This is a genomic window from Sphingomicrobium sp. XHP0239 (genome assembly GCF_039555325.1).
GTDB lineage: Bacteria > Pseudomonadota > Alphaproteobacteria > Sphingomonadales > Sphingomonadaceae > Sphingomicrobium > Sphingomicrobium maritimum.
On the sequence record NZ_CP154608.1, the window covers coordinates 2349566 to 2405254 of the forward strand.

The 55689-nt window shown below is 64.4% G+C and carries 52 protein-coding genes and 1 tRNA gene (2 of these 53 only partly in view); 22 read left to right on the forward strand and 31 right to left on the reverse strand.

What is annotated here, in order from left to right; all coding sequences use genetic code 11:
* On the forward strand, positions 1 to 154 hold the end of the coding sequence (locus WJT74_RS11895) for a hypothetical protein (RefSeq protein ID WP_343345193.1). It extends 755 nt beyond the left edge of the window; 154 of the gene's 909 nt are visible here — the last part of the coding sequence; its start codon lies off the left edge, out of view; the stop codon is at positions 152 to 154.
* Positions 155 to 236: 82 nt separating this feature from the next.
* Here WJT74_RS11895 and ykgO read toward each other — a convergent pair whose 3' ends face one another.
* Positions 237 to 362, reverse strand: coding sequence for a type B 50S ribosomal protein L36 (gene ykgO / locus WJT74_RS11900; RefSeq protein WP_006833921.1), 126 nt, complete (start codon positions 360 to 362; stop codon positions 237 to 239).
* 92 nt (positions 363 to 454) lie between these two features.
* Positions 455 to 2080: a M20/M25/M40 family metallo-hydrolase gene (locus tag WJT74_RS11905; RefSeq protein WP_343345214.1), complete on the reverse strand. Its 1626-nt coding sequence runs from the start codon at positions 2078 to 2080 to the stop codon at positions 455 to 457.
* Positions 2081 to 2240: 160 nt separating this feature from the next.
* Between WJT74_RS11905 and WJT74_RS11910 the strand changes: the two genes are divergently transcribed.
* From WJT74_RS11910 to WJT74_RS11925, 4 genes are read left to right on the forward strand one after another with little or no spacing between them, the layout of a single operon-like run.
* Positions 2241 to 3386 carry a M14 family metallopeptidase gene (locus WJT74_RS11910; protein ID WP_343345216.1) on the forward strand — a complete coding sequence of 382 codons (1146 nt, stop codon included), beginning with the start codon at positions 2241 to 2243 and terminating at the stop codon, positions 3384 to 3386.
* On the forward strand, positions 3386 to 4072 hold the full coding sequence (gpmA, locus tag WJT74_RS11915; RefSeq protein WP_343345219.1) for a 2,3-diphosphoglycerate-dependent phosphoglycerate mutase: 687 nt from the start codon (positions 3386 to 3388) through the stop codon (positions 4070 to 4072). The genes WJT74_RS11910 and gpmA overlap by 1 nt, the downstream gene beginning before the upstream one ends.
* Positions 4073 to 4132: 60 nt before the next feature.
* The gene (gene purE, locus WJT74_RS11920; protein ID WP_343345221.1) at positions 4133 to 4624 is read left to right on the forward strand and encodes a 5-(carboxyamino)imidazole ribonucleotide mutase; all 492 of its coding nucleotides are present in this window, start codon (positions 4133 to 4135) and stop codon (positions 4622 to 4624) included.
* Entirely contained in the window at positions 4621 to 5679 is a 1059-nt protein-coding gene (locus WJT74_RS11925) for a 5-(carboxyamino)imidazole ribonucleotide synthase (RefSeq protein ID WP_343345223.1), read from the forward strand. The genes purE and WJT74_RS11925 overlap by 4 nt, the downstream gene beginning before the upstream one ends.
* Before the next feature lie 31 nt (positions 5680 to 5710).
* Here the strand turns inward: WJT74_RS11925 and WJT74_RS11930 are convergent, their stop codons facing one another.
* Complete coding sequence (locus WJT74_RS11930; RefSeq protein WP_343345226.1) at positions 5711 to 8557, reverse strand: M16 family metallopeptidase; 2847 nt, start codon at positions 8555 to 8557, stop codon at positions 5711 to 5713.
* A gap of 167 nt (positions 8558 to 8724) precedes the next feature.
* On the reverse strand, positions 8725 to 9495 hold the full coding sequence (locus WJT74_RS11935) for a DUF1206 domain-containing protein (protein ID WP_343345228.1): 771 nt from the start codon (positions 9493 to 9495) through the stop codon (positions 8725 to 8727).
* Between the two features lie 101 nt (positions 9496 to 9596).
* Between WJT74_RS11935 and lepA the strand changes: the two genes are divergently transcribed.
* Both lepA and WJT74_RS11945 read left to right on the forward strand, forming a co-directional pair.
* On the forward strand, positions 9597 to 11417 hold the full coding sequence (gene lepA, locus WJT74_RS11940) for a translation elongation factor 4 (RefSeq protein ID WP_343348192.1): 1821 nt from the start codon (positions 9597 to 9599) through the stop codon (positions 11415 to 11417).
* 167 nt (positions 11418 to 11584) lie between these two features.
* A complete protein-coding gene (locus WJT74_RS11945; RefSeq protein WP_343345230.1) occupies positions 11585 to 13273 on the forward strand; it encodes a P-loop ATPase, Sll1717 family in 1689 nt (562 codons plus the stop codon).
* 4 nt (positions 13274 to 13277) lie between these two features.
* Here WJT74_RS11945 and WJT74_RS11950 read toward each other — a convergent pair whose 3' ends face one another.
* The 3 genes from WJT74_RS11950 to WJT74_RS11960 all read right to left on the reverse strand — a co-directional run bounded on the left by WJT74_RS11950 (position 13278) and on the right by WJT74_RS11960 (position 16506).
* Positions 13278 to 14231, reverse strand: a complete 954-nt coding sequence (locus tag WJT74_RS11950; RefSeq protein WP_343345232.1) for a hypothetical protein — start codon at positions 14229 to 14231, stop codon at positions 13278 to 13280.
* A gap of 218 nt (positions 14232 to 14449) precedes the next feature.
* On the reverse strand, positions 14450 to 15715 hold the full coding sequence (locus tag WJT74_RS11955) for a glutamate-5-semialdehyde dehydrogenase (RefSeq protein ID WP_343345233.1): 1266 nt from the start codon (positions 15713 to 15715) through the stop codon (positions 14450 to 14452).
* Positions 15716 to 15738: 23 nt separating this feature from the next.
* The gene (locus WJT74_RS11960; RefSeq protein ID WP_343345235.1) at positions 15739 to 16506 is read right to left on the reverse strand and encodes a pyrroline-5-carboxylate reductase family protein; all 768 of its coding nucleotides are present in this window, start codon (positions 16504 to 16506) and stop codon (positions 15739 to 15741) included.
* Positions 16507 to 16696: 190 nt separating this feature from the next.
* Here WJT74_RS11960 and proB point away from each other — a divergent pair, with 190 nt between their 5' ends.
* Positions 16697 to 17866: a glutamate 5-kinase gene (gene proB, locus WJT74_RS11965; protein WP_343345238.1), complete on the forward strand. Its 1170-nt coding sequence runs from the start codon at positions 16697 to 16699 to the stop codon at positions 17864 to 17866.
* A 25-nt stretch (positions 17867 to 17891) separates the two neighbouring features.
* Here proB and WJT74_RS11970 read toward each other — a convergent pair whose 3' ends face one another.
* The gene (locus WJT74_RS11970) at positions 17892 to 18041 is read right to left on the reverse strand and encodes a Flp family type IVb pilin (protein ID WP_343345241.1); all 150 of its coding nucleotides are present in this window, start codon (positions 18039 to 18041) and stop codon (positions 17892 to 17894) included.
* 273 nt (positions 18042 to 18314) lie between these two features.
* Here WJT74_RS11970 and WJT74_RS11975 point away from each other — a divergent pair, with 273 nt between their 5' ends.
* Both WJT74_RS11975 and WJT74_RS11980 read left to right on the forward strand, forming a co-directional pair.
* Positions 18315 to 19835, forward strand: a complete 1521-nt coding sequence (locus WJT74_RS11975) for a DEAD/DEAH box helicase (RefSeq protein ID WP_343345244.1) — start codon at positions 18315 to 18317, stop codon at positions 19833 to 19835.
* A gap of 91 nt (positions 19836 to 19926) precedes the next feature.
* Entirely contained in the window at positions 19927 to 22362 is a 2436-nt protein-coding gene (locus WJT74_RS11980) for a PAS domain S-box protein (protein ID WP_343345247.1), read from the forward strand.
* Positions 22363 to 22503: 141 nt separating this feature from the next.
* On the opposite strand, the gene WJT74_RS11985 is transcribed toward WJT74_RS11980, so the two are convergent.
* The 4 genes from WJT74_RS11985 to WJT74_RS12000 all read right to left on the reverse strand — a co-directional run bounded on the left by WJT74_RS11985 (position 22504) and on the right by WJT74_RS12000 (position 24952).
* Entirely contained in the window at positions 22504 to 22959 is a 456-nt protein-coding gene (locus WJT74_RS11985; protein WP_343345248.1) for a hypothetical protein, read from the reverse strand.
* A gap of 220 nt (positions 22960 to 23179) precedes the next feature.
* The gene (locus tag WJT74_RS11990; RefSeq protein WP_343345251.1) at positions 23180 to 23725 is read right to left on the reverse strand and encodes a hypothetical protein; all 546 of its coding nucleotides are present in this window, start codon (positions 23723 to 23725) and stop codon (positions 23180 to 23182) included.
* A 119-nt stretch (positions 23726 to 23844) separates the two neighbouring features.
* Entirely contained in the window at positions 23845 to 24069 is a 225-nt protein-coding gene (locus tag WJT74_RS11995; RefSeq protein ID WP_343345254.1) for a hypothetical protein, read from the reverse strand.
* Positions 24070 to 24400: 331 nt separating this feature from the next.
* Entirely contained in the window at positions 24401 to 24952 is a 552-nt protein-coding gene (locus tag WJT74_RS12000) for a hypothetical protein (protein WP_343345257.1), read from the reverse strand.
* On the opposite strand from WJT74_RS12000, the gene WJT74_RS12005 reads away from it, so the two are divergent.
* The gene (locus tag WJT74_RS12005; RefSeq protein ID WP_343345259.1) at positions 24951 to 25256 is read left to right on the forward strand and encodes a hypothetical protein; all 306 of its coding nucleotides are present in this window, start codon (positions 24951 to 24953) and stop codon (positions 25254 to 25256) included. The genes WJT74_RS12000 and WJT74_RS12005 overlap by 2 nt on opposite strands.
* A gap of 62 nt (positions 25257 to 25318) precedes the next feature.
* On the opposite strand, the gene WJT74_RS12010 is transcribed toward WJT74_RS12005, so the two are convergent.
* From WJT74_RS12010 to WJT74_RS12025, 4 genes are all read right to left on the reverse strand, one after another.
* The gene (locus WJT74_RS12010; protein ID WP_343345261.1) at positions 25319 to 25603 is read right to left on the reverse strand and encodes a hypothetical protein; all 285 of its coding nucleotides are present in this window, start codon (positions 25601 to 25603) and stop codon (positions 25319 to 25321) included.
* 159 nt (positions 25604 to 25762) lie between these two features.
* Positions 25763 to 25960 carry a hypothetical protein gene (locus WJT74_RS12015; RefSeq protein ID WP_343345264.1) on the reverse strand — a complete coding sequence of 66 codons (198 nt, stop codon included), beginning with the start codon at positions 25958 to 25960 and terminating at the stop codon, positions 25763 to 25765.
* A gap of 63 nt (positions 25961 to 26023) precedes the next feature.
* Positions 26024 to 28357 (reverse strand): putative bifunctional diguanylate cyclase/phosphodiesterase, encoded by a 2334-nt coding sequence (locus WJT74_RS12020; protein WP_343345267.1) that lies wholly within the window; start codon positions 28355 to 28357, stop codon positions 26024 to 26026.
* A gap of 72 nt (positions 28358 to 28429) precedes the next feature.
* Positions 28430 to 30373, reverse strand: a complete 1944-nt coding sequence (locus tag WJT74_RS12025; protein ID WP_343345269.1) for a M1 family metallopeptidase — start codon at positions 30371 to 30373, stop codon at positions 28430 to 28432.
* A 250-nt stretch (positions 30374 to 30623) separates the two neighbouring features.
* Here WJT74_RS12025 and WJT74_RS12030 point away from each other — a divergent pair, with 250 nt between their 5' ends.
* Both WJT74_RS12030 and WJT74_RS12035 read left to right on the forward strand, forming a co-directional pair.
* Positions 30624 to 31706 (forward strand): sensor histidine kinase, encoded by a 1083-nt coding sequence (locus tag WJT74_RS12030; RefSeq protein WP_343348195.1) that lies wholly within the window; start codon positions 30624 to 30626, stop codon positions 31704 to 31706.
* Complete coding sequence (locus WJT74_RS12035; RefSeq protein ID WP_343345272.1) at positions 31703 to 32506, forward strand: LytR/AlgR family response regulator transcription factor; 804 nt, start codon at positions 31703 to 31705, stop codon at positions 32504 to 32506. Before WJT74_RS12030 ends, WJT74_RS12035 begins: the two co-directional genes overlap by 4 nt.
* Positions 32507 to 32512: 6 nt before the next feature.
* Here WJT74_RS12035 and WJT74_RS12040 read toward each other — a convergent pair whose 3' ends face one another.
* From WJT74_RS12040 to WJT74_RS12050, 3 genes are all read right to left on the reverse strand, one after another.
* Positions 32513 to 33337, reverse strand: a complete 825-nt coding sequence (locus WJT74_RS12040) for a hypothetical protein (RefSeq protein ID WP_343345275.1) — start codon at positions 33335 to 33337, stop codon at positions 32513 to 32515.
* Positions 33338 to 33405: 68 nt separating this feature from the next.
* Entirely contained in the window at positions 33406 to 34248 is an 843-nt protein-coding gene (gene yghU, locus WJT74_RS12045; RefSeq protein WP_343345277.1) for a glutathione-dependent disulfide-bond oxidoreductase, read from the reverse strand.
* Positions 34249 to 34309: 61 nt separating this feature from the next.
* Positions 34310 to 35647 carry an MATE family efflux transporter gene (locus WJT74_RS12050; RefSeq protein ID WP_343345279.1) on the reverse strand — a complete coding sequence of 446 codons (1338 nt, stop codon included), beginning with the start codon at positions 35645 to 35647 and terminating at the stop codon, positions 34310 to 34312.
* Positions 35648 to 35689: 42 nt separating this feature from the next.
* Here WJT74_RS12050 and WJT74_RS12055 point away from each other — a divergent pair, with 42 nt between their 5' ends.
* Together WJT74_RS12055 and queG are read left to right on the forward strand one after the other, a co-directional pair.
* A complete protein-coding gene (locus tag WJT74_RS12055; RefSeq protein ID WP_343345281.1) occupies positions 35690 to 36070 on the forward strand; it encodes a VOC family protein in 381 nt (126 codons plus the stop codon).
* An 87-nt stretch (positions 36071 to 36157) separates the two neighbouring features.
* A complete protein-coding gene (queG, locus tag WJT74_RS12060; protein WP_343345283.1) occupies positions 36158 to 37198 on the forward strand; it encodes a tRNA epoxyqueuosine(34) reductase QueG in 1041 nt (346 codons plus the stop codon).
* On the opposite strand, the gene WJT74_RS12065 is transcribed toward queG, so the two are convergent.
* Entirely contained in the window at positions 37195 to 37557 is a 363-nt protein-coding gene (locus WJT74_RS12065) for a hypothetical protein (RefSeq protein WP_343345285.1), read from the reverse strand. The two genes, queG and WJT74_RS12065, sit on opposite strands and share 4 nt — an antisense overlap.
* A 115-nt stretch (positions 37558 to 37672) precedes the next feature.
* On the opposite strand from WJT74_RS12065, the gene WJT74_RS12070 reads away from it, so the two are divergent.
* Complete coding sequence (locus WJT74_RS12070) at positions 37673 to 38671, forward strand: adenosine kinase (protein ID WP_343345286.1); 999 nt, start codon at positions 37673 to 37675, stop codon at positions 38669 to 38671.
* Here the strand turns inward: WJT74_RS12070 and WJT74_RS12075 are convergent.
* From WJT74_RS12075 to WJT74_RS12085, 3 genes are all read right to left on the reverse strand, one after another.
* Positions 38668 to 40248, reverse strand: a complete 1581-nt coding sequence (locus WJT74_RS12075; RefSeq protein ID WP_343345288.1) for an amino acid permease — start codon at positions 40246 to 40248, stop codon at positions 38668 to 38670. The two genes, WJT74_RS12070 and WJT74_RS12075, sit on opposite strands and share 4 nt — an antisense overlap.
* Positions 40249 to 40353: 105 nt before the next feature.
* The gene (locus WJT74_RS12080; protein ID WP_343345290.1) at positions 40354 to 41796 is read right to left on the reverse strand and encodes a sodium-dependent transporter; all 1443 of its coding nucleotides are present in this window, start codon (positions 41794 to 41796) and stop codon (positions 40354 to 40356) included.
* A gap of 80 nt (positions 41797 to 41876) precedes the next feature.
* Positions 41877 to 42254, reverse strand: a complete 378-nt coding sequence (locus WJT74_RS12085; protein ID WP_343345292.1) for an HIT domain-containing protein — start codon at positions 42252 to 42254, stop codon at positions 41877 to 41879.
* Between the two features lie 74 nt (positions 42255 to 42328).
* Between WJT74_RS12085 and WJT74_RS12090 the strand changes: the two genes are divergently transcribed.
* Entirely contained in the window at positions 42329 to 42799 is a 471-nt protein-coding gene (locus WJT74_RS12090) for an SspB family protein (RefSeq protein WP_343345294.1), read from the forward strand.
* On the opposite strand, the gene WJT74_RS12095 is transcribed toward WJT74_RS12090, so the two are convergent.
* The 4 genes from WJT74_RS12095 to WJT74_RS12110 form a co-directional block, all read right to left on the reverse strand.
* Complete coding sequence (locus WJT74_RS12095; RefSeq protein ID WP_343345297.1) at positions 42800 to 43159, reverse strand: response regulator; 360 nt, start codon at positions 43157 to 43159, stop codon at positions 42800 to 42802.
* A gap of 15 nt (positions 43160 to 43174) precedes the next feature.
* The gene (locus WJT74_RS12100; RefSeq protein WP_343345299.1) at positions 43175 to 44215 is read right to left on the reverse strand and encodes a PAS domain S-box protein; all 1041 of its coding nucleotides are present in this window, start codon (positions 44213 to 44215) and stop codon (positions 43175 to 43177) included.
* A 105-nt stretch (positions 44216 to 44320) separates the two neighbouring features.
* Positions 44321 to 45226: a 30S ribosomal protein S6--L-glutamate ligase gene (gene rimK / locus WJT74_RS12105; RefSeq protein ID WP_343345301.1), complete on the reverse strand. Its 906-nt coding sequence runs from the start codon at positions 45224 to 45226 to the stop codon at positions 44321 to 44323.
* On the reverse strand, positions 45223 to 45672 hold the full coding sequence (locus WJT74_RS12110; RefSeq protein ID WP_343345303.1) for an ATP-dependent zinc protease family protein: 450 nt from the start codon (positions 45670 to 45672) through the stop codon (positions 45223 to 45225). The genes rimK and WJT74_RS12110 overlap by 4 nt, the downstream gene beginning before the upstream one ends.
* An 81-nt stretch (positions 45673 to 45753) precedes the next feature.
* Between WJT74_RS12110 and fumC the strand changes: the two genes are divergently transcribed.
* The 3 genes from fumC (at position 45754) to acnA (ending at position 50542) form a co-directional block, all read left to right on the forward strand.
* Positions 45754 to 47145, forward strand: coding sequence for a class II fumarate hydratase (fumC, locus tag WJT74_RS12115; RefSeq protein ID WP_343345305.1), 1392 nt, complete (start codon positions 45754 to 45756; stop codon positions 47143 to 47145).
* Between the two features lie 26 nt (positions 47146 to 47171).
* Entirely contained in the window at positions 47172 to 47696 is a 525-nt protein-coding gene (locus tag WJT74_RS12120; RefSeq protein ID WP_343345307.1) for a DUF4142 domain-containing protein, read from the forward strand.
* A 170-nt stretch (positions 47697 to 47866) separates the two neighbouring features.
* Positions 47867 to 50542 (forward strand): aconitate hydratase AcnA, encoded by a 2676-nt coding sequence (gene acnA / locus WJT74_RS12125; RefSeq protein WP_343345309.1) that lies wholly within the window; start codon positions 47867 to 47869, stop codon positions 50540 to 50542.
* 51 nt (positions 50543 to 50593) lie between these two features.
* Here acnA and WJT74_RS12130 read toward each other — a convergent pair whose 3' ends face one another.
* The gene (locus tag WJT74_RS12130; protein WP_343348197.1) at positions 50594 to 52567 is read right to left on the reverse strand and encodes a TonB-dependent receptor; all 1974 of its coding nucleotides are present in this window, start codon (positions 52565 to 52567) and stop codon (positions 50594 to 50596) included.
* Positions 52567 to 53262, reverse strand: a complete 696-nt coding sequence (locus WJT74_RS12135) for a YgfZ/GcvT domain-containing protein (RefSeq protein ID WP_343345311.1) — start codon at positions 53260 to 53262, stop codon at positions 52567 to 52569. Before WJT74_RS12135 ends, WJT74_RS12130 begins: the two co-directional genes overlap by 1 nt.
* A 40-nt stretch (positions 53263 to 53302) precedes the next feature.
* On the opposite strand from WJT74_RS12135, the gene pyrC reads away from it, so the two are divergent.
* Complete coding sequence (gene pyrC, locus WJT74_RS12140) at positions 53303 to 54340, forward strand: dihydroorotase (protein ID WP_343345313.1); 1038 nt, start codon at positions 53303 to 53305, stop codon at positions 54338 to 54340.
* Here pyrC and WJT74_RS12145 read toward each other — a convergent pair.
* Positions 54329 to 55117, reverse strand: coding sequence for a Crp/Fnr family transcriptional regulator (locus tag WJT74_RS12145; RefSeq protein WP_343345316.1), 789 nt, complete (start codon positions 55115 to 55117; stop codon positions 54329 to 54331). The two genes, pyrC and WJT74_RS12145, sit on opposite strands and share 12 nt — an antisense overlap.
* A gap of 165 nt (positions 55118 to 55282) precedes the next feature.
* Between WJT74_RS12145 and WJT74_RS12150 the strand changes: the two genes are divergently transcribed.
* Positions 55283 to 55375, forward strand: a tRNA-Ser gene (locus tag WJT74_RS12150).
* A gap of 99 nt (positions 55376 to 55474) precedes the next feature.
* Here WJT74_RS12150 and WJT74_RS12155 read toward each other — a convergent pair.
* Positions 55475 to 55689 carry the 3' portion of a metal-sensitive transcriptional regulator gene (locus WJT74_RS12155; protein WP_343345318.1) on the reverse strand. 61 nt of this gene lie beyond the right edge of the window, so only the last 215 of its 276 coding nucleotides appear in the window; its start codon lies off the right edge, out of view; it ends in the stop codon at positions 55475 to 55477.

Genomic DNA, 55689 nt, shown 5'->3' on the forward strand with positions numbered 1-55689 from the left:
AGCGCTGCCCGGCTATGCGGACCGTTTCGTGCAGGCGATGCGGCTTGCCGAGGCGGCCGATTGCTTCGTCTATCGGCGTCCGTTCGATCTCGATCGTATCGTCGAGACGCGCGATGCACTCATCGACCATTTGCGCACGCCGCTCCAACTATGACGAAAAACGCCCCCGACCCGAGGGGCGGAGGCGTTTCGATCATCGACCGCGCAATGCCCAGGGGGGGCATCCGCATAGGGCGTTAGCCCTGGCGCGCCTTGAAGCGGCGGTTGGTCTTGTTGATGACATAGGTCCGCCCGCGACGGCGGATAACGCGACAATCGCGATGACGCGACTTCAGCGATTTCAACGAGTTACGAATCTTCATGGCGAAAGCCCTGCCTCAAAATTATCTGGTTTTTCGGGAAGCCGAAAAGCTCAGAGGGGCAGGTAGTGGGCCGCCCCTCCGGAGTCAAGACTTTACGGGCGCGGAGCGCGTTCCTGCCCCGGCGCGAAACGGTCGCCGAAATAGGTGTCGGCATACCAGCGCGGCCGATCTTCGTCCTCCGCGATCGTGAGGGCGATACGATAGTTGAGATCGGCGTAGCGTGCCAACTGGTCCCACATAATCGGGAGCGACAGGTCGTCGCCCGCCTGGTGATACTGGTTGGCGAAGAAGTCGCCGAACTTCTCCTCGCCCTCGCCTCCGGGACCGGTGAACAGCAGAATTGCAGGGATGCCTTTCTCGGCAAAGCGGTAATGGTCCGAACGGACGAAGATATTCTGTTCGGGCATCGGGTCGGGCACCACGCTCACACCCATCGCCTCGCCTGCCGCTGCGACCTTCTGCGCGACGCTGTTATAGTCCGCACCGAAGGCCACCACGTCGATAAATTCGTAAAGCGGCACCGGCATGTCGAGATTGACCACCGCAGCGATGTCCTCAAGCGGAACGGTCGGCTCGGCAGCGTAATAGCCCGCCCCCAGCAGTCCCTTCTCTTCCGCCGTCAGCGCGATGAAGGTAATTGTACGATCCGGCGCGCGGTCCATGCGGGTAAACAGACGCGCGGCTTCCAGCATGGTCGATACGCCCGCCGCATTGTCGAGCGCGCCGTTGAAGACCTTGTCCGCGCCCAGCGCATCCTCGTTGACGCCGACATGATCGAGGTGCGCGGTCATCATCACATGTTCGCCCGCCTTGTCCGCATCGCCGCCCGGAAGGGTCGCGATGACATTGGGGCTGGTGAACCGCTCGTGGGTGGAGGTGAGCGCCACCGACAGCTCCGCGCCCAGGTCGCGCGAAATCTTCTCGCCCGCGCCGGCCCGTTGCGCCAGCGCGCGAATTCCGTCCGCGTCCACGCCCAGAAGGTCGCGCGCCATATCGAGCGTGATCACCCCGTCGAAGAGCAGGCTGCCGGGCAGTCGCCCCGACGTGCCGTCGCTACCAACCCAGTCGATCACTTCGCGGCCGCGATAGAAATCCAGAACCCGCGCGGCCCGCTCGCCTTCCGCCCCCGTGATGTTGAGGATGCCGATCGCTCCGTTGGCGGCGGCCGATTGTGCCTTGGACGAGCGCAAGTGAGCGGACACGTCGCCCGGCTGACCTTCGGGAATGCCGCCCAGCACGACGACGATCTTGCCCGCCACGTCGAGCCCCTCGTAATCGTCGTAACCGAGCAGCGGTTCGTCGAGCCCGTTGCCCACGAACACCAATGGCGCATCGATTGCGATGTCGGTCTGTCGCACGCTGGCGTTGAGCGCCATGCGATCGGAAACGTCGATCGTTTCCCCGCCGCGGGTCAGCGAAGCCGACTGCGCGTCGCTCGACGCGCGGACGAACGGCACCTGCTGGTACCAGCTCCCGTCGTCGCCGCCGGGCTGCAGTCCCATCGCCTTGAACTGGCTGGCTACGTACAGAGCCGCAATGTCGTAACCGCGCGTGCCCGCATCGCGACCTTCGAGCAGATCGTCGGCGAGAAACTCGACGTGCGCGCGGACATTGTCGGCCTCCGCATTGCCCGCAGCGCCCATATCCTGAGCATAAGCGGGGAAGGCGAGGGTGAGCGCGGCGGCGCCGAGAGTGAGGTCGAGCGGGCGGAATTTCACGCGGCAGATCCTTTGCGATGATCGGAAAGTGACAAGGTTCGCCGCTAATGTAGGGCCGGCCGACGCTCTGCCTAGGCCGGTTCGACGAATGGCAGCCTTCCCTTCGACAGCGTCGGCGATTAGGAAGCGCCCGAACCAATCAATGCCTGCGGGGAACCCTATGAGCCTGACCGTTACCAGCGCCTTCGACAGCGGAAACATCGAATTGATCGCTGCCGATGGCGACAAGCTCGACCTTCATATCGTGAAGGATCACCAGTCCGACTTCTACCAGTGGTTTCATTTCAAGCTGGTCGGCGGTGCGGGGCGCGAGGTCACACTCAACATCTCCAACGCCGGCAAGTCGGCCTATCCCGACGGCTGGCCCGACTACAAAGCGTACATGAGCATCGACCGCGCCGAATGGACCCGCGTCGACAGCACCCGCTACGAGGACGGCACCCTCACCATCCGCCTCGTTCCCGAGACAGACTGCGTCTATCTGGCCTATTACATTCCCTATTCGATGGACCGGCACCTCGATCTCGTCGCGACCATCGCGGCGCTGCCTGACGTCGAATATCGCAGCCTCGGCAAGACCCACGACGGACAGGATCTCGATTATCTTGTCATGGGCGAGGGCGAACTCACGGTGTGGCTCTACGCGCGCCAGCATCCGGGCGAGAGCCAGGCCGAATGGTGGATGGAAGGCGCGCTCGACAAGCTGACCGATCCCGACGATCCCATCAGCCGCAACCTGCTGAAGCATTGCACCTTTCACATCGTGCCCAACATGAACCCCGACGGGTCGAGGCGCGGTCACCTTCGCACCAATGCGGTGGGCACGAACCTCAATCGCGAATGGGACAATCCGACGCAGGAAAAGAGTCCCGAAGTGCTCTACGTGCGCAACCGGATGGACGAGACGGGCGTCGATTTCGCGATGGACGTGCACGGCGACGAAGCAATCCCCGCCGCCTTCCTCGCGGGCTTCGAAGGCATCCCCAGTCTCGAGGATGCACAGTACGATCTGTTCAAGAAGTTCAGCGCTGCGTTGAACGCGGCCACACCCGATTTCCAGGAAGAGAAGGGCTACGAGGTTTCCAAGCCGGGCGAAGCCAACCTCTCCATGTCGACCACCCAGTTGGCCGAACGGTTCGGTGCGGTGTCGATGACCTTGGAAATGCCCTTCAAGGACAATGACGACATGCCCGACCCCATCTATGGCTGGTCGACCGAGCGCTGCGCCCACCTCGCGCATGCCTGCCTCGCGACGCTCAATGGAATGTTGCCCGACCTTATCGAACGCAAAAAGGCCAAGCGCTGATGCCGACGCTCATCCTCGCCCGCCACGGCCAGTCGCAGTGGAACCTCGAGAACCGTTTCACGGGCTGGTGGGACGTCGACCTTACCGAGCAGGGCGTGGAGGAAGCGCTTCGCGCGGGGCGCCAGTTGAAGGCCAAGGGTTACGAGCCCGTGCGCTGCTTCACCTCGGTCCTGACCCGCGCGATCCGCACGCTCCACCTCGCGCTCTACGAGATGGACCGGCTCTATCTGCCCGTTGTCAAGGACTGGCGATTGAACGAGCGTCATTATGGTGGGCTGACCGGCCTCAATAAGCAGGAGATGCGGGACAAGGTCGGCGAGGAGCAGGTCCATATCTGGCGTCGCAGTTTCGACACGCCCCCGCCCGCGCAGGAAGAGGATGACAAATTCCGCATGGACTCCGACCCGCGCTATGCCGGCATCGACATCCCGACCACCGAAAGTCTGAAGGACACGATCGCGCGCGTGCTGCCGTATTACGAGGAAGCGATCGTGCCGCATCTGCGCAAGGGCGAGACGGTCATGGTGTCGGCCCACGGCAACAGTCTGCGCGCGCTCGTGAAGCACCTGTCGGGGATCTCGGACGAGGATATTTCGGGGCTGGAAATCCCCACAGGCCGCCCGATGATCTACAAGCTCGACGACGACTTGAACGAAGTCCGCCGCTCCTACGTCGACGAGGACTGATTGCATCGGCCACGCGCCATCGCCTAGAAGGCGCTTTCAGCGACGCGAGGGGGAGAGGCGATGAACGCCCCAACGAACGCCAGGGTCGGCGTGATCATGGGTAGCCAGTCCGACTGGGACACGATGGGCGAGGCAGCCGCGCTGCTCGAGACCCTCGGCGTGTCGCACGAGGTGCGGATCGTATCGGCGCATCGGACACCTGATCGCATGGTCGACTACGCCCGATCGGCGCGCGAACGCGGTCTCGAAGTCATTATCGCAGGTGCCGGCGGCGCTGCCCATCTGCCGGGAATGGTCGCAGCGCTGACACCGGTCCCGGTGCTCGGCGTTCCGGTCCGATCGAAGGCTTTGTCGGGCGTCGACAGTCTCTATTCGATCGTCCAGATGCCCGCCGGCGTTCCCGTCGCCACGTTCGCCATCGGCGTCGCGGGCGCCAAGAACGCCGCCCTGTTCGCCGCCGCCATGCTGGCGACCCGCGACGAAACGGTCGCGCGACGCCTCGACGACTGGCGCGCCCAGCAGACCGACGCAGTCGCGGAGCAACCCGAATGAGCCTGCCACCCGGAAGTACCATCGGCATCGTCGGCGGCGGCCAGCTCGGCCGGATGCTGTGCCTCGAGGCGACGCGCATGGGCTATCGCACCCACGTCTACGCTCCCGACCCGGCACCCCCCGCGAGCGGTCCGGCCAGTCTCTACGTCTGTGCCGACTACGCCAATACCGACGCTCTCGCCGCCTTCGCGGCCGAATGCGACGTCGTCACCTACGAATTCGAAAATCTGCCGGTCGAGCCGCTAAAGACCATGGGCGACAAGCTGCGTCCCGGCACGCGCAGCCTCGCCATCGCGCAGGACCGCGCGCACGAGAAATCCTTCATCGAGGAACAGGGCGGGCGTGTCTCGCCATGGCACCGGATCGAGGAAGCGGCCGATCTCGACGCGGCGGGGGAAGTCCTCGCCTTTCCGCTCGTCCTCAAGTCCCGCCGCCTCGGCTACGACGGCAAGGGGCAGGCGTGGGTCCGGGAGGCGGATCAGCTTCTCGAAGCCTGGGAAGCCATCGGCCGCGAACCGGCGATCGCCGAGAAGGCGGTCGATTTCGCGGCCGAATTCTCGATCCTCGTCGCGCGCCGCGCCGACGACGAACTCGCGGTCTTCAATGCACCCCGCAACATCCACGACGGCGGCATCCTTCGGCGCAGCGAGGTCCCCGCGGGGGAGCCCGTCGATGCCCAGGTCCCGCAGGCGGTCGAGACCGCCTGCACCCTCGCGATTGCGATGGGTCACATCGGGGTGATGGCAGTCGAGTTCTTTGCGACCGACGACGGTCCGCTCATCAACGAAATCGCGCCACGCGTGCACAATTCGGGCCACTGGACCATCGAGGGCGCGCAGACGAGCCAGTTCGAACAGCATCTGCGCTGCATCCTCGACCTGCCGCTGGGCGATCCTGCCCTGGTGAGCCCGCGGGTCACGATGGATAATCTCATCGGGAGCGACGTCGACCTGTGGGAGCAACTGCTCGCCGAACCGGGTGCCCATCTCCACCTCTACGGCAAGCGCGAGGCGCGCTCCGGACGCAAAATGGGGCACGTCACCCGGTTGGGATGACGCGCCCCATGAAGCGCCGTCGAGGGCCCGATCAGCCGCCGACGTTCAGTTCACGAACCTCATATTCTATGCCTGCGGCGTCGAGCTGCGGTGCGACCTCGTCGGCATCGCCCACGATCACCCACACGAACTGGTTGGGGTCGAGTACGTCACGGATGGCGCTGTCGAGGCTGGCACGGGTCTGGCCCCGATAGCGTTCCGAGAGCGTCTCATAATAGTCCATCGGGCGACCCAGTTCAACGTTCTGGCGGATACCGCCAAGCACCGCGCCCGAAGTCTCGAACTGACCTGGCAGCGACGCGACGTTCGACGCCACGATGCGCTCCAGCTCGTCCTCGCGAAGCCCGTCGTCGCCGAGGAACGCCGCGGTCTGCTCGCGCAGCGCGACGATGCTGTCGGCGGTCCGGTCGGCCTGAACCGGCGCGGTGATGACGAAGCTCACGTCGTTGTCGTTGCGGCTGACGTTTCCGCGCACGCCATAGGACCAGCCCTTGGTTTCACGCAGGTCCATGTTGATGCGGCCGAGGAAGTTGCCCCCGAACGCCTCGTTCGCGGCATTGATGTCGACCAGATCGGCATCGGGTCCGAGCGGCAGGATCTGCTGCGCGGCGATGATCGACTGCGGCGAGTCCGGGCGGTCGACCAGGATGAACACCGGCTCCTCGGGACGCGTCGGACGCGCGGGGAATACCTTCTGTCCCGCCGCTACCGTCGGCGGCGCCCAGGAGCCGAGTTCCTCTTCGATCGCCGAGCGAACTTCGGCTATCGACAAGTTGGAGACGACAAAAATCTCCATGTTGTCGGGACGGATATAGGCCTGGTGGAAGGACATCAGGTCGTCGCGGGTCAGATTGCGGATCGCGGCCGGATCGCCATAGGGGCTCGCCCCATAGGGATCGGCTTCGCCATAGATGATGGCCGGAAGCGTATCGGCGATGAGACCGTTGGGGCTGGACAGCGCCCGCTGATAGCCCGCCAGCGCCTGGCGGCGCACACGCTCGATCGAACCCGCTTCGAAATCGGGCGACTTCAGCATCGTGCCGAACAGGTCGAGCGTCTCGTCGAGATTGACCGAAAGGGTGGACATGCTGCCCGTCGATTCATCGAGACCGCTGCCGAACGAGATACTGGCACCCAGGCCTTCCTGCGCCTCGGCCAGCGCCTGCGCGTCCATGCCGCCGGCGCCCTGCTCGAGCAGGCTCATGGTCATGCTCGCGGTTCCGCGTCCGTCCATCGGGTCGGCGGCACGCCCGGCATCGAATTCCACGACCATCGTGGTCACCGGCACCGTGTCGCGCATCGCATAATGCAGGCGCGCACCGTTCGACAGCGTCGCGGTCGTGACGTCGGGGAAGTCGAGCGAAGCGGTCTCGCCGATCGGCGGCAGCTCGCGCGGCGTGATCTCGTAATTCTGCGGTGCAGCGCTCGACGGCTGCGGGCCGGTCGCGCCCTGCGCTTCCTCATATTCCTCCCGCTCGCCCGGCATCAGCAGCAGGGTGAGGTTCGGACGGGCCAGCCACCGCGCCGCCGCCGCCTGGACGCGCGCGGGCGTCATCTCGGCATAATTGGACAGTTCGGTGCGATATTCGCCGGTATCGTTGTTGTAGAGCAGCCCTTCTGCAAGCGTGTTGGCCTTGCCGCCGAACCCGCCGACGGCTTCCAGTCCGCGGACGTTCTGCGACAGGAGGTTGGTCACCGCGCGATTCACTTCTTCCTGGCTCGGACCGTTGATCACGAAATCGGCGAGGATGCGCTGCAGCTGAAGTTCCAGCTGGTCGATGCCGACGCCTTCCTTGGCCTCGCCGCCCATCGAGAACCAGCCGACACGGTGGAAACCGCTGTATCCAGCATTGGCGAAGTTGGCGATTTCCTGTCCGCGAACCAGTTCGGCGTCGACACGGCTCGAATTCAGCCCGCCGAGGATCTGGCCGGCGACTTCCAGGGCTTCCTGATCGGGATCGGCGACCCCGGGAACGCTCCAGTATTTCGTCACGCGCGGCAGCGGTACGTTGTCCATCATCGTAACGCGCTTGTTCGCTTCGAGCTCGGTGATCTCGGCCTGCGCGGGGGTGTTGACGGGACCGCGTTCGATGGCGCCGAAATATTTCTCGACGAGCGGACGGGCCGTCGCGGCATCAATGTCGCCCGCCAGCACCAGTACTGCGTTGTTGGGGCCGTACTTGTCACGGAACCACTGCTGCACATCGCCGAGCGAAGCGCTGTCGAGATCGGCCATCGAGCCGATCGGGGTGTGGCTGTAGGGATGACCCTCGCCCATCAGCTGCTTCGCGACTTCGTAGAAGACAAGGCCGCCCGGCTGGTTGTCGCCCTGGCGCTTTTCGTTCTGGACAACGCCGCGCTGGTTATCGAGCTTCTCCTGCGTCACCGCACCGAGAAGATACCCCATGCGATCGCTTTCCATGAAAAGCGCCCGCTCGAGCGCGCCGGTCGGCACGTTCTGGAAGTAGTTGGTGCGATCGAAGCTGGTCGTGCCGTTGAGGCTCGTCGCGCCGATCTGCTCGGTATAGGTGAAATAGTCGCCCGGCAGGTTTTCCGACCCGTTGAACATCAGATGTTCGAACAGATGCGCGAAGCCGGTCTTGCCCTGAGGCTCGTCCTTCGACCCGACATTGTACCAGACGCTGACCGCGACGATCGGAGCCTTGCGGTCTTCGTGCACGATAACGGTCAGTCCATTGTCGAGCTGGAAGGTTTCGTGGGGGATCTGAACCTGGTCGACGAGGTTTTCGAGCGCGGGATCCTGCGCGGCGGCGGCAGCCGTCGTGGCCGCGGCGGTTTCCAGCGTGCTGGCATGGGCGCCCGCTGCGAGCATCGTGGTGGAGGCGAGAGCAAGGGCGAAACGCGACAGTCGGGTCATGGAAAATCTCCGCAAATTGGAATCCGTTGAGCGGCAGATAGCCGTGCGGCGCGCACCCCGGCAAGGGTGCGCGCCGCAATTGATGCTATCGCTATGGGCCGGGTCGATGAACGGGCGAAGCCAGTCGACGAACGACCGCCTCCCCTCTTTTCAACCTGTCGCCTCCGTTAGCGGTTGGGGCGAAGATCTTCGTTGGGAATGATCCGGTAGCGCGCCTCGACCAGGCTGAAGAGACCGAACAGGATCAGCCCGATGCACAGCACGGTGAAGAACCAGCCGGTGTCGCGCATGCTCTGCAATGCACCTGCAAGACCCTTGGCCTGATCGCTGTTGCCGGTCGACTGGATCACGAACCAACCCGACACCACGAAGACGACGCCGCGCGCAAAGTGTCCGGCCTGTCCGAAATAGCCCACGAAAGGCGGCGTTCCGGCGGCGAGGCCTGCTAGGAATTCCTTGGTGATACCCTTCTTGAATTGATAGAGGCCTGCGACCAGAATGCCCGCACCGGTTGCGTACAGTAGCCAGTCCGGCGCCATCGATGCCGCCTCTTGCGTTCCCTGTCCGGAACCGCCGGAACCGAACAAGGTCTTGCCGGCCAGATAGGCCATCACGAAATAGCCGAAGCCCGCGACGACGTAGAAGAAGCGTTTGGCCTTCCCCTTGGCATCGTCGTCGAAGCCTTCGAGATTTTTTACCGCATCGAAAATCTTCCACAGGCCGTAGCCGAAGGCACCGATCATGATGATGGCGAGCAGGACGGTGCCTGCGGGCAGGTCCTCGACCGCCTTGAAGAGGTCGGAGGTGGAATCCGCACTCGCCGACTGCATCGCCACGTAGCCGAGCAGGATATAGACCAGTCCGCGTGCGACATATCCCGCGCGGGTCCAGTTCTCGAGGCTTGCCCCGGTGGATTCGAGTTCTGACGTGCTGACCATCTGCGCTTATCTCCCTGTTACGGGAACGAGACGGTTGGCAGGCCGTGACGGTTCCGAAATTGCTGACAGGCCCATAGTTCGCTGCTAGCCGCGTGAGCGATATGACCGATCTTTCCCGAATCCGTAATTTCTCCATCATCGCGCACATCGATCATGGCAAATCGACGCTGGCCGACCGGCTCATCCAGGAGACGGGGGGGCTGACGGCGCGGGAAATGCGCGAGCAGGTGCTCGACAATATGGAGATCGAGCAGGAGCGCGGGATTACCATTAAATCCCAGACCGTTAGGCTGAATTTCACCGCGGCGGACGGGGAGGCGTACGAGCTCAATTTGATGGACACGCCGGGGCACGTTGATTTTGCCTACGAAGTCTCGCGCAGCCTAGCGGCTTGCGAAGGCGCGCTTCTCGTCGTCGACGCGGCGCAGGGGGTGGAAGCGCAGACGCTCGCCAACGTCTACCAGTCGATCGAGCACGACCATGAGATCGTGCCCGTCATCAACAAGATCGACCTGCCCGCCGCCGACCCCGACAAGGTGAAGCTGGAGATCGAGGACGTGATCGGCCTCGACAGCGCGACCGCGGTCGAAGCGAGCGCGAAGACGGGGCAGGGCATCGCGGACATATTGCAGGCCGTCGTCGACATCATCCCGCCGCCCACGGGGGACCGCGACGCGCCGCTGAAAGCCATGCTGGTCGACAGCTGGTACGACCCGTATCTGGGCGTCGTCATCCTCGTGCGGGTGATGGAAGGCGTCCTGAAGAAGGGTCTGCGCGTCAAATTCATGCAGGCGGGGACCGAGCATCTGATCGACCGCGTCGGCTGTTTCACCCCCAAGCGCGTCGAGCTGGACGAACTGCAGGCGGGCGAGATCGGCTTCATCACCGCACAGATCAAGGAAGTCGCGCAGACCGCGGTCGGCGACACGATCACCACGGTGAAAAATCCTACGGACAAGCCTCTGCCGGGGTTCAAGGAAGTGCAGCCGGTGGTGTTCTGCGGGCTGTTCCCCGTCGACGCGGCGGACTTCGAGAAATTGCGCGATAGCCTCTACAAACTGCGGCTCAACGACGCCTCGTTCACCTTCGAGATGGAAACCTCGGCCGCACTGGGCTTCGGCTTCCGCTGCGGGTTCCTGGGGCTGTTGCACCTCGAGATCATCCAGGAGCGGCTGACGCGCGAATATGACCTCGACCTCATCACCACCGCGCCGAGCGTCGTTTATACGATGCAGCTGTCCCACACGAAGAACGAGGACGCCAAGACGATCGAGCTGCACAACCCGGCCGATTATCCCGACGTCAACCGGATCGAGGTGATCGAGGAGCCGTGGATCAAGGCGACGATCTACACCCCCGACGAATATCTCGGCGGTATCCTCAAGCTGTGCCAGGACCGGCGCGGTATCCAGAAGGACCTCACCTATGTCGGCGGGCGCGCGCAGGTGGTGTACGAACTGCCATTGAACGAAGTGGTGTTCGACTTCTACGACCGGCTGAAGTCGATCAGCCAGGGCTATGCCAGCTTCGACTATGAACAGATCGGCGTGCGCGAGGGCGACCTCGTGAAGATGAGCATCCTCGTCAACGAGGAGCCGGTCGACGCCCTGAGCATGATCGTCCACCGCTCGACCGCCGAACAGCGCGGGCGCGGGATGTGCGAGCGGTTGAAGGAGCTGATCCCGAGGCACCTGTTCAAGATCCCCATCCAAGCCGCGATCGGCGGCAAGGTGATCGCCCGCGAAACCCTCTCCGCGATGCGCAAGGACGTGACCGCGAAATGCTACGGCGGCGACGCCTCGCGCAAGCGCAAGCTGCTGGAGAAGCAGAAGAAGGGGAAGGCGAAGATGCGCGAATATGGCAACGTGAGCATCCCGCAGGAGGCGTTCATCGCGGCGCTGAAGATGGGGGATGAAGGCTAAGCTGCCGAGCAGAGCGACGCGAACGCGACGCGTTCGTTAGCTCTGTCGAGAGACAGCGCAGCCCGGCCGGCGGGTAGGGCCGACCGGCCCACCCGTTCGACGCGACGGCAGGCCGCCCTGCCGTCTGGACCATCAAGACTGATAAGACTTGCTTCTCGTGGAACTCTATGCTGGCATCTGCAGGCCGAATGGAGTTGGGGTATTTAGTGGCAAAAAATAAAGGTATGTCGCAGATCAATCCTATTGAGTTGCAATACGGAATGACGATCGGAAGTGGCAGTGCAGAAAACGATGACGAGTATCTCTTCGATTGTTTCATAAACTACCCGCCTGTTGAAGAATTTCGTAGATTACAATCGCCAGCAATGATCGTTGCTGGTCGAACAGGGGAGGGTAAAACCGCGATCCTCCGGCAAGTAGAGCATACTTCTGATAGAAGTGCCGTCATCGATCCAGCTGAGATGTCGATGAGTTATGTCTCAAACTCCGACGCCCTTAGATTTCTTACTCAGATCGGTGCCGACTTAGACCTTTTGTTTCAGGTACTTTGGAAGCATGTTCTATGCATCGAATTTATTCGGCTTCGCTGGGATGTAGATTCAACTCAAAAGTCCAATAATGTTTTTCAAAGAATCTACGATAAATTCAGCGGTGATGAGCGAAAAAAGAAGGCAATAGACTATCTCCAGAACTGGCAAGGCAAGTTCTGGATTACGATGGATGAAAACATTAAAGAGATAACACAGTCCTTTGAAAATAAGATTAGTGCGGAAATGGGAGCGGAATTAGAAAAGTTCAAGGCGGGTGGTCAGTATGAAAGGCGGTTGAGTGAACAGAAAAAAAGCGAGCTCGTTGCCAGGTCAAGGAAAATCATCAACTCGGACCAGTTAGCAAAATTACACCAAATAATCGAGATGCTCTCGCTGGCCGAGAATGATCAGCTCAAAAGCCACTATATTCTCATTGATGGACTAGACGAGAAATGGGTTGATGAGGGAATAAAATTCCAGTTGATCAGAGGTTTGCTAGAGGCTTTGAAGTCCTTCCGAAAGATTACTAATCTAAAAATCTTAGTAGCGCTCAGAGTAGATATTCTTGAGAAAGTTGTTCAAGATACTTCCAACCCAAGCTTCCAGAGGGAAAAATTCGAAGACATGTCGCTCCGTCTGCGGTGGAGCAAGGTCGAACTAAAAAATTTGGTCGACGCACGTATTGAACGAATGTTCAAACGAAAGTTTACGTCTAAGGCTGTGCAATTTGACGACATCTTCCCTCCGCAAATCGCGAATAAGAAGCCGTTCGATTGGATGATTGAGCGGACGCTGATGCGCCCGCGTGACATCATCAGCTTCGTAAATGAAGCCATTACCGTTGCTGCTGGTCGGGCTGAGATATCTGTAACAAATCTTCGGAAAGCAGAGGCAGAGTACTCGAGGAAACGCAAAGATGCGTTGATGCAAGAATGGCAGTGGGTCTTTCCATCTTTGGCGATCGCGCTGAAGATCTTTTCGTCTGCGGCCAAGCCTATCATAGACTTTCGGGCACTTTGTGAGGAGGACTTCGTCGAGGACGTCGTTCTTCAAATTCTGAGCGACGAAGATGCCGTGCACGATATACTTGGAATCGAAGCACAAAGTCACGATGTCGCAAGAGCCCCAGATCGCACAGCATTCATGCAACTTTTGTGCTCAGTCCTTTATCGCACCGGCGCTGTCGGATTGAAGCTCGAGACATCGGAACCCTACATTTATTCCCATATAAATAGTCCAATTGTTTCGCCTCATGTTATTGGTGAAAAGGCGAAGGTAAGGTTACACCCGATGCTCCATTCGGCCCTACATCTTCACGAGAAGTGAACTCTCAAAGTCTCCTAATCCGCACCACGCTCTCCCCCGGCACCGGCTCGAACCCGCGTCGCTGCAATTCCGGGCCGTCGGCATCGCGATAGTCGCCCATCGGCTTGCCGCCGTTGAGGGCGCGGGCCTGGTGGGCTTCGATGCGGCAGGCGGGGTGGTCGGTGGGTCTTTCGGTTTCTGGGTCGTGCGTAGCGGGGTCAGGGCGGCCTGACCCGGTGGCCTTGCGGCCGTCTGGCGACTCCGATCGGGTTCCTCCTTTGTCGGACCCGTCGGCCGTGTCGCGCCGGCTCTTGCACAACGACGCTCGCTTCGCTCCGCTTTCGTTGCGCTCGGCGGCGCTCTCCCAATCCTGCTTGCCGTAGAGCAGTTCGTAGGCGGCGCGTTTGGCGGGGTCGGGGGCGATGCGGGCGAGTTCGTCGGCCTTGCCGCGGGCGGCGAGGAGGTCGAGCTTGCGGGCGATGTTCTCGCGGGCATGGCGGACGGCATCCTCGCTCTCGACGCTGTCGAACTGCCAGCTGCGGGTGCCGGGGTGGAGCGAGCGCAGCTCGCCATATTTCTCGGGCCAGTGGTGGCGCAGGACGAACATCAGGAGCCGGTCGTTGTAGCGGCGGCGGGTGGCGACGACCTCGCCGTCCTTGACGATCACCTCCTCGACGCCGTCGATGGCGCGGGCGACGGCGATGTCGGACAGGTTCTGGACCCCGTGGTCGAGCGCGGCGGCCCAGGCGGCGCGGAACTCCTCGGCGCCGGGCTGGCGGCGGAGATGGTAGGCGCCGACGGTGGTCATGTTGATGCGGGCACAGGCGTGCTTGACGCTGCCGAGATCGGCGAGCGCGTCGATGAAGGCGCGCTGGCGCGCGGGGGTCCAGCCGTCGTGGCGCTCGCGCCGGCGGGGGACAGGGGTGAAGTCGGGGATGGGCCTGCCGCCGTTGGGCAGGGCGGGGACGCGGTTCCGCATGGCTCGCTCCGGTTCTGTGGGGGCGAGGTTGTTAGCCTATTTGGTTCGTGTAGGACAGCGAAAGCCGCCGGGTAGGATCTGGGCTTCAGGGCGGCCTGAAGCCCGTCGGACGGGTTCGCCTCGTTGGGCGACCCGCCGTCCGGGAGGTGCACGCGTCTCTCGTGTAACGACGCTCGCTTCGCTCCGCTTACGTTACACTCGGCGCTATGCGAGGGGGACTAGGGCCGTGTCTGGCCCGAACCCTTCACGAGGTATTTAAAAGAGGTCAGCTGCTCGAGCCCCACGGGGCCCCTCGCATGCATCTTCCCGGTCGCGATCCCGATCTCGGCGCCCATGCCGAATTCGCCGCCGTCGGCGAACTGGGTCGAGGCGTTGCGCATCAGGATGGCGCTGTCGATTTCGGTCATGAAGCGGTTCGCGGCGGCGTCGTCCTCGGTCATGATCGCGTCGGTGTGGTGCGAGCTGTGCTCGTCCACCCAGGCGATGCCTTCGTCGAGGCCGTCGACGATCTTCACGGATGCGATGTTGTCGAGATATTCGGTCGACCAGTCGTCCTCGTTGGCGGGCTTGAGACGGTCGTCGATCTTCACCGCTTCCTCGTCGCCGCGCAGTTCGCAGTCGCCATCGAAGATGTCGGCGAGCCTAGGGACGACCTTGTCGGCGATCGCGCGGTCGATGACGATGCTCTCGGTCGCGCCGCAGACGCCCGTGCGGCGCAGCTTGGCGTTGCGAATGACGTCGACGGCCTTGTCGATATCGGCGGCTTCGTGGACGTAGCTGTGGCAGTTGCCGTCGAGGTGGAGCAATGTGGGGACGCTCGCCTGGTCGCGGACCAGCTCGACGAGGCCGCGGCCGCCGCGGGGGATGACGAGGTCGACGAACTGGTCGGCCTTCAAGAGCGCGGCGACGGCGGCGCGGTCTGTAGTGCCGATGGCCTGCACGGCGTCTTCGGGGAGGCCGGCGGACTTGAGGCCATCGCGCATGCATTCGACGATGATGCGGGTGGAGTGCTTGCTCTCGCTGCCGCCGCGCAGGATGACGGCGTTGCCCGATTTGAGGCAGAGCGCGGAGGCGTCGGCGCCGACGTTGGGGCGGCTTTCGTAGATCATGCCGATGACGCCGATGGGGACGGCGACGCGCTCGATCTCGAGACCGTTCGGGCGCGAGAAGGTGGCGAGGCTGCGCCCGACGGGGTCGGGGAGTTCGGCGATCTGTTCGAGCGCGGAGGCCATGCCCTCGATGCGCTCGTCGTCCAGTGCGAGGCGGTCGATGAAGCTGTCGGGCTTCTTGCCGCGGACGCTGTCGACGTCCTTGTCGTTGGCGGCGATGAGTTCGGCCTTGCGGTCGCGCAGCGCCTTGGCGGCGGCGGTGAGGGCGCGGTTCTTCTGCTCGGTCGTGGCGGTCAGCAAGCCCTTGGTCGCGGCCTTGGCCTTGCGGCCGAGTTCGTGGACGTGGATCTGCGGGTCTAGGGTCTGGTCGTTCATGAAAAATCCTCTCGTAATGGGTTTTACCGCAGCTCGACGGCGCGGTCGTAAGCGGCCTGGACGCAGGCCTTGAAATGGTCGGAGATCGCCCCGTCGCCGTTCAGCGCGTCGAGGCCGGCGGCGGTGGTGCCGCCCTTGCTGGTGACGTTGTTGCGATGCGTTTCGAGATCGGTGTCGGACTGGTCGAGGGCCATCGCCACGGTGCCCTGCATCGTCCCCAGCGCGAGCGCGCGCGCCTGGTCACGGTCGAACCCCAGTTCGCGGGCGGCGGCGACATAGGTCCGCGCGATCTCGAAGATGTAGCCGGGGCCCGAGCCCGCAACGGCGGTGACCCGATCGAGCCCGTCCTCGCTGTCGACCGGAATGACGGCGCCGGTCCGGTCCATCATCTCCATCGCATGGTCGCGCTGTGCGTCGGATACGCCCGGCCCGGCGACGAGACCCGAGACGCCCTTGCCCACCGCGGCGGGAAGGTTGGGCATCACGCGGATGACCGGCGCACCGTCGAGCAGGCCCGAGATGCGCTCGATCGAGGCCCCCGCGGCTATCGACAGGGCATAGCCATCATCGGCGATGTGTGCGGTATAGTCGGGCAGGATGTCGCCGAGCATCTGCGGCTTGATGGCGACGATCAGCACGTCGTAGCGCGTGTCGCCGAGCGCCGAGCGGTCCTTTTCCAGACGAATGCCATCGGGGGCTTCGTCAAGAAAGGGATCGACGATGGTAAAGTCTTCGCCACCCTTTTTCCAATGCTGCAGCAGGGCACCGCCCATCTTTCCGCAGCCGATCATCAATATTTGCTTAGAAATACATCACCTGTTGTCGTATTATTGTGTATGTTATTGTGTAATACTACCACAATGGGTCTCGAAACGAAACCCGAGTTTCAATTGTTCACACCCAGACGTCCCCGCGCTTGCGCGGTTCAGGAGGTCAATCTAGATGAACGCTACACCGTTCCAACGATTGCGAGGCCCGACAGTGCCCAAACAAGACAGTGTCGTCGTCAAACTGGGGTCGAGCCTGGTGGCGAACACCGACCTTTTGACCCCGCGTTTCGGCTTTCTCCACCGGCTGATGGAGGACGTGCATCGGCTCCGCGAGGCGGGGACCAACGTGATCCTCTGTTCCTCCGGTGCCGTCGCCCTGGGGCTCAACATGGTCGGCGAGACGCCGCAGAGCGCCGGCGTGAGCGACAAGCAGGCGGCGGCGGCATGCGGCATGCCGCGGCTTCTGAACGCCTATCGGCAGATCGGCTACGAATATGGAATCGACATCGCACAGGTTCTGCTGACGCTGGGCGATTTCGAGGACCACCGCCGCTTCCTCAATACCCGCAACACGGTCTTCCGGTTGATGGAAAGCGGCATCATGCCGATCGTCAACGAGAACGACAGCATCACGACCGAGGAGATCCGCGTCGGCGACAATGACCGGCTGGCGGCGAAGGTCGCGCAGATGGTCGATGCGCGTGTATTCGTGATCCTGACCGAGGTCGACGGTCTGTACGATCGTCATCCGGACGAGCCCGGGGCCAAGTTCCTCGACGAGGTCACCGACGTGGCGCCCTACATGGAAGCGACCAAGGGCAAGTCGACGCTGGGCACGGGCGGAATGACGACCAAGCTGATGGCGGCCAACATGGCGCAGGAAGCGGGCTGCACCACCTTCATCGCGCAGGGTGAGGCGGACAGCCCGATTTCGACGGTCCTTTCGGGCAAGCGGCGCTCGACCCGTTTTCCGGCGCACGAGAATCCCATCTCGGGCTGGGAAAGCTGGATCGCCAACCGGTTGCAGATGGCGGGCAGCATCCACGTGTCGTCGGCGACAGCGGCCGGGATCGAGAACGGCAGCGCCGGCATCCGGCGCGAGGACGTCGAACGGTTTGACGGGGATTTCACGCGCGGCGACGTGCTGCACGTCTATGATCCCGAGGGCGTCGAGCGCGCCCGCGGGCTGACCGATTTCACCAGCGAGGAAGTGCGCGTGATGGTCAACAATCCCGACGCCGACCCCGAGCAGCTGCTCGGCTACAAGGCCAAGGGCGAGATCGTGCGCGCGAAAAATCTGGTGTCGCTCGAAGGGCGGCACCTGTTGTGGGAGGCGCCCGAGGAACTGCCCGCCAACCGCGGCAAGCACGTTCCGGGCTAGGCAGTCGTCGGGGTCCCGCGCGCCCCTAGAGCTTGTTCGAAACCTCGTTGAACGTGTTGCCGATGTCGGTCCCGACCGCGCTCAACGCGACCAGGATGGCAACCGCGATCAACGCGATGATGAGGCCATATTCGATCGCGGTGGCCCCGCGCTCGTCGTTCAAAAAGCGGATCATGTCTGGTTCCCTTCCCAAAGAACGAGGACGAGAATGGCGGGGAAAGGTTAGCGAAGGGTTATCGCCCCCGCCCGATGCGTGCTTGCTTTCCGGCGACCACCGCCCTACATGGCGCTCACATCACGGCGCAGCGTGACGTCCCGCTTCCAAAGCGGGAACCGGCGCCAACAGCTTCCACGCTTCTCTTTTCACGCAGGGTCGCATTCGAACGACACCTGCTGCACGGGCGCGCCATCCGGCCGACCGCGCCGCACCTTATCTGAAAGAAAAATCATGTCCTTTTTCCACGAGCTTGGCCTCGCCAAGCCCATTCTTCGCGCGCTCGACACCCAGGGCTACGATACGCCCACGCCGATCCAGCGCGAGGCCATTCCGCCCCTCCTGAAGGGCCGCGACCTCATGGGGATCGCGCAGACGGGGACCGGCAAGACCGCCGCTTTCTCGCTGCCTTCCATCCACAATCTGACCAAGGACGGCTTCACGCCGCGCCAGCCCGCAAGCTGCCGGATGCTGGTGCTGTCGCCGACCCGCGAACTGGCGGCGCAGATCGCCTCCAGCATGAAGGGTTATGCCCAAGGGTCGGGCCTCAAGGTCAACGTCGTGTTCGGTGGCAAGCCGATCGGGGCGCAGGCCAAGGGTCTCGTCGGCGGATGCGACATCCTGGTGGCGACGCCGGGACGGTTGCTCGACCTCATCGACCGGCGCGCGTTGACGCTCAAGAATGTCGAGATCTTCGTGCTCGACGAGGCGGACCAGATGATGGACCTGGGGTTCATCAAGCCGCTGCAGCAGATCGCGCGGATGTTGCCGCAGGACCGCCAGAGCCTGTTCTTCTCGGCGACGATGCCCAAGGCGATCGCCGATCTCGGCAAGCAGTTCATTTCCGACCCTGTGCGGGTCGAGGTCACCCCGCAGGCGAGCACCGCCGAGCGGATCGACCAGCGCGTCACCTTCGTCGACCAGCGCGAAAAGCAGGCGCTTCTGACGATGCGTCTCGGCGCGATGTTCGAAAGCGGCGAGATGGATCGTGCTTTGGTCTTCACGCGCACCAAGCATGGCGCGGACCGTGTCGTGCGTCACCTCATCGGAGCGGGCATCGATGCCGCCGCGATCCATGGCAACAAGAGCCAGGGACAGCGGACCGCCGCGTTGAACGGTTTTCGTGACGGTGCCGTGCGCATCCTGGTCGCGACCGACATTGCCGCGCGCGGGATCGACGTTCCGGGCGTGAGCCATGTGTTCAACTTCGAATTGCCGAACGTGCCCGAACAATATGTCCACCGCATCGGCCGCACCGCGCGTGCCGGCCGCGAGGGCGTTGCGATCAGTTTCTGTGCGCCGGACGAGAAGGCCTATCTGCGCGACATCGAGCGTCTTACCGGCGTTCGCATCGACAAGGCGGATCTGCCCGAGAATTTCAACAACCGCGCGGCGGCGCTGCCCAAGCCGGCGGGCCGCACCGCGGGCAAGGGCAAATGGACCCCGATGGGCGAGGATGCCTCGAGCGACGGCGTGAACAGCCGTCCGCCCCATCACCGCCGCGGGCCGTCCAAGCCCAAGCACGGCATCAAGCGGCGCGGCAACACCGGTCCGCATCGTGGTCGTGACGAGCGCACGGGATCGGACGACGGCGCACCGCGCCGCGACGATCATGGTGCGCGTCCGGCCCGCAAACCGCATCGCAAGGGCGGCGGCCAGAAGGTCGCCAGCGGACAGGCACCGCGCGGGGGCAAGGGCCCCGGCGACCAGCGTCGCGGTCCGCATCGTTCGGGCGGACGTCCCGGCAACCGTTAACGACGGGGCGAACGTGCCGGGATTGCCCGGTACGTTCGCGTCCGTCCCGACGGCGCTTTGGAAAGCCGCACTTTTGCGGTAGAGTTCCGGCATGGACGGAGCGGGGCACGAGGAATCGACACGACGAAAGGCCGTCGCGGGCGAACCGCCGGCGGCGGGGCGTGGCGATCATCGCGCCGAGGCTGTCCCCGACACGACCGAACGCGCATCGTCGGACGATCTGCGCGAATTGCTCGCCACGCTTCCCGCGGGGTTCGATCTCAAGACCTTGTTCGGAATCGCCGACGCGCTGCCCGTCATGCTCGCCTATTGCGACGCGAGCCTCCACTATCGGTTCGTCAACCGGCCGCTTGCCGACTGGATGCAGGTCGACCGCTCTCAGATGCTCGGCCGCACGGTCGAAGAAGTCATGGGCGCCAAGGCGTTCGCGGGGCGCCGCGAGCTTCTGGAACGCGCACTGGCGGGCGAGAAGCAGTGGTTCGCCGCCGATTACGACCATCCCGCGCTGGGTCCGCTGACGACGCAGGCCGACTATATCCCCAACATGGACGACACGGGCACCGTCGTGGGGCTCACCATCATCGTTCAGGACGTTACCGACAAGAGGGTCGCGGGCCGGGCGTTGAGCGAGAGCGAGACGCGCTTTCGCCGCATCGCCGACAGTGCCCCGGTGCCGATGTGGGTGTCGCGGCTCGACGGCACGCGCGAGTTCGTGAACCAGGCCTATGCGGCCTTTTTCGATACCGACAAGGACAGCGCCGCCGCGATCGGCTGGGAGGACCGTGTCCATCCCGACGATGCGCAGGCGATGCACGATGCGTTGGTCGAGGGGCTGAAGAGCGAGGCTCCGTTCGGGTTCGAAGCCCGCGCCGAACGGGCCGACGGCGTCTATCGCTGGATGCAGGCGATGGTGCAGCCGCGCCGCGACGCCGACGGACGGATCATCGGCTATATCGGGGCGGCGAGCGACATCACGCTGGCGAAACAGGCCGAACATGAGCTTCGCGCCGAGGTGCGCGACCAGAGAGGCGAGATCGACGCCAGCGAAGCGCGGTTCCGCGCGGTCTTCGAGAGCCTCGACATGGTCGGGATCATGGACCTCGAGGGCCGCCATCTGGAGATGAACGCCTCGGCGCTCGACGCACTGGGGCTGAGCAACGAGGAGGTTCGCGGGTTACATAGCTGGGACCTGCCGATGTTCGCGAACCATCCCGCCAGCGTGGAGGCGTTGAAGGACCTGGTCGCGGCGGGCGCGCGGGGCGAGAGCGCCAGCGTCGAGATCGACGTGACCATCGACGGGCGCGCGGGCATTCACGTGTGCACCATCACGCCCATTTTCGATCGCAACGGAAAGCCGCGCCTTTTGGTCGGGCAGGCACGCGACACCACCGCCCTCAAGCAGACGCAGGACCAGCTTCGCCAGGCGCAGAAGATGGAAGCGCTGGGTCAGCTGACCGGCGGGATCGCGCACGACTTCAACAATCTGCTGACCGTCGTGGTCGGCGGCCTCGACCTGATTTCCAAGCGGGTCGAGGACGAGAAGCTGAAGCGCTATGCCGACAATGCGCTGGCCGCGGCGCAACGCGGCGCGCGGCTGACGGGGCAGTTGCTGACCTTCAGCCGGGTCCAGAAGCTGCAAGTGCAGTCGGTGCATCTGGGCCGGGTGCTCAATGAGATGGAGCCGCTGTTCGCCAATGCGCTGGGCGCGCGCTTTGCCGTCAAGTGGGACATCGAGGATCGCGACGTCCACATCCTCGCCGATACCACCCAACTGGAAGTGGCGCTACTCAACCTCGCGATCAACGCGCGCGACGCGATGGGCGAAAGGGGGACGCTGACCGTATCGACGCGGCGCGTCGAACTGTCGGGCGATGCCGAGATGATGAGCGGCGACTTCGTCGAACTGGTGATCAGCGACACCGGCAGCGGGATGAGCGCGGAGGTCCGCGAGCGGGTGTTCGAACCCTTCTTCACCACCAAGGAGGTGGGCAAGGGCACCGGGCTCGGCCTGTCGATGGTCTATGGCATGGTGCATCAGTCGGGCGGCACCGCACGGATCGACAGTGTCGAGGGAGAGGGCACGAGCGTGCGGCTATTCTTCCGCGTCGCGGCGCAGGATGCCGACACGGTCGAGCGCCAGACGTCCGACCCCGACTGCGCGCGGTCGATCGCGGGGCGGCGCATCCTCGTCATCGACGACGACGAGGACGTGCGCACCTTCGTCGAACAGACGCTGGCGGACATGGGCGCCGAGGTCACCGGCGCGGCCGACGGGACCGCGGGACTGGCGGCCTATGCCGAAACCCGGCCCGAGGTCATCGTGCTCGACTATGCGATGCCGGGGCTGTCGGGGGCGGAGGTCGCGGCCGCGATCCTCGACGAGACGCCGGGCCAGCCGATCCTGTTCATCTCGGGCTATTCGGAGACCGCCGCCATCCGCAAGATCGCGCCCGACGCGCCGTTACTGGCCAAGCCCTTCTCGCCGGGCGACCTCGAAGACAAGCTCTGCACGCTCCTGCCGGGATAGGGTTGAGGCTGGACGAGTCGAGGCGCGAATGTCTTAATGGGGTGGTAAGCGGACGCTCATGCAGGACACCCAAACACAATCCTTTTCAGGGCGAACCTACTGCGCAGCGAGTATCAAATTGCGAGCTTTTACCTTCGACCGTCAAATACCAGAATTCTTTTGCGAGCCTCGCAACCTCTCCCAATGTTGCAAATACTCAAGGTTATAAAAAGAGGGCATCTCTTCACGTCGCTTTTTCATTATAGCGGTGAAATTGCTATCAGCTTTTGCGAGAAGAGTTTTCTTTATAGGAACCAAAGCATGTTTATTGAAATAAATTACAGCTACGTCAATGTCAGTCGAAGCTATAAAAAGCCACTCTCTCTTAGAGTTAGATGCAATCAAGAGTGAGTCTCCACCGAGAAGACCATAATCCACGTCACGTCTATTATCTAGTGTATCGAAGTCGTTGTCAAATACTTCAAATTGACAACTAGACTCCTTTAACGCAGTCAATATCGGAGTTATGAATTCTGGACCTACAAGACTAGTATATTCAAATTCATCCAGCTTTCGTTGCGGAAAAGAACTAATCTTGAATTCTTCGTGTAAGGTCATCGTATGACTGCCCTTCGAAACGTACTGGTTTTTTGCCTTCCTTGGCCTGCGTTGGAGGGGTTGGGCGGCTGGGCTATTTCGATACCTTGCCGCTTGGTCCTGTCCAACCTGAGCCCTGTACGGAGTATCCCCAGATTCGCTACCTGACGACTGAAATGGGGTGGGAAACGGACATTGGCTGCTGCGTGTGACCTTTACTCTGGAACTGCCTCGTTTCCGATCACAGACCAAAGCGGATTCGCTCTTTTGTGGTCGCATAAGCGACCACCGTCATAAGGTCCGAATATCGCTCAACGTAATCGTTAAAGTCGAGAATCGCGTCAGGCGGGTCGAACATAATAAAAGTCCCAGAAACACGCAGGGCCGAGCCGGCCTCCAAACCAGAATGTTCTTCTAGTGCTGCCGCATATTCCTCAAGCGTACCAAAGCTAGTCCGCTCCGGAAAACCTTCCCATAATCCAGCGTCCCTCAGTTTGCTTTCATAATGGACCAGCATTTCCGGCCGGGCTGACTCAGATGTGAATTCAAGGTATGCAGAATACATTTCACTGTCTTCGAATGTGACGAGCTCGTAGCCAGTCGCATCTTTGATGCAGGCGAAATTATCTGATGTCGCGCCTGCGCTAGGCGCGATCACGACTTCGATGCCCTGAAGATAGTCCTGATATTTGACAGTGTACCCTCTCGGATCGAGGCCACAGTCGTGCAGCGATCGCTCGATCACCTGTTCCTGCGTTGGCACGAGCCCGGGAGGAAGGTCAAACATCGTTGTATGATAGGACCAAACGTAATGTCCGCAATGGGGTCGTTAGCGGCCGGTCGGCAGCGGGTGAACGATTGGACCCCTCTCCTTTCGATGAACATCGATCTTTGCTTGTATCAGGTTTATTTTAGAAGCTTGCGGATCAAGGCTACAATAATGGAAACCACGACGGCAAAAATCAAAGCAATGCCGACCTTGCTTGGTGTATTGTCGTAGAAGTCTTCCGGTCTCTCGAACTTTGAGGCCAACTCTGGCGACTGTGTTGCAACAATCATCAATAGTGCGACGCCGGCGAGGAGCATCAGCATGATTGGTCCCAACGGCCCTTCTAGATTTCCCTTCGCCACGTCTATGTCTCCCCCAACCGGCGCGCGAAACCAGTCTATCACATTACGTCAAGATGTCCGCAAAGGGGTCGCAGTCGGAAGTTCAATTGCTTGGACGCTCGGCCCGCGCTTCGGTCACGCCATGAACCGCATGACCCCGGCGACCGGCATCCAGCTCTGTCTCTCGAACCTTGTCTATCGGGTCACCGCGTGCCGATTTTTCACCCGAAAGCAAGATTGCAGCTTTTCATAAGGAAGCCTCACGGCGGATCCAGCGGAGTCGGATGCCCGTCGAGGTACGGCTCCGTCGTACTGCGGTTCGTCGGACCAAGACATCGGCCGGCACGAGCGCTTAAGAAGCGGCGATACCCGTGTCGCTCTGAACGAAGGAAAGACCGTGATTGCATTCCTCCTTGCCGCCGCCTCCTCGCTCGCTCTGCATCCCGCGGGCGCCTTCGACGACGAGTTGCTGCTCGCCTGCTCCGCCCCGCTCGGCGATCAGCCGGAGCGAGCCAATCTGTCGGTGGTGGAGGAGGACATGCCGGAGGAGGCGCTTTCCGTACTCCGCGTGACGGTGAAGGGCTCGGGTGCGTTCATGCGGATCTACTACGACGAAGGGTCGGAGCGCATTGCGCGTGCCCGGGCGGCCTGTCTCGGCGAACAGATCGCGGCCGTCGCGAAAATGGTCGGGGACGATCGCCGGGACGCCGAGTGGGCCGGCGTCGTCTTCACGCAGGATGGCCGAGGGCCATGCGACGTGGATCGAAACCAAGGTCAATCCGTCGCTCGACCCGATCGTGGCGGCCAGAACGCGGCGGTCGTTGCAGGAAAGGCTCGCCCCCATCGACGAGCCGATCGATCTTGCCGCATGGGGATCGGTTCGGCCGAAGCGCGAGGCGATCATGCGTCAGGTGTCGCCGGAGGACCGCGCCCGGATGGAGGCCGATCCCGATTATTCGCCGTCCGGGTCCTTCTCTTTCACGGGGGACGATTTCGAGAACGACATGACCAACGACGGCGCGAGCTATCCGTTGGCGGAGGCCGTCTTCATGGGTCTGGAAGCGCGCCATGGCGAGGCCGCGGTCCATGCGTGGATGAGCGACATCACCGCCGCTGCCGGTCCGATCGATGACGCGAAATTGTCTGCGTCGCTCGAACAACATTTCGGGGAGACGGCGAGCGACCTGTTGCAGCCGCGACCCCGTTGAGCCCCGCAAGTCCTTTGACGGCGCTGCGAGCGGCCTCGCAAGGGGTCGGAAGCGATCGTTGGCTAGATGTCTGCGCCGCAGGAAGTGATGGTCAGTCGATCTTCTGAGATGTCGTACTCGCCAAACGCAGTGTCGTAGGGCCTATCGTCCACCCAAAATTGGTGTTCTGGCAAGCGAGCGTGGATATGTCGCCCGCCTACGAACTCTTCGAAACCTGCTTCCCGCAGATCCACATCAATCTTTCCATAATCATACCAGCGGAAGTCCAAGCCCACGAATGGTCTCGATGAAAAGGTATAATGACGCTCCCAGTCATCTAGCGAGCCAACGCACGATACCTTGCTCAAGCGCTGCTCCAGTCGGTCGATAGTCTGTTCCGCTGGTGAGCCTGGAAAGAATCCGGAAGAGCAACCGGTGAGCGCAGCCGCGCACAGTATTAGAAGGGAGCGCATGGCCCAAGTCTCGCACAGGTTCTAAATGTGGACAATTGGGGTCGGTAGCGGCCCTCAGCCGAGCGCCTTGTCGCTTCCCACCAAGGCGAGGAGATCGTCGAAGTCTTCCTTGACGTTGATCTGCGTCGCGCCGCCGAAGTTCAGGACGCAGCCGTGGGGCGCCTTGGTGAAGAACATCAGGGTCTTGAGCTGGCAGGCGACCTTGGAACCGTCGCTCCGGTTAAGGACGACGAAGGCTTGATCGTTGGACATGAGGTAATCCTTTCGGGAGACGCGGCGTGAAGGACGCCGCGCCGGAGCGCGACGCGGCGGGGCCTAGCCGGCCTTGCGGCTCATGCCGACGACCATCTGGTTGGCACGTTCGTAGGTGAGGGGGCGGCCGAACAGGTAGCCTTGGATCGTGTCGACGCCGAGGTCGCGCATCCGTTCGAAATCCTCCGCCGTCTCGACGCCCTCGGCGGTGACCGACATGCGGAAGGACTTGGCGAGTTCGACGATCGACTTGATGATCGAGACGTTCTCTTCGCGCGTGCCCGCTTCGCGCACGAAGCTGCCGTCGATCTTCAGCTTGTGGAACACGGCCTTGTTGAGATAGCCGATCGAGGAATAGCCGGTGCCGAAATCGTCCAATGCGATGCCGACGCCAAGTTGACGCAGGCGCTGCATGATATCGAGGGTCGCGGCATTGTTGCCGAGGAAGACGCCTTCGGTGACTTCCAGTTCGAGACGGTTGCCCGCGAGCTTGTGGCGGGCGAGCGCCTGGCTGACGACCTGCGGCAGCGCGGGCATCTGGATCTGCTTGGGGCTGACGTTGACCGCGACGGTCAGCGGGTCGGGCCAGGTGGCGGCGGTGCGGCAGGCTTCCTCGATCACCCAGTTGCCGATGTCCATCATCAGCCCGCATTCCTCGGCGATGCCGATGAAGACGGGAGGCGGGATCATGCCGCGCTGGGGGTGGTTCCAGCGGATGAGCGCTTCGAACCCGACGAGCTTCTGGTCCTTGGCCGAGACGAGCGGCTGGTAGAGCAGCTGGAACTGCTTGGACGCGATGGCGGCGCGAAGGTCGCTTTCAAGACGGACGCGGTCGTCCTGTTCGGTCTGCAGCTCGGAGCTGAAATATTTGGCGACGCCGCGGCCGGCATTCTTGGCTTCGTAGAGCGCGAGGTCGGCCTTGAGGATGAGGTCGTCGACGGTGGCACCGTCGATGGGGCCGAAGGCGCAGCCGATCGACACGCCGATGCGGATCTCGGTCTGGTCGATCATGTAGGGTTCGCCGACCGAATGGATGATGGCACGGCTCAGTGTCTCGACGCCCTTGCGGCTCTGCGCGTCCTTGACGATGATCGCGAACTCGTCGCCCCCCATGCGCCCGACATAGCCGAGCTCGCCGACTTCATCGACGAGACGCTTGGCGACGGCCTGGAGCACCGCATCGCCCTTGGGATGGCCGAAGGTGTCGTTGACCGGCTTGAAGCCGTCGAGGTCGAGAAACATGATCGCGCAGGGCACGTTCGATGTCGTCGCGGTACGGAGCACCTCGCCCGCCAGCTGGCGGACGCGGCCGCGATTGGGCAGGCCCGACAGCACGTCGACGTTGGCGAGGTGCGTGAGGCGCTCTTGCTGCTGGCGCACTTCGGTGATGTCGCTGCCGACGCCGCGGAAGCCCGCGAACCGGCCTGCATGATCGATGATCGGATCGCCCGCGAGGCTGATCCAGCGCCCACCGCGCGCGCCCTGAAGCTGCATTTCGAAATTCTGGAAGGGCTGATGCTGCAACAGCAGATCGCCCAGTTCCTTGTGCCCACCGAGCAGACCGGGAAGCGAATGACCGATGATCGCGGACGACGGGCGCCCGATCAGCGCGACCATGCGGCTGGAGAGGTAGGTGACGCGGTTTTCGTCGTCGATCTGCCAGAGCCAGCCAACGCCGCGCTTTTCATATTCCTGGAGGAGGAGCGAGGCGCTTTCGGATTGCGAACCGACGTCGGCGTTGGTCTTCAGCTGGTGGAAGGCCCAGCGCGCGACGGTCATCACGCCCCCCATCGCGACCCCGATGATGAAGACGATCGAGATCATGTTCTCGAACGGTACCGTGTTGCGCGCCACCACGAGCGACACGCACAGCGCGGTCACGAAGATGGTGATCCAGGTGATCGCGGCGGTCGGGACCACGACGAGCCCCAGCGCGGCGACGCCGAGCCCCGAGATGACCGAGGCGGCGATGATCTGGCTTTGCGGGTCGAGGCCGGCGAAGACCGTCATCGGCAGACTGAGCCAGACCGCGGCGCGCGCGGCGACGTCGGACAGCATCTGCCAGTGCGGAACGCGTCGTCCCGACCGGCCGATGTGGGTGATCGCCTGACGCCGCGCCAGCATGGTCATGAGCGTGTTGATGCCGACCACGGCGAGAATCCATGCCGCCATGAGCCACAGGCTGATATCGCTGTGCATCGCGCCCGCGAACAGGACCGCGGCGAGAATGTTGGCGCCCGCGAAGAAGGGGGCGAGCTGGGCGCGGCTGATGAGCTGGACGTCGCGCAGCGGAGTCGAGGCCTGATCGTCATGCACCGCCGAGGCCACGCCCAACGACGCACCGTCGGGCAATTTGGCGGAAATCATGCGTTTGTAACGATCGGGGGCCTGATACATGGGCAAATGCGCTCCTCGTGTGAGATGAGGAGCCATAGGCCCAAGACAGTTATCAGCGGGTTAAGAGCGTGGTTAACTTTCCGTTTGCTCAGCTGAGCCACGGTCGGTTTCGGCGGCGCTGTACCCGATGTCGAGTTTGTCGAGATCCTCGGTCGTGATCGGGTGGTAGAGCGGCCGGGCCCGCGGATAGACCCGCGTCGCGATCGGCTTCCCCCACTCCTCGTCCGAGGCGAGCGCCACGAACAGGGGACGGACGAACTTGCGCCGGCCCTGCGTCGTCAGGAATTGCTCGAGCCGCGGAACGGCGGGATCGTAGCGGTTGGCCACCGCAAGCTGGAGCCAGAGAAACAGGATCTCGTTGTTGGTCGATTGCGTGAGGTCGAAGGCCTCGTCGAGGGCGCGCAGTCGCGGCGTGGTCACTTCCTGGTCGATGCGACCGAGAAAGCGAAGCCGTTCGGCAGTGTTCCAGCCGTCCCAGTCGATGGAGGCGACATTCCCCCCTTCATCGAACCGGGAAACGGCGCCGTCGACATCGGCGAACGCGTCGGCGTCGGTCGGCGCATTGTTGGCCGGAATGCCCGCCTCGTAGATCCATTCGTTGATCAGCAACGCCTCGGCCCGCTCGTCGCTTCCGCCCAGCAACTGCTCGTTGACGGCCTCGAGGAACATCGAACTGGTGACGGGTTCGAAGGCATGGTCGTCGAACCATTTGCGCAGGAAGGCATCGAACCGTTCGCGTCCCACCTCGCGCTCGAGCGTGCGGAGGAAGGCCGCGCCCTTGTCGTAGGGAATGTCGGTGAAGCCGTCGTCGGGATGACGTCCGGTGAGATCGACCGCGAGGATCTGGTCGCGCTCGTCGAGGTCGCCGATGGCGGCGTCGAGCGAATCCTGGCTCAGGGACACCTGCTGCGCGAAGGTCTCCTCGCCGTAGACGGCTTCGACGATGCGCTGTTCGGCATAGACGGTCATGCCCTCGTTGAGCCAGAAATCGGCCCAGGTGGCGTTGGTGGCGAGATTGCCCGACCAGCTGTGCGCCAGTTCGTGCGCGATCAGGCTGGTCAGCGACTTGTCTCCCGCGATGAAGGTCGGGGTGAGGAAGGTCAGGGTCGGATTTTCCATCCCGCCGAAGGGGAAGCTGGGCGGCAGGACGATCATGTCGTAGCGGCCCCAGCGATAGGGACCGAAGAGATCCTCCGAGGCGCTGATCATCTGTTCGGTATCGACCAGTTCGGCGGCGGCCGCGGCCAGGGTTTCGGGTTCGGCCCAGACGCCGGTGCGCAGGCCGAGCGGCTCGAACTCGAGATTCCCGGCGGCGATGGCGATCAGATAGGGCGGCACCGACTTGTCCATGTCGAAGCGGAAGATGCGGTGATCGGGCCCGTCGGGGATGGGGTCGCCCGCGCTTGGCGCGCTCATGACCGCGGTCAAGGGATTGGGAACGCGGATGCGCGCTTCCCAGGTCTGGCGGATGCCGGGACTGTCCTGCGTCGGAATCCAGCTGCGGTTGAGGATCGACTGGCCTTGGCTGAACAGGAAGGGATGTTCGCCCCCCGCGGTCTGTTCGGGACTGAGGAATTGCAGCGCGTCGCCGGTGGGCGAGGCGGCATAGGTGATGATGATCTGTTCGGCGCCGTCCAGCTGGACGGTCAGCGGCTGGCCCAGTTCCTCGCTGCCTTCTCCGATCTCGTAGTCGAGCGCCGTGCCGTCGGGGGCGGTGATCGAGGCGATGTCGAGGTCGCGCGTATCGAGGACGATCTCGGTCGCGCCTTCGGCGGCATCGACATCGAGCGTGGCGGTGCCCGATACGCGGCGCGCGTCGAAATCCACGTCGAGATCGAGCGCAAGGTGATGCACGCGCGCTTCGAGCGGGCGGGCGAAGCTATGGATGTCGTGCGCATCTTCGCGGTCGAGAATGGGGGCGATGTCGGACGTCGTGCCGGGTGTTTCCACCGGTGCGTCCGCCGAGCGGCACGAAGCGAGCAGCAGGAGCGTCAGTACCGTCATCGTCCGCATCATGTCCCACACTCCTGAATTATCGTCGCGAGCGAGCGCTGGGCCCGTTCCCACTCCCTCATTGGCACAATCGCCCTGGCGCGCTTATGGTTGCGCATTCGAGCCCGTGGAGCACAGTTTGACCGACACGCCTGAATTTTCGCTGAAAGAAGAAGAGCGGCGCGCGCTTCAACGCCGCCAGCGCGCCTCGGTCGAGCGCATCGCACGCGACGCGGGGGATAGCGCGGTCACGGGGCAGGGCCACTCGCGACCGATCATCGAGGGCGTCGGACTCGACCGGCCGTTCTTCGCCGACAAGACGCGCGCCTTCTGGGTGCTGCAAAGCCTGGGCTGGGTCGGCTATCTGCTGCTCCGCTTCCTGTCGGGGCTGGTAAACGGGCTCGAGCCGGGAATCTTCTTCGTACACTGCCTCATCATTGCGATGACAGGCTATTCGCTGACCTTGCTCCTCGCGGCGCTCAACCGTTGGCTCATCACCCTGCGCGCGCTGGTCACGGCGCTGGTCGCGCTGGTCGCGGTCGCAATGGCGGGTAGCCTCTTCAGCTTCATCGACGTGTGGAGTTACACCACCTTCGTCCGTCCGGATCTTTCGCTGCGCGGGTTTTCCTTCTTCGGCGCGATGATCCTCAACGTCACCCTGCTGGCGGCGTGGACCGGCCTGTATTTCGGGATCAACTATTACCTGCTCTTGGAAGAGCAGATCGACCAGCGACGCGCGCTGGAGAACCAGGCGTCGGCGGCGCAACTGGCGATGCTGCGCTATCAGCTCAATCCGCATTTCCTATTCAATACGCTCAATTCCATCTCGACCCTCGTGCTCATCGAGGAGCGCGAGCGGGCCAATGCGATGCTGGCGCGGCTGTCGTCCTTCCTGCGCTACACGCTGTCGAACGAGCCGACCGCGCGCGTGCCGCTCGCCAAGGAAATCGAGACGATGAAGAGCTATCTGGCGATCGAGAAGATGCGTTTCGAGGACCGGCTGCGCCCGCATTTCCGGATCGGGGCGGAGGCTGCGGGGGCGCTGCTGCCCTCGCTCATTCTCCAGCCGCTGATCGAGAATGCGATCAAATATGCCGTCACGCCGTCGGAGGACGGGGCGGACATCTTCGTGACCGCCGAGCGCGAGGGCGAGAGCGTGCGGATCATCGTCGCGGACTCGGGCGCGGGCGGGGCCACCATGATGGACAGCAAGTCGACGGGCGTCGGTCTCGCCAACACCCGCGAACGACTGCTCGCCGCCTATGGCGCGGCGCACGGATTCGAAACGAAAACGAACGAAAAGGGGGGCTTCAGCGTTGTGCTGCAAATACCTCTGGAAACGAAAGCTGTTTCATGACCATCCGCACTCTCCTCGTCGACGACGAGAAACTCGCCACCCAGGGCCTGCAGCTGCGGCTCGAAGCGCATGAAGACGTCGAGGTCGTCGGGACCGCGTCGAATGGCCGCGAGGCGATCCGCCAGACCAAGACGCTGAAGCCCGACCTCGTCTTCCTCGACATCCAGATGCCGGGGTTCGACGGTTTCTCGGTGATTTCGGGACTGATGGAGGTCGAACCGCCGCTGTTCGTCTTCGTGACGGCCTATTCGGAGCATGCCGTGAAGGCGTTCGAATCCAAGGCGGTGGACTATCTGGTGAAGCCGGTGGAGGAAGACCGGCTGGCCGAGACGTTAGATCGGGTGCGCCGCCGCTTGCGCGAAAAGGGCGCGGCGCGGAAGGCCGAGAAACTGGAAGCCGCATTGAACGAACATGCGCCCGAGGCGGCCAGCGAATTCGCCGATGCCGAGGGCGGCGGTCCCGCCTCGAGCCGCTACGAGAGCGTCATCAACATTCGCGACCAGGGGCAGATCTTCCGTGTCAGCGTCGACGATATCGAGAAGATCGACGCGGCGGGCGACTATATGTGCATCCAGACGAGCGACAATACGCTGATCCTGCGCGAGACGATGAAGGATCTGGAAAAGCGGCTCGACCCGCGAATGTTCCAGCGCGTCCACCGTTCGACGATCGTCAACCTCGACAAGGTCAAGCAGGTCAAGCCGCACACCAACGGCGAATGTTTCTTGGTGCTGGGGTCGGACAACGAGGTGAAGGTTTCGCGCAGCTACCGCGACGTGGTCGCGCGGTTCGTGCATTAGGGTCGCCTATAGGTCGACCTGCTGCTGTCGTTCGCGACCGACGCGGTCGATCATCCTGGCGTCTTCCTCGCCCACGACCGCCTTGAACCATTCGGGGTCGCTGCACTTCTGCCCCAGGCTATGCGCGAGCGCGACGCACATGAAGGCCGCGTCCGTGAAGTAGAGTTCGCGTAGCAATTCCTGGAAGTAGGCTTGGTCCCCGACGATCTTGGCAACGCGGTCGGAGAATTCGGGATCGGCACAGACGCGCTCCGGATCGATTTCGACTCGTTTGCCAAGATCGGCATCGGCGTCGCGAACGATGCGGACGGCGGGGTCGTCTTCGCGCACGATCTGCCATCGCTGCGCGCGGAAATTGTCGTTCTCGGCGAGGTAGAAACTGCGCGCGTTGCGGTAGAAGTCGACGCCAAGACGGGCGCTCGGGTCCTCCAGCGACGACAGGCCGGCCGTAGCGACGAGTTCGTCGTAGACCCCCGACGGCGGATCGACGGTGTCGTAATGGTCGAGGCGTTGAAGCGCGGCGAGCGCCTCCGCCGATGGGCACTCGCCCGCCGCCAACGTCGCCGCGACCGCTTCGCCCTCTTCGATCGTCTCGCGCCAGGAGCGAACGTTCTGCCAGATGAATGCGGTCGCGGTGCGCGCTTCCTCGAGAAGCGCGGCGCTGATCCGATCAACCTGTCGCGCCTCGCGCCGGTCGGAGGCCCATTCCTGGAGCTGGAAGGCGATGACGATGCCGCCGACGACGGCAAGCGTTTCGATGGCGAGCATGGCCCATTCGGTCGGGCCGATTCCGCCGACGGCTCCCCTGATCCTGCGCCACAAGACGATCATTTGCCTATCCCCCGCGGCTAACCTGCGTCAGCTTTAGGGCGAGGGCAAGCGGGAACGGAGGCGCGGCCTTAGATCGCTTTGCCGTCGAAATCGGCGGCGGAGTGGCGTTCGGGGACCTGTCCGTCCTCGTCGCCCCACTTGCGGTTGACCATGACGGCGCGGCGAGCGGCAGGGCGATCGGCGATCTCGCGGGTCCAGCGGGCGACGTTTTCATAGGTCGCGATCTGGAGAAACTCGCGCGCCTCCCCATAGGCCTCACCGTCGACCAAGGCCTTGAGCCACGGCCACACTGCCATGTCGGCGATACTATAATCCGCGCCCGCCAGGTAGTGCGCCGCGCCCAGCCGGCGGTCGGCGACGTCGAAGATCCGCTTGGTTTCCATCGCGTAGCGGTCGATGGCGTAACGGATCTTCTCGGGCGCATAATGATAGAAGTGGCCGAAGCCGCCCCCGATGAAGGGACCCGTCCCGACCTGCCAGAACAGCCAGCTCAACATTTCCGCGCGCGCATCCTCGGGACCGAGAAAGGCGTCGTACTTCTCGGCGAGATGGAGGAGAATGGCGCCGCTTTCGAAGATGCGGACCGGTTCATCGCCACTGCGGTCGAGCAGGGCGGGGATCTTCTGGTTGGGATTGAGGGCGGTGAAGCCCGACGTGAACTGCTCGCCCTTCGAAATGTCGATCGGCCATGCGTCATAGTCGGCGAGATGTCCGGCCTCCACCAGTTCCTCGAGAATCAGCGTCGCCTTCACCCCGTTGGGGGTGGCGAGCGAGTAGAGCTGGAAGGCATGATCGCCGCTCGGCAGGTCGCGTTCTTCGCGCACCCCCGCGGTCGGGCGGTTGATGCCGGCGAACTTCCCGCCGCTCGACGTATCGGGGTTCCAGACCTTTGGCGGGATGTATTCGGGCATGCATTCGTCTCCTTCGCGTCGCTGGCGTCGACATGGGGGTTCGGTCGCGAACCGCAACCGGTCACGCGACGAGCGAAGGATCCTCGTCGATGCGCCGCACGAGCCGGGGCAGCAGAAGCAACTGGAACAGCGCCCGCGCGACGAGGAAGAGCGTGAAGCTCAGCCATAGTCCGCCATTGCCGAGCGGCCAGGACAGCCAGAGCGCCAGCGCATAGACGATCGTGCCGCCGACCATCGAGAGGAGCAGCGCGCGGGTCCAGCTGGCGCCGACATAGACGCCGTCGAAAATGAACCCTGCCACCCCCGCGAACGGAATGAAGACCAGCCAGATCGCCTGCCGCTCCGCCTCCATCGCCACGGCAGGCGTCGCCGCGAAGGAGCGCAGGACCGGGTCGGCGAAAAAGGCGAAACCGACAGCGAGAAGGGTGGCGGTCGCAAATCCGCGAACGAGCAGCGCGCGAGTGATGCGGACGAACCCGACCCGGTCGTGCGCGCCCTTCCGCTCGCCGTTCAGGACCTGCGCGGCATTCTCGAACCCGTCGAGAAGGAGCGCGGAGAAGATGAAGAGCTGGAAGAGGATGGCGTTGGCGGCGAGCACGACGGGCCCGCGCTCGGCCCCGATGCGGGTCAGCGCGGCGAGCGCGAGGGTGAGGATCAAGGTGCGCAGGAACAGGTCGCGGTTGACCGAGAGGAAGGGCGCGAGGCTGGCCCGCGAGACGATCGCCCGGTCGCGCGCGACGGCCAGCAGGCGGGCGCCTTTGCCCCCGCGCAGGACCAGCGCGGCGACGAGCACCAGCTTGGCGAATTCGGCGATGAAGCTAGACCAGCCGATCCCGGCGATCCCCATGTCGAGCCCGAGCACGAACCACAGCCCGAGCGCGACATTCAGGAGATTGTAGGCGACCTCGACGATCAGCACCGTGGTCATCCGTCGCTGCCCGACCAGATAGCCGACCAGGGCGAGGTTGAGCATGACGCCCGGCGCGGTCCAGTAGCGGATCCCCGCGTAGGACGCGGCGGCCTCGTAAACGCGCCCCTCCGCCCCCAGGACGTTCAACGCAGCGGGTAGCAGCAGCGGACGCAGCAGGAGGAGGAGCGCCGCGATGGCAATCCCGACCGCAAGCCCGCGCAGCAGCACCGCGCTCTGTTCGCGTCGGCCCATCTGCGTGCCCGCCTGCGCGACCAGTCCCGTCGTGCCGGTCTTGAGAAAGTTCATCACGGTGAACAGAAGCGCGAACAGTCGCGCGCCGATATCGACCGCCCCCTGCGCGGCGGCATCGTCGAGCCGCCCGACGATCCACACGTCCCCGATCCCGATGAGCGCCGTGGCGACGTTGGTCACCATCGCCGGAAGGGCGATCGCCCAGATGGCGCGCGTATCGAGGCTGCCCCGCTTCATGGCGCCATGCTATGGCGTGCCCATAACGGCAGGGGAAGCATGATGGCGAGGATCACCGGACTGGGCGGCGTGTTCGTCAAACGGGCGGACGTCGACAAGACGACCGAATGGTACAAGGACGTCCTCGGCATCGCGGGGGACTATGGCCCGGTGTTCCGGTGGAAGGACGAGCCGCAGGAAGATCCCTTCAGCCTGTTGTCGAGCTTCCGTTCGGACACGGACTATCTCGACCCCGGCACGATGCCGTTCATGCTCAATTTCCGCGTCGACGATCTCGACGCCTTCCAGGCGGATTTGGAGGCGAAGGGCGTGGACATTCTCGGGCGACAGGACGAGCCCTATGGCAAGTTCGCGTGGATCCTCGACCCCGACGGAATCAAGATTGAGCTTTGGGAACAGATCGGGCCGGCGCCCGGCGCCTGAGGATGCGATGAATTCCGACGTGCCGGTCGATCGACACGGGATGGCCGGGTGGCGCGCCAGGGCGCGGCTGGTATGGGTTCGCGCGTCATGACGAGGATCGAGACCCGCATTTCCGATCAGGCCCGCGAACTGGGGTTCGCGGCGTGCGGGTTCGCGCGGGCGGACGCGGCGGATGCGGCGGGGGAGCAGTTGCTCGAGTGGATCGCCGAGGGGCGGCACGGCGAGATGGGCTGGATGGACAGCCGCAAGCACCATCGTGTGGGGGTGAGGGCGCTGTGGCCCGAAGCGCGAAGCGTGATCGCACTGGGCATGAGCTACGCGCCCGCAACCGATCCGATGGCGCTCGAAGCCCGCGGCGAGGTCGGGCGCATCAGCGTCTATGCGCAGGGCGCCGATTATCACAAGATCGTGAAGCAGAAGCTGAAGGCGCTGGCGCGATGGCTGGTCGAGGAAGAACCGTGCGAGGTGAAGGTGTTCGTCGATACCGCGCCGGTGATGGAAAAGCCACTCGCCGCCGCGGCGGGGATCGGGTGGCAGGGCAAGCATACGAACCTGCTCAATCGCGAGGACGGCAACTGGCTGTTCCTCGGGATCATCTATACGACGCTCGATCTGGAGCCGTCGGGTGCGGGGAGCTCGCATTGCGGCAGCTGCACGGCGTGCATCGGGGCCTGTCCCACGGGGGCGATCACCGCGCCCCACCGTCTCGATGCTCGGCGGTGTATCTCCTATCTCACCATCGAACATTCCGGCCCCATTCCCGAAGAGTATCGCGAGGCGATCGGGAACCGGATCTACGGATGCGACGACTGCCTCGCCATCTGCCCGTGGAACCGCTTTGCCGATGCGGCGAACGCGAACGCCAAGTTCCTGCCGCGCGCCGAACTGGCGGCGCCGTCGCTAGCCGATCTGCTGGCGCTCGAGGACGCGGATTTCCGGGCGATGTTCGCCGGATCGCCGATCAAGCGGATCGGGCGGGACCGGTTCGTGCGCAATTGCCTGATCGCGGCGGGCAACAGCGGGGACGTATCGCTCCAACCCCGGGTCGAGGCGTTGCGGCGCGACCCCGATCCGATCGTGGCGGAGGCGGCCGAGTGGGCCGCTCAAAGACTTTCAGGGCGGGCCTAGGGCGTCCTGGCGCGCTCGATCGCGGCGATACAGAGGTCGCGATCGACGTCCTGCCCGTCGGGGCGGCGCGCGTCGACATGGGTGACCGTCTCGGCCCCGCGGGCGTCGGGATAGAGATAGGCATCGAGCACGCAGCCGGGTGCGCGAAACTGCAGCATCAGCCCCGACCCCTCGCGCACCTGCAAGACAGGCTGGCCGAGCCGGGTCAGCGTCGCGGCCGAGGACAGTCCGAGCAGCGGTCCGCTGGTCTGCACCGCCGCGGCGGCGACGGGCGGCGCGACGACGGGACGCGTGTCTTCGATGGGAGCGGCACAGGCGGCCAGCGCGAACAGCGGCAGCACGCCAAATCGTTTCTTCATTTCACGGTTCTGCGGTCGAAAGATGAAAGCCGCAAGCCCTTGTTCTCCCACCGGTCCCCTTGCCAATGCGGTCCGTCGCGCATAGGGGCGGCGGCCACACATCAAGGACGCGTACATGACCGACACCCGTTATTCCGTGCTCGCGATCGGCAATGCCATCGTCGACGTGATCGCCGATGCGACCGACGAGTTTCTCGAGGAACAGGATCTCGACAAGGGCTCGATGCGACTGATCGACGAGGCCGAGGCCGAACGGCTCTACGGGTTGATGGGACAGGGCCGCGAGGTCTCCGGCGGGTCGGCGGGCAACACCGCCGCGGGGCTGGCGGCGCTGGACGTGAAGACAGGCTTCATCGGGCAGGTGGCCGACGACCAGCTCGGCGAGATCTACCAGCATGACATCGAGGCCGCGGGGGTCGACTTCATCGTGCCGCCGTCGAGCGACGTCGGCGTGGCGACCGCGCGTTGCCTCATCCTCGTGACACCCGATGCGCAGCGCACGATGAACACCTTTCTGGGCGCGGCGCAGAAGCTGCCCCCGCAGGCGATCGACGAAGCGACCATCGCGAGCGCAGAAATCCTCTATCTAGAGGGTTATCTGTGGGATCCGCCGGGGGCCATCGAGGCGATGAGCAAGGCGATCGATTTTGCCAAGAAGGCGGGACGCAAGGTCGCCTTCACCCTGTCCGATACGTTCTGCGTCGAGCGGCATCGCGCCGAATTCATGGAATTACTCGACAACGACCGGATCGACATCCTGTTCGCCAACGAGGACGAGATCAAGGCGCTGGCCCGCGAGGGGCTGGATGAATCGGTCGCGATCATCGCCGAAAAGGTGCCGCTTCTCGTCGTGACCCGCTCGGAGAAGGGCGCGATCGCGATGGAGGACGGCTATCGTGCGCGGGTCGGGGCGCAGCCGATCAAGCAGCTCGTCGACACCACCGGAGCCGGCGACCTGTTCGCGGCGGGCTTCCTCGCCGGACAGGCCAAGGGGCTCGACACCGAAGCCTCGCTCCGCCTCGGCGCGGTCGCCGCCGCCGAGGTCATCCAGCATTACGGCGCGCGGCCCGAAGAGGACCTTCGAGTGCTCGCCTCGAAGGTCCTGAACGGCTAGTCCCGCGCGGGGTCGTGGGCGCCGGGCACCGGCGGCTCGATGTCGTGGACCTCGGTTTCGTGGATGACCAGCTTGCCGCGGCCCAGATGGCTGTGCCGATAGCCGTAGGCGAAGTAGATCAGCAGTCCGATCACGGTCCAGACCGGCAGGACGATCATCGCCTCGAACGGCAGGTTCAGGAACAGAAAGACCGTGCCGAAAATGGTGAGCGGTCCGACCAGCCATAGCGCCGGGGTGCGGAAGCTGCGCTTTCGCGTGGGCTCCGACCGGCGCAGCAGCATGACCGCGATCGCCACCATCATGAACGCATAGAGCGTCCCGGCGTTGGCGATGTCGGCGAGCTGGCCCACGGGGAAGAAGGCCGCGCCGACCGCCACGACCAGGCCCGTGAGCGCGGTGACGACGTGCGGGGTCTTCCAGCGCGGATGCACCTTCGACAGGAAGCCGGGCAGCAGTCCGTCGCGGCTCATCACGAAGAAGATGCGCGTCTGCGCGAACAGCAGCACGAGGATCACCGAAGGAAGCGCGAGGAAGGCGGCGATGCCCAGTGCGTTTCCGATGCCGGAGAAGCCGATCTGGCGCAGGACATGGGCGAGCGCCTCGTCCGAGCAGACGAGCGCCGCGGCATATTGCGGCAGCGCACACTGGCGGGCGAGTTCTTCCGACCCTGCGGGGTAGGGAACGCCGTTCGGCCCCATGATGGGCTGGCCGCCGATCGTGCCGATCGCGCCCGCCGCGACGAGAACGTAGAAGACGGTACAGATGAGCAAGCTGCCGACGAGCCCGATGGGGACATTGCGCTGCGGGTTCTTGGTCTCCTCCGCCGCGGTCGAGACGGCGTCGAAGCCGACATAGGCGAAGAAGATCGTCGCCGCCGCGCCGACCGCGCCGACGCCCGATCCGAACCCGCCGAACACGCCGGCCGGAAGGAAGGGGTTGAACTGCGCCATGTCGACCGCCGGAATGGTCAGCACGATGAAGGCGGTGAGCGCGGTGACCTTGATCAGGACGAGGATGGCGTTGACCTTGGCGCTCTCCGACGTGCCGATGATCAGCAGGCCGGTGATCAGTAGCGCGATGATCATCGCAGGCAGGTTGATGAAACCGCCCGGTTGCCCGCCCAGCGCGAGCGGACCCGCCGCCAGCCAGGGTGGCAAGGTGATACCGAGAAACTCGTCGAGGATGGTGCCCGCGAAATAGCCCGACCAGCCGACCGAGACGGCGCTGCCGGCAATGGCATATTCGAGGACGAGCGCCCAGCCGACGGTCCAGGCGAGCAGCTCGCCCATCACCGAATAGGTGTAGGTGTAGGCCGAGCCCGCGACGGGGACCATCGACGCGATTTCGGCATAGCAGAGCGCTGCGACGACGCAGACGAGCCCCGCGATGACGAAAGCGAGCATGAGACCGGGTCCGGCCTTCTGCGCGCCCGCGCTGGTGAGAACGAAAATTCCGGTGCCGATGATGCAGCCGACCCCGAACAGGGTCAGCTGGAGCGCGCCCAACGATCGGTGGAGCGACTTTTCTTCGGCGGCGGCAAGGATGGCATCAAGCGATTTCACGCGGGCAAACTTCATGGCCCGAAACTCCACCCGCGCCGCCCGAGATTGGGCGGCGGGGGCCTGGTGGATTTACCGACGCTACTTTCCCGGTGGAAGCGGGAAAATGCGGGGCGTGAATTTTTAGCTCGGCAACAGCGCGGGGAAGAGGCCGAACAGCAGCACGAGGAAGACCGCGATCGGGCACAACCACGCGACGAGGAAGCGCCACAGCGCGAGCGTTCCGCCGGTCAGGCCGGTCTGCTGCTGCACCAGTTTGCGGTCCGCGCGCCAGCCGACGAAGATGGCGAGGAACATGACGCCCAGCGGCAGCATGATCTTGCCCGTGAAGCCGTCGATCGTGTCGAGGATGTCGGTTTCCGCGAAGATCGACCAGAAGCTCAGGGGCCGCACGTCGGCAAGCACGTTGTAGCCGAGCAGCGACAGGACGCCGAGGGCGAAGGCTCCGAGCGCGAACATGGTCGAGGAACGACCGCGCGACAGGCGCATCTCGCCCTTGCCGAACGCGGTCGGCACTTCGAGCAGCGAGATAGAGCTGGTCAGCGCCGCGACGAAGATGAGCAGGAAGAAGAGGAAGCCGATCAGCGCGCCGCCCGGCATCGTCTGGAAGGCAACGGGGAGCGCCTGGAAGACGAGCGTCGGCCCGCCCGCCGGGTCGAGCCCCGCGGCGAAGACGATCGGGAAGATCATCAGGCCCGCGAGCAGCGCGACCATCGTGTCGGCGAAGGCGATCGTGACCGACATGCCGCCGATCTTGCCCGATTGCTTCAGATAGCTGCCGTAGGTGACGAGCGCCGCCACACCCAGCGACAGCGAGAAGAGCGCCTGGCCGAGCGCGGAGTTGATCACCTGCGGCGTCAGCGCGTCCCAGTTGGGCGTGAAGAGGAAGGCGACCGCCTCGCTGAACTCGCCCGTGGTCGCGCCATAGAGCACGATGCCGACGAGCAGCACGAAGAAGATCGGCATGAGGATCGTGGCGGCTTTCTCGATCCCGCCCGCAACGCCCTTGTGGACGAACCACCAGGTCACGAGCATGAAGCCCGCGTGCAGCGCGAGCAGCAGCGGCCAGTTTTCGAGGAGCGCGCCGAGACGCGCCTGGATGGTCTCAACGCTTTCGCCGGCGAAGGCGCCGCCGAAGGGATCGCCGCGCCCGATGGCGTTGATCAGCTCGATCCCCATCACCCCGGCGTAGTAGAGAACCCAGCCCGCCACGACGCTGTAGAAGGACAGGATGAGGAAGGCCGCGATCGCGCCCAGCGTGCCGACGCCCGCCCAGGCGGTCGAGGCCCCCGAGCGTTGCGCGACCTTGCGGATCGATCCGATCGCATCGGTCTGGCCCATCTTGCCGATGAAGATTTCGGCCAGAACCAGCGGAAGGCCGAGGAGCGCGACGAACGCGATGTAGACGATCACGAAGGCGCCGCCCCCGCTTTCGCCCGCGAGCGTCGGGAAGCGCCAGATGTTGCCAAGCCCCACCGCTGCGCCGACCGCGGCGAGAATGAAGGCGGACCGGCTGGACCAGCCCTCGCTCGCGGTCGCGCTTCCCTGTGCTGCGGTTCCTACCATCAATACCTCCCCCGGATGTTCGTTTGGCGCCAAGGCTTAAAGGATGACCGGCGCATTACAAGGCGTGAAAGGGCGCGCGCCTATTTGGCGAGCATCGGCCCCAACGGTTCTCCGCCGAAGAGGTGGACGTGGAGATGGCCCACTTCCTGCCCCGCGCGCTGACCCACGTTGGCGAGCAGCCGATAGCCCTGCCGTTCCATCCCGCGGTCGCGGGCGATCTTGCCGACCAGCCGCGTGAAATCGACGATTTCCGCGTCGGACGCCGTCGCGGTGAAGTCGTCCCAGCTGACATATCTACCCTTGGGAATGACGAGGATGTGGTGCGCGGCCAGCGGATTGATATCGTGAAAGGCGAGGCTGTGGTCGGTTTCCGCTTCCTTGTGACAGGGCAGGTCCCCGCGCAGGATCTTGGCGAAGACATTGTCGTCGTCGTAGGGCTTCGTGGCGTCGATCGGCATGAGGTCGCTTAATCTCCGTTAAAGCGCAGGTTACGCCCTTGACCCATGCGACAGGCGGGTTCAGGTGGCAAGCCATGAGCGACGATGCGCCCGAGAGCCTGATTCCGTACGACGAGATCGTCCAGGAAGCCCTGCGCGCCGTGGTCGGCCGCGTGCTCCGCACGATCGAGGCCGACGGTGCGCTGCCCGGCGGGCATCATTTCTACATCACCTTCCGCACCCAGCATCCCGACGTCGACATTCCCTCGCACCTGACCGACCGGTTTCCCGAGGAAATGACGATCGTGATCCAGCATCGCTTCTGGGACCTGTCGGTCGACGATGTGGGGTTCACCGTGGGGTTGAGCTTCGGGGGCGTACCTTCGACGCTGCGCGTGCCGTTCGCGGCGGTCACCGATTTCGTCGATCCGGCGGTCGAGTTCAGCCTGAAATTCCAGGCCGCCGAGGATGACGACGGCGTGAAGGGTGATGATCGCGCGCCGGTCGCCGAGCCGGTCGAGGACGGTTCGAATGTCGTCGCGGTGGATTTCACCAAGAAGAAATAGTCAGGCGACCGCTTTCAGCGCGTCGTAGATCTGGTTCGCGGTCGCGGGTTTCTGGACCAGCGGCACGCCCGGGAACGTCTTGTCGAGCCTGCCGCGATCGGCGTGGCCCGAGAAGAACACGAAACCGTGACCCCGATGGCGCGCGATTTCGGCGGCGGGAAACACGTCTTCTCCCTGAAGATCGATATCGAAGACGGCGACGTCGTAATCGGCCTGTCCGGCAAGCTGCTTCGCCTCGCTCAGGGTACCCGCGGTGCCGACGACATCGACCCCCATCGACGCGAATTCCTGCTCCAGGTCCATCGCGATCAGCACCTCGTCCTCGACGAGAATGATTTTGAACGGCGCCTCGCGTGTCATGAAACTCGAACCCCTCTAGACAATCATCGAGACGGATGCCTGCCAGCCTTCGGGCCGATCGACCCATCGAACCGCGCCGCCCAGCTGGGACGCGCATCGTTCGACCAACCCCTTGCTAAAACTCAATCTTTTTATCTCCGCCGAGTCAAGGCGTTCGCTGTCCGGAGCGGTTTCTTCCCAGCAAAGTTCGATCGCTCGCGCCGAACCGCCATCGCTGGCGGCAACCGTTCGCCATTCCACCGACACGCGTCCGTCCGCCGCCGACCAGGTGCCGTGGCGGACGGCATTGGTGGCCAGTTCGTGCAGGATCAGCGTGATCGGGGTCATCACATGCTCGGGAAGGTCGAGGGCCGGCCCCTCGATGCGCAGGAGGTCGTCGCCCGGGTCGTGCGGGGCCAGTACGGCGTGCGCCAGTTCGTCCAGCGTGAAATGCTCGGGCGGTCGCTTCTCCACCCCTGCCATGTGCGAGGCCGCGAGGGAGGAGATCCGCGAGCGTGCATCGACAATCATCTCTTCCTTGGTGTCGGTCGTGCGGGCGCTGATCGACAGTCCCGCCTGGACGATGGCGAACAGGTTGCGGACGCGGTGGCGCAGTTCGCGATTGAGAAGTTCGAGCTGTTCGCGCTCCTTCTCCAGAGCGGCCTCATGTTCCTTCTGCGTGCTGATGTCCGACCCCGAAGCGACGATTTCCACCACCTTGCCCGCAGCATCGTAGATAGGCCCGACATGGAAGCGGACCCAGAGGCGTCCGCCGTCCGCGGTCTGCGCGGCGGTTTCGCGGCGGGTCACCCTGCCCTCGCGCGCACCCTCGATATCGTCGCGGACCGCGCCCTGGACCTCGGGGTCGTAATCCCACCAGAAAGTATCCCAGAAGTGGCGTCCGATGACGTCCTCCTCGCGAAGGCCCGCGACCGCGAGCGCAGCCTGATCGACCTCCTTGAGGCGCCCGTCCGGGTCGAGGACCGCGACGAACGCGACCAGCTGGTTGATGAGGGCCGACATCCGGTCGTCGGTGCGCACGTTCGGATCGTTCGCGAGGGCGGGCGGCTGGGTCATGGGACCGGGAGGGACCTTACGCAGGGAACAGTAGGAGGAGGCCAACGCCGTGTCTCGCCCCGGGGTTGCCCCCGGGGTCGCCCGTTTGCGGTGAACGGTTGGGGGTCAGCCTCGTCCGCGCGTCCGGGTACGGCCTTCCTTGTAGGTCTTTTCCAGATAGTCGATGATCTTGCCGGCGACGTCGATCTCGGTCGATTTCTCGAGCCCTTCGAGACCGGGCGAGCTGTTCACCTCCATCACCACCGGCCCGTGCGCGCCGCGCAACAGGTCGACGCCGCAGACGCGCAGGCCCATCGCCTTGGCGGCGAGCGTCGCGGTCTTGCGTTCGATGGCGGTGATCTTGACCGGCTCGGCAGTGCCGCCGCGGTGGAGGTTGGAGCGGAAGTCGCCGTCCTTGCCGGTGCGCTTCATTGCGGCGACGACCTTTTCCCCGATCACGAAGCAGCGGATGTCCGACCCGCCGGCTTCCTTGATGAACTGCTGGGTGAGGATGTTCGAGCCCACGCCCGAAAAGGCTTGGATGATGGACTCGGCGGCTTTTTGCGTTTCGCCGAGCACGACGCCGATGCCCTGCGTACCTTCCAGCAGCTTGATGACGACGGGCGCCCCGCCCGCCATCTCGATGATTTCTTCCGCGCGGCTGGTCTGGTGCGCGAAGACGGTGACCGGCAGGCCGACGCCCTTGCGCGCGAGCAGCTGCATCGAGCGCAGCTTGTCGCGGCTGCGGCTGATCGCGACGCTCTCGTTGAGCGGGAAGGTCCCCATCATCTCGAACTGACGCAGGACCGCGGTGCCGTAAAAGGTGACGCTCGCCCCGATGCGCGGGATGACCGCGTCATATTTTGGAAGCTCCTCGCCCTTGTACTTGATGGTCGGCTTGTTCGACGTGATGTTGATGTAGCAGCGCAGGTGATCGATCACGTCGATGTCGTGCCCGCGTTCCTGTGCCGCCTCGACCAGCCGTTTGTGCGAGTAGAGATTGGCGTTGCGGCAGGTGAGGGCGATCTTCATTCGTCTTCCTTTTCGGCATTGAGATCGGGACGGGTCAGAAATGATTTCGCGGGATCAACGAGCCAGCGCTTGCGAAGTGCCTGCCGTCCGATCAGCATCCTGAATCCCATGTCGTCGCGGTTGGTGAGCGTTAGTTCGATCGGATAGGTCGATCCGCCCATTTCGAGATCGGTCTCGATGACAAAACGCCGCTGCCGCATTCCGTTCGAACTGGTCACCTCGCGCATGTCGAGCAGCCGAGCGAGGCAGGCGACTTCCTCGTCGTCGTCCTGGTGCGGGTGCAGGAAGAAGGAGAGATGCTCCATCCCCTCGTTCCGGAAATGATGGACGCGCCAGGCGTGGATCGCGCTGGTCTTGGCGCCGGTGTCGATCTTGGCCTTGATCGCGGGTACGCCCAGCGCGGGAAGCGCCACCCATTCGCGCCAGCCCACAGTCCCCTTCGTCATCGTAGATCGTCCCCTCGACACATGCTCTCCGCCCTCCTAGTCAGACGCCGAAAAGTCAATCGCAGCCAATGAGGACGAGACGTGACCGACACCCGCACCGAAAGTGATTCCATCGGCAATATCGACGTGCCCGCCGACGCCTATTGGGGCGCGCAGACGCAGCGATCGCTGGGCAACTTTCCCTTCGGCGAGGCGGAGAGGATGCCGATCGGCATCGTCCATGCGCAGGCCATCGTGAAACAGGCCGCGGCGCGGGTGAATCGCAAGCACGGGCTGAACGGCAAGCTCGCCGACGCGATGGAGGCGGCGGCCAAGGCCGTGATCGCGGGGAAGCACGACGACCAGTTTCCGCTGACCATCTGGCAGACCGGATCGGGCACCCAGACGAACATGAACGTGAACGAGGTCATCGCGGGAATCGCCAACGAGGCGCTGAGTGGCACGCGCGGCGGCAAGGATCCGGTGCATCCCAACGATCACGTCAACAAGTCGCAGTCGTCGAACGACACCTTCCCGACCGCGCTGCACGTGTCGGCGGTGATGGCGACGGTCGGCGATCTGTTCCCGGCGCTGGAAACCCTGACGAAGGCGCTCAAGGCCAAGGCGGAGGAATTCGACCATATCGTCAAGATCGGGCGGACGCATACGCAGGATGCGACGCCGCTGACGCTGGGGCAGGAATTCTCGGGCTATGCCGCCCAGCTGGTCAGCGCGAAGGCGCGGATCGAGGGCGCGATGGACGGCAGCCTTCGCAAGCTCGCGATCGGCGGAACCGCGGTCGGCACCGGCCTCAACGCGCCCGAGAACTGGGCCAACGACATGGCAGAAGCCATCAGCGACATCTCGGGCGAGCGCTTCCATTCGGCGCCCAACAAGTTCGAGCAGCTGGCGGCCAAGGACGGGCTGGTGTTCTTCCACGGCGCCCTGAACGCGCTAGCGGTCGCGTTGAACAAGATCGCCAACGACATCCGCTTCCTCGGTTCGGGCCCCCGTTCGGGACTGGGCGAGTTGAGCCTGCCGGCCAACGAACCGGGCAGCTCGATCATGCCGGGCAAGGTGAACCCCACGCAGTGCGAGAGCCTGACGATGGTCGCCGCGCAGGTCATGGGCAACCAGCAGGCAGTCACGATCGGCGGCGCGCAGGGGCATTTCGAGCTCAACGTCTTCATGCCGCTCATCGGGGCGAACGTGCTGCGCTCGATCGACCTGCTCTCCATCGCCATGACGAGCTTCGCGGAACGCTGCGTCGAGGGGATCGAGGCGAACGAGACGCGCATCAAGGAACTGGTCGAAAATTCGCTGATGCTGGTGACCGCGCTGGCGCCCGAGATCGGCTACGACAATGCCGCCAACATCGCCAAGCACGCGCACAAGAACGGACAGACGCTGAAGGCTGCGGGCCTGGAACTCGGGCTCGTCGACGAAGCGACGTTCGACCGGCTGGTGCGGCCCGAGACAATGGTGGGTCGCTAGGGTTCACGGCCAATAGGGAGAGGATCATGCGGACAGGATGGATCGGTGCGATTGGGGCGGCGGCGATGCTCGCCGCCTGTTCCTCCAGCGGCTCGAGTAGCGTGGCCGCGTCCCCCGTGGCGGCGACGAATGTGGCGGCGCTGACGGCGGCGGGCTTCGTCGAACAGGCGGCCTCCGCCGCGCTTTTCGCGATCGAGGCCGCCCGGCTGGCCGAAGTCCGGTCGAGCGACGCCGACGTGCGGCGCATCGCGCGAATGCAGCGCGAAGCGGGCGAAGCGATCGGGTCGCAGCTTTCCTATGCCGGGCCGCGCGTCAACGCCGTTCCGCGCAACACGCTCGTCCCGGCGCACGAAGCGTTGCTCGCTCGGTTGCGCGCTGCCCCCGATTTCGACGACGCCTACCTCGAGCAGCAGAAGGATTTCGTCACGTCGATGCGCGCGTTCCACCGCGACTATGCGGTGCGCGGCGGGTCGGCGACGCTGCGCCCGGTGGCCGATTACGGGGCGGAGAAGCTGGACGAGCAACTGCAGGCGATCGAACGCGCCGACTGAGCCCGCCCCAACGCGCCCGGCGCGGCCTCGTGCCGGGTCCGTATCCAATGGAGCAAAGCGCCCGCCTCGCGCGCTTTACGGGGGAAGGGCGAGGGTGCTACTGCGCGCCCCAACCGACCGGCGGCCCTGCCGGGACAGACGAAGAAACCGATGATAAGGAAGAGATCCGCATGACCGCGACCGGCCACGACAGCATGAACACCAAGACGACGCTGAGCGTCGATGGCCAGGAGTATAGCTACTACAGCCTCGAAAAGGCGGCCGAACAGGTCGGCGACATTTCCAAGCTGCCCTTCTCGATGAAGGTGCTGCTGGAGAACATGTTGCGGTTCGAGGACGGCAATACGGTCACCAAGGACGACGTGCAGGCGATCGTCGACTGGCAGAAGGAACAGCGGATCGACCGCGAGATCCAGTATCGCCCTGCGCGCGTGCTGATGCAGGATTTCACGGGCGTTCCCGCCGTCGTCGACCTCGCTGCGATGCGCGACGGGATCAAGGCGCTGGGCGGCGATGCGCAGAAGATCAATCCGCAGGTGCCCGTGCACCTCGTCATCGATCACAGCGTGATGGTCGACGAATTCGGCACCCCGATGGCGTTCGAACAGAATGTCGAGCGGGAATATGAGCGCAACCGCGAACGCTACGAATTCCTCAAGTGGGGCGCGTCGGCCTTCGACAATTTCCAGGTGGTGCCGCCCGGCACCGGCATCTGCCACCAGGTCAATCTGGAATATATCGGTCGGTGCGTCTGGGCCTCGAAGGGTCCGGACGGCGACATGGTCGCCTATCCCGACACGCTCGTCGGCACCGACAGCCATACGACGATGATCAACGGGTTGGGCGTGCTCGGCTGGGGCGTCGGCGGGATCGAGGCCGAGGCAGCGATGCTCGGCCAGCCCATCTCGATGCTGGTTCCCGAAGTCGTCGGCTTCAAGCTGACGGGCGAGATGGCCGAGGGGGTCACCGCCACCGACCTCGTGCTGACCGTCACGCAGATGCTGCGCGAAAAGGGCGTCGTTGGACGGTTCGTCGAATTCTACGGCGCCGGGCTCGACAATCTGTCGCTCGCCGACCGTGCGACCATCGCCAACATGGCCCCCGAATATGGCGCGACCTGCGGCTTCTTCCCGATCGACGATCGGACGATGGACTACATGGAACTGACCGGGCGCGGAGACCAGATCCCGCTCATCAAGGAATATCTGAAGGCGCAGGGCATGTGGCGCACCGCCGACATGGCCGATCCCGTGTTCACCGATACGCTGGAACTCGACATGGGCGAAGTGGTCCCGAGCCTGGCCGGACCCAAGCGCCCTCAGGATCGCGTCCTCCTCACCGACATGGCGTCGGAGTTCAAGAAGCTGGTCGACACCGTCTATGATGGCGGTGCCAAGGGCAAGGACGTGGCGATCGAGGGCGAGGATTACGGCCTCACCGACGGCGACGTCGTGATCGCGGCGATCACCAGCTGCACCAACACCTCCAACCCCGATGTGATGATCGCCGCCGGCCTCGTCGCGAAGAAGGCGCGCGAACTGGGCCTCACCCGCAAGCCGTGGGTGAAGACCAGCCTCGCGCCGGGAAGCCAGGTGGTCACCGATTATCTCGACAAGGCCGGGCTGTCGGACGATCTCGACGCCATCGGTTTCGACCTCGTCGGCTATGGCTGCACGACCTGCATCGGCAATTCCGGGCCGCTTCCGCCGCCCGTCAGCAAGGCGATCCACGATCACGACCTCGTCGCCTGCTCGGTCCTGTCGGGCAACCGCAACTTCGAGGGTCGCGTGTCTCCCGACGTGCGCGCCAACTATCTCGCCAGTCCGCCGCTGGTGGTCGCCTACGCGATCCTCGGCAATACGCGCGACGATATCACGACCTGCTCGCTGGGCAAGGACAAGGATGGCAACGACGTCTATCTGAAGGATATCTGGCCGAGCAACGACGAGATCCGCAGTCTCGTCAACCAGCACGTCAATGCCAAGATGTTCCGGGAACGCTACGCCGAAGTCTACTCGGGCGATCAGCGCTGGAAGGCGATCGACGTGTCGGGTGGCGATACCTACGACTGGCCCGCCGACAGCACCTATATCCAGAACCCGCCCTATTTCCGGGACATGGGCATGGATCCCGACGCGACGGGCGACATCATGGGCGCACGTCCGCTGGCGGTGTTCGGCGATTCGATCACCACCGACCACATCAGTCCCGCGGGGGCCATCAAGGCCGACAGCCCGGCGGGCGAATACCTCCAGAAGCACGGCGTCGAGCGGCGCGAGTTTAACAGCTACGGCGCGCGTCGCGGCAACCACGAAGTGATGATGCGTGGCACCTTCGCCAACATCCGCATCAAGAACCAGATGCTCGACGATGTCGAAGGCGGCTACACCAAGGGCCCGCAGGGAGAGGTCAAGCCGATCTACGACGCGGCGATGGATTACATGCAGAACGGCACGCCGCTGGTGGTGCTGGCGGGCAAGGAATATGGCACCGGCTCGTCGCGCGACTGGGCGGCGAAGGGCACGATCCTGCAGGGCGTGAAGGCAGTCATCGCGATGAGCTACGAGCGGATCCACCGTTCCAACCTCGTCGGTATGGGCGTGTTGCCGCTGCAGTTCATGGACGGCGAGGGGCCCGAGCATTTCGGGTTCGACGGATCGGAAACGTTCGACATCAAGGGACTGTCGGGGCTCGAACCGCGGCAGGATGTCGAGGTCGTCGCCACGCGGGCGGACGGCGAGACCGTGGAGTTCACCGCCAAGTGCCGGATCGATACCTACAACGAACTCGAATATTACAAGAATTCGGGCATTCTGCACTACGTGCTGCGCAAGCTAGCGGCGTAGATCGCAGCGACGCGAACGATGAAGGGCGGTCCCTGCGGGGCCGCCCTTTTTCTATGGCGTGATCTTCACACCCACCCAGAGCGTCCGGCCGCGCGCGCGTTCGCGGGTGCCGTCGCCGAGGACATCGGTCAGGACTTGCGCATCGGCGAGATTCTCGCCGCGAAGCTCGAGCGCGACGCGGCGTTCGAGCGGGATGCTCGCAAAGGCGTCGAACGTCAGCGCGCTGTCGAGTTCGATGCTGTTGGCAAGGTCTTCGTAGCGCGCACCTTCCCATCTGGCCGTTAGCTGGGCGAGGGTGTCGCCCCGTTCCCAGCCGATCGTCGCGGAGCCGGTACGGCGCGGGCTCTGCTGCGGACGATTGCCGTCGAACGCGGCGGCGGCGCCCGACGTGTCGATCGTCGCGTCGGCAAAGCCGTAGAGGAGGCGCGCCTGCCACGGGCCAGTTTCGTAGGTGGCGTCCAGTTCAAGGCCGCGGCTGGTGATGCCGCCCAAGTTCTGCCGCTGCGAGTAGATGCCCGCGCCCGATACGAAACCGACGCCGGGAAACTGGCCGGGACCGGTGTCGAGCGGCACGTTGGCGATGGCGCCGACGAGGCGCTGCGCGAAGAGGGTGACGCCCGCGGAGAAGGCTGGGCTGCCGATGCGGGCACCGATATCGAGGCCGTAGCTGGTTTCGGGATCGAGCGCCTCGTTCGCCGCGGTGGCGTCGGGGCCGACGCGGAAGGGACGGTAGAGTTCGTTCAGGGTCGGCAGGCGCCAGCCGCGATAGGCGGCGGCGGACAGGCGCAGCGTGCGGATGTCGCGGGTGAGGTCGAGGCGGCCCGACCATTCGGTCCCGTCGCGGGGCGCGAAGATGCTGTCCTCGAGGCTCGCCCCGTCGGCGAGGACGTCGATGGTGCGAAACCCCTCGCCGATTTCCCAGCGGTCGACGCGCAGCGCGAGGCGGGCGTCGGCGATCCCGAGGTCGCGGTCGGCCGCGCCGAAAAGGCCGTAGATGCGGTTCTCTCCGCCCGCCCGCCGTTCGCGCGTCGGAGCGGCGTTCTCGAACAGGAACCGCTCGCGCACCTCGCCCTCGTAGCGGCGCCATCCCGCGCCGATGGAGGCGGGGCCGACATCGATCTGGCCCTCGATGCCGAGGCCCGTGGCGGGGACGTCATACTGGTCGAGCACGACGCTGGTGGTCGCCCGGGCGTCGTCGAGCGCGGCGAAACGGGTTTCGAACTGGCGGTCCTGCCACCAGCCGGTCAATTCGAACGGCAGTGCACCTTCGCGGTCGACTAGCCGGAGCGACAGGTCGAGCCCCTCGGCGCGATTGTCGCTGCCGTCGAAGCCGCGATCGCGTTCGTCGGTGAACATGGCGAGCCCCGCCTGCGCTTCGAGGCCGCCCAATGGATAGACGAGCCGTCCGCGCGAGACGCGCTGTTCGGTCCGCGCGGCGCGGTCGGCGGGGCCGCGATCCTCCTCGACGATCGGGATGAAGCCGTCGCTCTCGATGAAGCCCGACGCCGTCTGGACGAACCCGTCGCCGATTTCGAAATGACCCGAGGAGGACAGATCCCAGCGATCGTCGCCGCCCCATGCGGCGCGGTAGGTCCGGGGACTGCGCGCCAGCGTGTCGATGGCGATGCTGCCCGCCACCGCGCCGGGCTGGGCGTCGGCGCCATAGCGGACGGCGAGCCGGTCGATGGCGACGGGATCGATCGCGGCGAAGTTGATCCATCCGCCGAACGGGTCGGCCTGCGGCACCCCGTCGATGGTCAGCGCGAGGCGGCTGGCCGCGTTGCCGCCGAGGCCGCGTGCGGTGATGCCCTGGCTGGTCGGATGAACGGAGCGCCCGTCGGCGCGGCGGAAGGCGGCGAGATTGGGGGTGCGCGCGAGCAGTTCCTCGATCCGTCCGCTGGCGAGCGTCTCGGCATCCTCCGCATCGTAGGTGATCGCGGCGGGCGCATCGTCGTCGAGCGCGCGGCCGGTGACGACGATGGGGGCGGGGTCCGCGGGCTGGAACGCGAGCAGGGCGAGGATCATCACGCCATCGCTTCCTGCAGCCAGTCGGGTAGCAGCGCATCGTCCGGCACGGCGTCGATGCGCGCGTGCACGACCGAGCGGTCGAGGTCGGGATAGAAGGCGCGGGCCTTTTCATGCTCGCCCGCAACCACGAAGAGCCGTCGGTTCACCTTGTTGCGCCAGTTCATGCGCGCGGTGTTCTCCTGCCCCACGAAGCAGCCCTTGTCGAAGGCCACGCCGTTCAGTTCGCGGGCATTGGTCTCGAGCCACAGCAGGTCGGCAATCTCGGCGTTCCCCTCGCAGATGTTGAGCGACAGGCGGTGGGCGTCGTAACCGGCGGCGGTGTCCTCCGCGGGAGCGAGCCAGCGGCGACCCATGTCCGGATGGCGGGGATCGGATGCGCCTTGGTCACCCGCGCCGCTCCAGTGGACGGCGAGGTCGTCATCCCTTCCGATCTCGATCTTGCGGCGAAGGCGATACATCGTCAGCCGCTTTGCGAGTTCCTCCGCCTCATCGTCCCTAACGTCGATCAGCCAGTCGTCGCCGTCGGGCCAGACGAAGAAATCGAACAGGGTCTTGCCCTGCGGCGTCAGCAACCCCGCCCAGACCGGGCCGTCGGGAGACAGGCGGTTGGTGACGAGGCTGTCGAGGAAGGGCTGCACGCCTTCGCCGGACAGGCGGAGGACGGCGCGATCGATCAAGGTGGTTGCGGGCATGCGCTTGAGCTAGGTGCGGCCTCGACCTAAGGCAACCGGCATGACCGATACGATCACGATCCGCCGCCCCGACGACTGGCACCTGCACCTTCGCGACGGGGCGATGATGGCGGCGGTGCTGCCCTATACGGCGCGCCAGTTCGCGCGGGCCATCGTGATGCCCAACCTGTCGCCGCCGATCACCGCGGTCGATGCCGCGCGGGCCTATCGCGAGCGGATCGTCGGCGCGCTTCCGGAAGGATCCGATTTCACGCCGCTGATGACTGCCTATCTGACCGACGACACCGATCCCGACGCAATCGAGCGCGGGTTTCGCGACGGCGTGTGGGTCGCGGCCAAGCTCTATCCGGCGGGGGCGACGACCAATTCGGCGTCGGGCGTGACCGACATTCGCAAGATCGACCGGGTCATCGAGCGGATGGAGGCGATCGGCATGCCGCTGCTCGCCCATGGCGAGGTCACGGACAACGAGATCGACATCTTCGACCGCGAGGCGGTGTTCATCGACCGGATCGCCATCCCGTTGCTGGACCGGCACCCGGGTCTGAAATTCGTGTTCGAGCATATCACGACGAGGGAAGCCACGGACTTCGTGGCGGGCGGGGACGATCGGATCGCCGCCACGATCACGCCGCAACACCTTCAGATCAACCGTAACGCGATTTTCGCAGGGGGGCTCAATCCGCATGCCTATTGCCTGCCGGTCGCCAAGCGCGAGCTGCACCGGCGCGCGGTGCGGGCGGCGGCGACGGGCGGGTCAGGCAAGTTCTTCCTCGGCACCGACAGCGCGCCGCATACCCGCTCTGCCAAGGAAAGCGCGTGCGGGTGCGCGGGCATCTTCAACGCTCCCCACGCGCTCGAATGCTATGCGCAGGTGTTCGACGAGGAAGGCGCGCTCGACCGGTTCGAGGCGTTCGCCAGTCTCGACGGGCCGCGCTTCTACGGCCTGCCGGTCAACGAGGAACGGATCACGCTCGAGCGGCGCGACGTGACGGTGGAGCCGGAGATCGATGCGGGGAGCGAGGCGGTCGTTCCCTACCGCGCGGGCGAGACGCTGGGATGGGCGCTAGCCGTCTGAGCGCGGTTCGCCGTTGGCGCCGCACGCCTTGATCCAGTCGGAATCCTCGTCGCCCAGAACGCGGTCGAAATGCGCCTCGACCCGGGCGTAGCATTCGCAGGCGCGCTGCTTGAGTTCGTCGCGGTCGATGACGCTGACGATCCCGCGGCGGTAGCGGATCAGCCCCTCGTCCTGCAGTTGGCGCGCGACCGCGTTGACGCTCGTGCGCTGTACGCCGAGGAGCGCCGCCAGCGCGCTCTGCGTCAGGGCTAGTTCGTCGCCCGACCGATCCTGCGCGGTCAGCAGCCAGCGCGCGGCCCGTGCCTCGATGGGGTGGAAGGCGTTGCAGGCGACCGATTGCATCACCTGCGCCAACAACGTGTCGGCATAGCGGCAGAAGATGTCGCGCATGAACAGATCGTCGCGTTTCAGCCGTTCGATCACGTCCATCGGCACGCGCAGGCCCGTGCCCGCGACCTGGACTTCCCCCTGGGTGTAGGCGGGCAGGTCGCCGCAACTGACGATCCCGCCGATCGCCCCTTCCTGCCCGATGGTGGCGACCTCGACGCGGCGCCGGTCGTCGACGTCGACGACCAGGCTGACCATCGTCGGGGCGAACGGGAACAAGGTGGTGGCGATATCCTCGCCGCTGCTGAACAGGACCGTACCCGCCGGCAGATCGACCATTTCGCCCGCCGCCTCGATCTCCTTCGCCAGCGCTTCCGGCATCATGTCGATGAGGCGGTTACGACCGAGGCTTGCGGAGACGTCGCGTGTGTCGCTAGCGGAGAAGGGCATGCTCGATCATCCTCGCGGCTGGAAAATTACGCAAAAATGCGCGGGTGCGAGCGCGCATGTTTATTACACAGGCGTCACGGGTCAAGGTGCGCGGACGATATGCTTGAATGCACCGCGAAGCTTCGCTAGAGCCGCGCTTCAGCCAGACGCTGCATGCGGCGTTGCGGAGACGTGGGTGAGTGGCTGAAACCAACGCTTTGCTAAAGCGTCATACGGGTAATCCCCGTATCGAGGGTTCGAATCCCTCCGTCTCCGCCAGCCGCCCCCAAGCATTTTCAGCCCGAAAGGTCTCGTTTCCCGGGCCTTTCCGGAGCGATCGCTCGGTAAGGCGCCGTGCCATTTTCGCGTAAAAGCGGACTATCGTCGCGTCCGCTGCATCAGTTCGACCAGCTCGTCGAACTTGGCGCGCTGGTCGGTCTCGTCGCCGCTGGCGATCGCCTCGGCCACGCAGCAGGCGGCATGATCCTTCAGCACTTCGCCTTCCGCGCGCGACAAAGCGGCGCGGACCGCCTGGATCTGCGTCAGGATCTCGATGCAGTAACGGTCTTCCTCGACCATGCGGGCGAGCCCGT

What these genes read in the sequence shown, in the direction of transcription:
- ykgO (WP_006833921.1), bottom strand. Translation starts at nt 362, where the DNA reads ATGAAGATTCGTAACTCGTTGAAATCGCTGAAGTCGCGTCATCGCGAT.
- WJT74_RS11910 (WP_343345216.1), top strand. Translation starts at nt 2,241, where the DNA reads ATGAGCCTGACCGTTACCAGCGCCTTCGACAGCGGAAACATCGAATTG.
- gpmA (WP_343345219.1), top strand. Translation starts at nt 3,386, where the DNA reads ATGCCGACGCTCATCCTCGCCCGCCACGGCCAGTCGCAGTGGAACCTC.
- purE (WP_343345221.1), top strand. Translation starts at nt 4,133, where the DNA reads ATGAACGCCCCAACGAACGCCAGGGTCGGCGTGATCATGGGTAGCCAG.
- WJT74_RS11925 (WP_343345223.1), top strand. Translation starts at nt 4,621, where the DNA reads ATGAGCCTGCCACCCGGAAGTACCATCGGCATCGTCGGCGGCGGCCAG.
- WJT74_RS11930 (WP_343345226.1), bottom strand. Translation starts at nt 8,557, where the DNA reads ATGACCCGACTGTCGCGTTTCGCCCTTGCTCTCGCCTCCACCACGATG.
- WJT74_RS11935 (WP_343345228.1), bottom strand. Translation starts at nt 9,495, where the DNA reads ATGGTCAGCACGTCAGAACTCGAATCCACCGGGGCAAGCCTCGAGAAC.
- lepA (WP_343348192.1), top strand. Translation starts at nt 9,597, where the DNA reads ATGACCGATCTTTCCCGAATCCGTAATTTCTCCATCATCGCGCACATC.
- WJT74_RS11945 (WP_343345230.1), top strand. Translation starts at nt 11,585, where the DNA reads ATGCTGGCATCTGCAGGCCGAATGGAGTTGGGGTATTTAGTGGCAAAA.
- WJT74_RS11950 (WP_343345232.1), bottom strand. Translation starts at nt 14,231, where the DNA reads ATGCGGAACCGCGTCCCCGCCCTGCCCAACGGCGGCAGGCCCATCCCC.
- WJT74_RS11955 (WP_343345233.1), bottom strand. Translation starts at nt 15,715, where the DNA reads ATGAACGACCAGACCCTAGACCCGCAGATCCACGTCCACGAACTCGGC.
- WJT74_RS11960 (WP_343345235.1), bottom strand. Translation starts at nt 16,506, where the DNA reads ATGATCGGCTGCGGAAAGATGGGCGGTGCCCTGCTGCAGCATTGGAAA.
- WJT74_RS11970 (WP_343345241.1), bottom strand. Translation starts at nt 18,041, where the DNA reads ATGATCCGCTTTTTGAACGACGAGCGCGGGGCCACCGCGATCGAATAT.
- WJT74_RS11975 (WP_343345244.1), top strand. Translation starts at nt 18,315, where the DNA reads ATGTCCTTTTTCCACGAGCTTGGCCTCGCCAAGCCCATTCTTCGCGCG.
- WJT74_RS11980 (WP_343345247.1), top strand. Translation starts at nt 19,927, where the DNA reads ATGGACGGAGCGGGGCACGAGGAATCGACACGACGAAAGGCCGTCGCG.
- WJT74_RS11985 (WP_343345248.1), bottom strand. Translation starts at nt 22,959, where the DNA reads ATGACCTTACACGAAGAATTCAAGATTAGTTCTTTTCCGCAACGAAAG.
- WJT74_RS11990 (WP_343345251.1), bottom strand. Translation starts at nt 23,725, where the DNA reads ATGTTTGACCTTCCTCCCGGGCTCGTGCCAACGCAGGAACAGGTGATC.
- WJT74_RS12005 (WP_343345259.1), top strand. Translation starts at nt 24,951, where the DNA reads ATGCGTCAGGTGTCGCCGGAGGACCGCGCCCGGATGGAGGCCGATCCC.
- WJT74_RS12000 (WP_343345257.1), bottom strand. Translation starts at nt 24,952, where the DNA reads ATGATCGCCTCGCGCTTCGGCCGAACCGATCCCCATGCGGCAAGATCG.
- WJT74_RS12015 (WP_343345264.1), bottom strand. Translation starts at nt 25,960, where the DNA reads ATGTCCAACGATCAAGCCTTCGTCGTCCTTAACCGGAGCGACGGTTCC.
- WJT74_RS12020 (WP_343345267.1), bottom strand. Translation starts at nt 28,357, where the DNA reads ATGTATCAGGCCCCCGATCGTTACAAACGCATGATTTCCGCCAAATTG.
- WJT74_RS12025 (WP_343345269.1), bottom strand. Translation starts at nt 30,373, where the DNA reads ATGATGCGGACGATGACGGTACTGACGCTCCTGCTGCTCGCTTCGTGC.
- WJT74_RS12035 (WP_343345272.1), top strand. Translation starts at nt 31,703, where the DNA reads ATGACCATCCGCACTCTCCTCGTCGACGACGAGAAACTCGCCACCCAG.
- WJT74_RS12040 (WP_343345275.1), bottom strand. Translation starts at nt 33,337, where the DNA reads ATGATCGTCTTGTGGCGCAGGATCAGGGGAGCCGTCGGCGGAATCGGC.
- yghU (WP_343345277.1), bottom strand. Translation starts at nt 34,248, where the DNA reads ATGCCCGAATACATCCCGCCAAAGGTCTGGAACCCCGATACGTCGAGC.
- WJT74_RS12050 (WP_343345279.1), bottom strand. Translation starts at nt 35,647, where the DNA reads ATGAAGCGGGGCAGCCTCGATACGCGCGCCATCTGGGCGATCGCCCTT.
- WJT74_RS12055 (WP_343345281.1), top strand. Translation starts at nt 35,690, where the DNA reads ATGGCGAGGATCACCGGACTGGGCGGCGTGTTCGTCAAACGGGCGGAC.
- queG (WP_343345283.1), top strand. Translation starts at nt 36,158, where the DNA reads ATGACGAGGATCGAGACCCGCATTTCCGATCAGGCCCGCGAACTGGGG.
- WJT74_RS12065 (WP_343345285.1), bottom strand. Translation starts at nt 37,557, where the DNA reads ATGAAGAAACGATTTGGCGTGCTGCCGCTGTTCGCGCTGGCCGCCTGT.
- WJT74_RS12070 (WP_343345286.1), top strand. Translation starts at nt 37,673, where the DNA reads ATGACCGACACCCGTTATTCCGTGCTCGCGATCGGCAATGCCATCGTC.
- WJT74_RS12075 (WP_343345288.1), bottom strand. Translation starts at nt 40,248, where the DNA reads ATGAAGTTTGCCCGCGTGAAATCGCTTGATGCCATCCTTGCCGCCGCC.
- WJT74_RS12080 (WP_343345290.1), bottom strand. Translation starts at nt 41,796, where the DNA reads ATGGTAGGAACCGCAGCACAGGGAAGCGCGACCGCGAGCGAGGGCTGG.
- WJT74_RS12085 (WP_343345292.1), bottom strand. Translation starts at nt 42,254, where the DNA reads ATGCCGATCGACGCCACGAAGCCCTACGACGACGACAATGTCTTCGCC.
- WJT74_RS12090 (WP_343345294.1), top strand. Translation starts at nt 42,329, where the DNA reads ATGAGCGACGATGCGCCCGAGAGCCTGATTCCGTACGACGAGATCGTC.
- WJT74_RS12095 (WP_343345297.1), bottom strand. Translation starts at nt 43,159, where the DNA reads ATGACACGCGAGGCGCCGTTCAAAATCATTCTCGTCGAGGACGAGGTG.
- WJT74_RS12100 (WP_343345299.1), bottom strand. Translation starts at nt 44,215, where the DNA reads ATGACCCAGCCGCCCGCCCTCGCGAACGATCCGAACGTGCGCACCGAC.
- rimK (WP_343345301.1), bottom strand. Translation starts at nt 45,226, where the DNA reads ATGAAGATCGCCCTCACCTGCCGCAACGCCAATCTCTACTCGCACAAA.
- WJT74_RS12110 (WP_343345303.1), bottom strand. Translation starts at nt 45,672, where the DNA reads ATGACGAAGGGGACTGTGGGCTGGCGCGAATGGGTGGCGCTTCCCGCG.
- WJT74_RS12120 (WP_343345307.1), top strand. Translation starts at nt 47,172, where the DNA reads ATGCGGACAGGATGGATCGGTGCGATTGGGGCGGCGGCGATGCTCGCC.
- acnA (WP_343345309.1), top strand. Translation starts at nt 47,867, where the DNA reads ATGACCGCGACCGGCCACGACAGCATGAACACCAAGACGACGCTGAGC.
- WJT74_RS12130 (WP_343348197.1), bottom strand. Translation starts at nt 52,567, where the DNA reads ATGATCCTCGCCCTGCTCGCGTTCCAGCCCGCGGACCCCGCCCCCATC.
- WJT74_RS12135 (WP_343345311.1), bottom strand. Translation starts at nt 53,262, where the DNA reads ATGCCCGCAACCACCTTGATCGATCGCGCCGTCCTCCGCCTGTCCGGC.
- pyrC (WP_343345313.1), top strand. Translation starts at nt 53,303, where the DNA reads ATGACCGATACGATCACGATCCGCCGCCCCGACGACTGGCACCTGCAC.
- WJT74_RS12145 (WP_343345316.1), bottom strand. Translation starts at nt 55,117, where the DNA reads ATGCCCTTCTCCGCTAGCGACACACGCGACGTCTCCGCAAGCCTCGGT.